Origin of the sequence: Levilactobacillus mulengensis, from assembly GCF_003946045.1 — a bacterium.
Taxonomy (GTDB): domain Bacteria; phylum Bacillota; class Bacilli; order Lactobacillales; family Lactobacillaceae; genus Levilactobacillus; species Levilactobacillus mulengensis.
The window spans coordinates 1-57,671 of record NZ_RHNW01000012.1; the positions used below are offsets into that span (position 1 = coordinate 1).

Here is a 57,671-nt window from a genome sequence, read left to right on the forward strand (position 1 = left end):
TAATCCATGTCTATTTTTGTACAGTAAAGGCCCGGCATGCCGGGCCTTTACTGTACAATTTAACTTTCAACCTTTAGTTTCTGTGAAATTGATTAAGTACGGTGAACTAACTTACCGTGTTATCTGGTGTTTTGGTTAGATGGTTTTGCCGGCAGATGAGCGAGGATGTTGATTAAAAATGATGAACCATATTTTGGGTGACAGATATTCGACGTGTATTTCGTCGCTTGAAGGATGAATTTTAGCGCTGAAAGGGGAAGTGAAACCAGGGAATGGATAAATTGCTGTGTAAGCCGTGAGGGTGGCAAAAATGGACTCAGCCGTGGGAATTCTCTTAACGGCGTAGTCGTTTAGAGAATTGGTGTCTTTGAGACTCGAACTTGGAGGCTCAAAGCAAGTCCGAAGACCGCTCTTTGGCTTCGGGCGTCCGCCCACAGCGTCACGGTCCATTTTTGCCACCCGGTAAGGCGAAACCCAAGACAATTTATCCGTTCACACCCGGGGGAAATCTGCTACACTGGGAGGCAATGACTACTATTCGGGAGGTTTTTAACTTGATTGAAACGTACGCCGAAGCACTACAATTTATTCACGGTCGCGACCGCTTCAAAAAGAAGCCCACGTTGGACCGGATGCGCGAGTTCATGGCGTTACTGGGGAACCCGCAGGACCAGTTGACCATGATTCACGTGGCCGGCACCAATGGTAAGGGGTCTACCGTGGCCTTTTTGCGGGACCTATTCATGGCGGAGGGCAACACGGTCGGGACCTTTACCTCACCATTCATCACGCGCTTCAATGAGCGCATCAGTGTCGACGGCGAGCCCATTAGCGATGCTGACCTGTTGGCCGACGTCCAGCGCATCGAACCGGTGGTGGCGCAATTGGACGCCGAACTGGGGGCCGAGGGACCCACTGAATTTGAAATCGATACGGCCCTGATGTTTAGCTACTTCGCCAGTCATCCGGTGGACATCGTTGTGGTTGAGGTCGGTCTGGGTGGCTTGTATGACTCGACCAACATCATCACGCCAGTTGTTTCGGTGATCACCACGATTGGCATGGATCACATGAAAATTTTGGGCGACACGATTCCCAAGATTGCGGCACAAAAGGCGGGCATCATTAAGCCCGACGTTCCCGTGGTCGTGGGCCGATTGACGCCGGACGCCTTAGCGGTCATGGACGATACGGCCGCGGCCAACCACACGCAAGTTTGTGCGCTGGACCGAGATTACAAGGTGAAGAATCAACCGGAGGACGAGTGGGGTGAACGTTTTGCCTATGCCTGGGGTGACCGACGTTGGCGTCATTTACAAATTGATTTGTTAGGCCCCTATCAAATTGACAACGCGGCAACGGCTTTGACGGCCTTCATCACGTATCATTTGGTCAAGAAACAACGCGTCAATATTGCTGAGATTCGGCAAGGACTGGCCCACACGGCATGGCCCGGCCGGTTTGAACGGCTGAACACCGAACCGTTGATTGCGATTGATGGCGCCCACAACGAGCCGGCCATGGTCGAAATGACCCAGCTGCTGCGGCAACACTTTAAGCAGCATGACGTTTACATTATTCTGGCGGTCTTAGCCGACAAGCAGTACGACCAGATGGTTCAGACGCTACTCAAGGTCCGCAACGTGCACATCGTTGTGACCCAGTTCCAAGGACCCGGGAAACGGACTGCTGCGACACCTCAGGCCTTAGAGGATGCGGTGACCTCCAAGCGCGTCACCATGGCCCCAGATTGGCCGACCGCGTTGAAGACGGTACTGGGCACCATTTCAGCCGATGATTTAGTCTTATTAACGGGATCGTTATACTTTATTTCCGAAGTTCGGCAATATTTTAAGGGAACTGACGAATAATTCGCCTTCTTTTACGGAGTTAACCCGTAGAGGGGTGAAACGCATGCAACGACCAAAATTATCGACGCGTAATGAACGTCAGTTACTGAACCAAGTGTTAAAGAGTCTCGGCTTACCGGCCGCCACGGAATGTGACCGGTTCTTTCGCTATTTTCACAGCATTGCGGATGTCCGCTACGCCAGTCACCGGCAGTGTCGGGCCTATGTGGGAGATCGGCCACAGCGGCGAAGTCTGTTAACGGCCATCGAATTGGGACGGTGGGTCCAGCGGGCACCACGACCCATTTTAGGGGAGGTCCTGGCCAGTAGCCAGTTGGGCCAGAGCCTGATGGATGACCTGCGTTATTTACCACAGGAACAGCTGGAGGTCTTGGCTTTGGATGCCAAACACCAGATTATTGCCCGCCAGACGGTCTTTCAGGGGACACTAGACAGCTGTCCGGCCCATCCCCGGGAAATCTTCCGGGTGGCGATTCTCAATGGCGCCGCGGCCATTGTGGTGGCTCATAACCATCCCAGTGGCCTGCCGGAGCCCTCGCACAACGATTTGGCCTTCATGATGCGCTTGGCTGAATGTGGCCAACTCATGGGGATTCCGCTCCTGGATGGCTTTGTGATTGGCGTGCACAGCTACTTTAGCCTGCGAGAAACGGGGCATTTACCACTCGAGACGGCGGCGGCTCGCAGTTGAGGTGTTGTCAAGAAATGCTGGCAAAGTGGCGCCAACCCTTAAAAACTGTTTAAAATCACTTTTAGCTATTTCTTTCTCGTTAAAAGTTCGGTATTCTTGACATTGACGACGTGTTCTCACGCTGATAGGTATGTTATAATACGTCTATCAATGTATAAAAATAAAAATCAATTAAAGTTTTGTTGACAATGAAGGGATGAAACACAGTGTTCGGATTAGGAACGAAAAATATTGGGATCGATCTTGGTACCGCCAATACAATTGTCTACGTTGACGGTAAGGGTATCGTTCTACGCGAACCTTCCGTTGTCGCCAAGAACACAAAGTCTGGGGAAATTGTGTCCGTTGGTGAAGACGCACGCGCAATGATTGGTCGGACGCCGGCTAGTATTGTTGCCATTCGGCCCATGAAAGACGGTGTGATTGCCGACTACGATACAACTGTTGCCATGATGAAATACTTCATCGAAAAGACGGTTGGTAAGTCTAGTGGTAAGCCATATGTCATGGTTTGTGTGCCAAGTGGTGTGACTGAAGTTGAAAAGCGGGCAGTGATCGACGCCACCCGGGTTGCCGGTGCGCGCGATGCCTACGTAATCGAAGAACCATTTGCTGCAGCCATTGGTGCCGGTTTGCCCGTTATGGACCCAACCGGTAGCATGGTCGTTGACATGGGTGGTGGGACCACTGACGTTGCCACCATTTCCTTAGGTGGGATCGTTTCCAGCCGCTCAATCCGGGTTGCCGGTGACAAGTTGGACGATGCCATTGCGACTTACGTTCGGAGTAACTTCAACCTGCTGATTGGTGAACGGACGGCTGAAAAGCTGAAGATGGACATTGGTTCCGCTTCCGTAGATGAAGCCAGCAAGATTGACGGTGCCACGATTCGGGGCCGTGATTTAGTGACTGGTTTGCCTAAGGCAGTGGAAGTTTCCGCTGTTGATGTGGCTAAAGCCATCCAAGAACCCGTTCAAGACGTCATTACGGCTATCAAGGAAACCTTGGAAGAAACGTCACCAGAAATCGCTGCCGATGTGATTGATCACGGTATCGTGTTGACTGGTGGGGGTGCCTTACTGAAGAACCTTTCTGAAGTCATCGCCGACGCAACCAAGGTGCCGGTTTCCATTGCAAACGACCCCTTAGATTGTGTGGCCGCTGGTACTGGTGAATCATTAAAGAGTATCGATGTCATGAAGAAAAAATAGGGACTAGCGGGAAGGCAGCTTCCCGCTTCTTTATTGTGACGGTACGGGTTAAATAAACCCGACCCACAAGATGGAGGTCAAACATGCAGAAATTTTCTCTCAATCGGCGACTCGTCATTATCATTGTCTGCGTGATTGTTAGCTTTGCTTTGATGACGGTGTCCGTGGCAGTTCGTAACAAGAAAGCAACGCCACCCCTGGTTCAACAGTTTGGTAACGATATTGTCGGCTTAGTCGACCGCGTCGTTGCGATTCCAACGAACGGGTTGAGCGGCTCCGTGAGCTCCATTTCCGAGCTACTGAATACGTATCAAGAAAACCAACAGTTAAAGAAGCAGGTCAGTGAACTCGCCCAAACCAAGGTGCGTGATCAGACTTTGGCTAAAGAAAATAAACAACTGAAAAAAGAAATTAGTTTAAATAATTCATTAACGGATTATACGGCCGTGACGGCTTCTGTCATTACCCGGACGCCGTCATCCTGGCAGAACCAAGTCGTGATCAACAAGGGCGCTTCGGCGGGTGTCGAGAAAAATATGCCCGTGATGTCCGGTTCCGGTTTAATTGGTCGAGTGGCCGAGGTCAACAAGACCAACTCGAAAGTTGAACTGATTACGGACAACAATGACACGGCTAACCGGTTCGCTGTGCAGATTAGCACGAAGTCCGGCAAGACGGTCAACGGTGTCCTGAGCGGCTACAATGCCAATACGGGTCAGGTAACCATGAACAACATCACCACCAAAGCCAAGATCACCAAGGGCGACAAGGTCGTCACGAGTGGTCTGGGTGGCGTGACGCCTAAGGGCCTGTATGTTGGGACGGTTGCGAAGGCCAGTGGGGATGACTACGGTCTGTCTACCAAGCTGTACATTACGCCAGCAACGGACTTAAGCGACCTGAACATCGTGACCGTTGCCGTAACCAAGCAGTAAGGGGGAACCAATCGTGTATCGCTTATCGAAATTACGTTTTGGCTTTCCTGTCTTCCTGTTCTTGGCTTTATTTCTAGACGGGGCAGTGAGCCAAGTCTTTAGTGTTCAAATGTTTCGTTACCCAACGACCATGGTCAGCCACTTAGTTGTACTTTGGTTAGTTTGCGGGGTCATCTTTGAAGCCGATGGGGCTTTTGATATGCCACTCGCACGTTGGGCAGCGGTCGCCGGCGCAGTCTTCGATCTGTACTATACGGGAATTTTTGGGGTTTACGTCTTCATCTTCCCGTTAGTGATCTATGTGACCCGGCAGTTGGTGGCGTGGATCAGTCCTAACTTTTTAAGTGGGTTACTGATTTATTTCATCGATATTGCTGTGGTTGAAGGATTGGGGTACTTGGCGAGTCGCGCCGTTCACCTCAATGATGCCGCTGGGAGCGCGTTTCTAGTGAACACGCTGGGACCAACATTGGCTTTTAATCTAGCCATGTTTGTCATTTTATATTTCCCCATTCGTTGGGTGTATAATTGGTTAAAATAGGTGAAGGGAACGAACGCTATGCAGGCTGCCGTACTACGCGGAACGCAAAACGGCTATGATTTGGTCCTCAAGCAATCAGCGAGTCTGGACCAAATCTTGGTTGACTTAAAAACATTGTTAGAAAATCTCAAGGTGGATCCTCAAGCTTTGGAAAGTTCCAAGGTTTCTTTGGACGTCCTGACTGAGGACCGGATTTTGACGGCGGATGAGAAGAGTCGCATCGAACAGATGGTGGCCCAGTATCCGCGCTTTGAAATCCACAAGATTGCTGCGAACGTCATGACGATTGCCGATGCAATCCAATTGCGTGAGCGGGAGAACGTTCACCTGTTAAGTAAAGTGATTCGTAACGGGCAGGAGGTCGCCATGAAAGGGGACGTCCTGTTCTTGGGGACGATTCACGAGGGTGGTAAGCTCCGGACAACGGGCAACATCTTTTCCATGGGGGATGTCGCTGGAATTCTTCAGGCGGGGTATCCCGATGACGAATCTAAGCTGATTATGGGAAATCTTCAGACCGCGCAACAGGTCCGGATTGCTGAGCAGTTTGATATTGTTGAGTCAGATGAATTGACCGACTCACGGCAAACGATTGCCTACGTCAATGACCTTCACGTCTTGTCGTACGGAAAGCTCGGGCAATTGAAGAAGATTAATCCGAAGTTGTATAACCAGATTGGAGGAATTTAGAAATGGGAAAAGCAATTGTGATCACCTCCGGTAAGGGTGGCGTTGGGAAAACCACGACCAGTGCCAACATCGGGACCGCGTTAGCCTTAATGGGCAAGCGGGTCTGCCTGATGGACTTGGACATTGGGCTGCGGAACCTAGACGTTGTGTTAGGCCTCGATAACCGTATCATCTACGATATCGTGGATGTAGCTGAGGGCCGCGCCAAATTACCACAAGCTTTGGTTAAGGATAAGCGGTTTGATGACAAGCTCTACTTGTTGCCAGCTGCCCAAAACACAGATAAAACGGCCTTACAGCCAGAACAAGTTAAGGAAATCGTTGACGAGTTAAAGCCCGAATACGATTACGTCTTGATCGATTGCCCAGCCGGTATCGAACAAGGCTTTATCAACGCTGTTTCCGGTGCCGATGCCGCTATCGTGGTAACGACGCCAGAAATTTCTGCCGTTCGGGATGCCGATCGGGTCGTTGGTTTGTTGGAACAACACCCCTTGACTGAAGCTCCACGGCTGTTGATCAACCGGATTCGCCGGAACATGATGCAGGACGGTTCCATGATGGATATCGATGAGATCACCCATCACCTCGGCATCGAATTGCTCGGTATTATCTTCGATGATGATGCTGTTATCACGACCTCCAATCAAGGGGAACCCGTGGTTATGCAAACGGACAATCCCGCTGGTCAGGGTTACCGCAACGTTGCTCGGCGTTTAGAGGGCGAAACGGTGCCGTTGATGAAGATTGAAGAACAAGAGGATACGGGCTTCTGGCACAAAGTCAGCAGCTGGTTCCACCGCGGCTAGGCACCTCTGCCGCGCCTTACCGGGTAACGAAAATGGCTCGGAACGCGGTGGGCAGGACGCCCGAAGCCAAAGAGCGGTCTTCAGGCTCGCTTTGAACCGCCTAAACCGCGTTTCAAAGTCGCCAGTTGGCTTTCAGCTTTTAAGCTGAAAGCCAACTCCCACGGCTGAAGCCATTTTCGTTACCCTCACGGCTTACACAGTGGTGTCTAGCCACGTGGAACAACTACGTGATGCATATTGTTATTACAGAGTTGTTGTTAGGGGAGTTATGCAAAATTTATTTGGGTCGATGAAACTGATCAATTGAAAATAATTTTTGTGCCAACTGGTCTTGACAGCGCCGTGAAAAAAACGTAGTATACTGTCAATGAATGAAAAACGTTGAACGGAAGAGTAGAACGGTTAAGGTTCTCCAGAAAGCCCCGATGATGGAAACGGGCGGACTTAACGATTCGAACCACATCTGTGAGTTGGCTTTCTGAAATGAGTAAGAAGGTCCGGGTTAGCCCGTTATCGCTGGAGTTGCTAGCAACTCGCTGAGGTTTTCGTAGTGATACGGAAACAAACAGAGGTGGAACCACGATGTGATCGTCCTCTTAGGTCTTAGGACCTAGGAGGGCGTTTTTTATTTCCCGCCAAATCTCTCAGCGCTTGCCGGCAACTCGTTGAGTCGGCGTGGCGTGAGCCCGTCGAGAACATGAGGTGGCACAGCGTTGAGACGCCCTCTTGAGAAGGTTATTTCTCGAGAGGGCTTTTTGTCGTTTAAAGGAGGAGAATTGTTATGCACTATGTAAGTCAGATTTTACCATCGTTAATTTCCGGGACCGGAATGACGTTATCGATATTCTTTTGGACGATTATTATTGCGATTCCGCTGGGAATTCTGGTCGGCCTAGGCATGACCACGAAGTTTAAACCGTTGACCTGGCTGATCAACATCTACGTCTGGTTGATGCGGGGCACCCCTTTGTTACTGCAATTAATTTTTGTTTTTTATGGGTTACCCATCATCGGCGTGGTGTTCCAACGGTATGACGCCGCCTTGTTCGCTTTTATCCTGAACTACACGGCTTACTTCGCTGAGATCTTCCGGGGCGGCCTGCAAGCCATTCCAGAAGGGCAATACGAAAGTGCCCGGGTGTTGCGGCTGACCAAGTGGCAGACGTTACGAAAGATTGTGATTCCGCAAGTGGTCAAAATCGTCTTACCTTCCATTGGGAACGAAGTCATTAACCTGGTTAAGGATTCGTCCTTGGTTTACGTGATCGGGTTGGGCGACCTGTTACGGGCCGGCAACGTGGCCATGGCGCGTGATGTCACACTGGTTCCCATGTTACTAGTCGGGGTGATTTACCTCCTGCTGACGGCCGTTTGCACGGTGGTCTTGAAGCGGATGGAAAAGCACTACAGTTTCTGGCGTTAAGGAAAGGATGGTCAACATATGTTAGAGCTTAAAGGAATTACGAAAAAATTTGGTGGCAAGACCATCTTGGACAATATTAATTTGACCGTGACGGATGGCAAGATTTTAACCATCGTGGGGCCATCTGGTGCCGGGAAGACAACGTTACTGCGGTGCATCAGTGGGTTAGCCTCGGTCGACAGTGGCCAATTTCTCTTAGACGGCAAGGCGTTTGATCCTGCCTCTAACCGGGACAACGATGCCGTGATTGGCGTCGTCTTCCAGGATTATCAACTCTTTCCCAATTTAACCGTCCGGCAAAACGTGACGCTGGCACCGACGATGGTACTGAAGCAATCCGCTAAGGACGCCAATGAAGAAGCCGAGCGCCTCCTGAAGCAACTGGATTTGGGCGACAAGGCGGACCTTTTCCCTTACGAATTATCCGGGGGCCAGAAGCAACGGGTCGCCATCGTGCGGGCCTTAGCCATGCATCCCAAATTGTTGTGCTACGACGAACCCACGTCCGCACTGGACCCTGACTTACGCCGAGAAGTGCAACAGATTATCGTTAAATTACGGGACGAGGGCATCACGCAAATTGTTGTGACCCATGATATTCCCTTTGCTGAAGCAATTGCGGATCAAATGCTCCGCGTGGAACCGAAGAACTAAGGAGGCCGCGAAATGAAAAGAATATATCGTTTCTGGGTTCTTCTAGCCGTGGTGGCCGGGTTCGGCACGCTGTTAGCCGGATGCAACAATGTTACCCAACGCGCCAATACCGATGACACCTGGTCGACCGTTCAGAAGAAAAAGCGGGTGGTCGTGGGTCTCGATGATAGTTTCGTGCCCATGGGCTTCCGCCAAAAGAGTGGGAAGTTAGTCGGCTACGATATTGATTTAGCCCGAGCCGTGTTTAAACTCTACGGTATCAAGGTTGATTTTCAATCGATCGACTGGAGCATGAATGTGACCGAGCTGCACAACGGGACGATTGATTTGATTTGGAACGGCTTTTCCATCACGCCGCAACGGGCCAAGCAAGTGGCCTTCTCAGATACCTACCTGAACAACGACCAAGTGCTGGTCACGTTGAAGAAGAACCACATTACCTCGTATCGGGATATGACGGGCAAGGTCTTGGGCGCGCAAACCGGGTCTTCCGGGGCCAACGATATTGATGCGCACCCGAAGCTGTTGAAGAACCGCATCAAGAATCACGAAGCCGTCACGTACGACTCGTTTACCAACGCCTTCATCGACCTCAACGTCGGCCGAATTCAGGGGCTACTGATTGACAGTACCTACGCCAATTACTACATCAAACACCAGGCGCACCCCGAGGATTACCGCGTCACGGTCGGCAGTTTCCCTAAGGAAAAATTTGCCGTGGGGACACGTAAAGGGGATGTGACCATGCGCAAGAAGATTAATGCCGGTTTGAAACGGTTAGCTGCGAATGGCACGTTACGTCAGATCAACAAGAAATGGTTCGGCGAAAACGTCGATACGCCACTCTTACCTGATAATAAGTAAAAAGTCGTGGGCTTTCAGTTCACCGGCTGAATGAACTTTTAGGTAGTCGTCCCAGAAAATTTGGGAACGACTATTTTTTTATAAAAATTGTGAGGACGGCCGATAAAGGGAGACACCCGGGGAAAGAGTTTTACAAATTAATTCATATTTGCGTGCGGTTGCTTGTATTTATGCCGGGCTTCCCTTAAAATTAAACACCGATACGCTTGGTTTTAGTTAGGGTTACTAGCAAAATAGCTGAAAGAGTCATTGTGGAAAAGTAACCAGTGCGAGATGATTTCAAGCTTAACTAAAACTTTGAGTTGGTATATTCAAGAAATAATAAATAAGCGGTTGGTGGGTTAAGCCAGTGTCAGCCGTGAGGATGGGTAAAATAGGCTCAGCCGTGGGAGTTTGCTTAGCGGTTTACCGCTTAGCAAACTGGTATCTTTGAGACTCGCACCCCAGAGACGCAAAGTAAGCCCGAAGACCGTACTATGGCTTCGGGCGTCCGCCCACAGCGTCCCGGCCTATTTTACCCATCCGGTAAGGCGCTGGCCTTAACCCACCAACCAGATATTTAGAGGAGGCAATTGCGCGTGCATTTTCGCATACGAGACGGGGTAACGCTCGACCTGTTACCCACAAAACAATTTAAAACAATTGGCATCAAGGTGGACTTTGTTGCGCCACTGACGGCCACGGCGATTACCGCGCGAGCCTTGTTGGCTCAGGTTCTAGAGACCAGTACGGCCGCTTATCCCACGCAGACGGCCTTGGCCCGCAAGCTGTCCCAGATGTATGGGGCCAGCTTCGGCATCAGTGTCGTTAAATTGGGGACGAAGCACGTGATTCGGTTGACCTGTTCCGTGGTCGACGAACAGTACCTGAACCAATTTGCGGACCAAACCCCACTCTTTGAACAGGGGATGGCACTCTTGAAGGCCGTCCTGTTTGAACCGCTGTTGCCCAATGGTCAGTTTGATCCGAACACGTTTACGCAACAACGCCAGAACTTATTAACGGCGATTAAATCCTTAGATGATGATAAACAATACCTGGCCAACCGGCGTTTACAAGAATTGTTGTTCACCGGTCAACCCGCCCAGGCTATGAGTGCCTTGGGTGACACGACCACGCTGGGTGAGCTCAGTTCCGCCGACATCCTGGGCACCTACCATGATATGTTAGCCAACGATGCCATTCACGTGGCCGTCGTCGGTGACGTGACGACAGAACGGGTGCAGGCAGCTTTGGCAACCTGGCCCCTGACTGACCGAACAATCACCGATGACTCACCGTACTACCGGTGGGACAAACGCGATGAGGTCCAGTCCGGGGATGACCTGGCACCGGTCGTTCAAGCCAAATTGAACCTGGCCTACCAGTTGCCGATTTACCGGGACGATGCGGACTTCATGGCCGCCGTTGTCTTTAACGCGGCCTTCGGGGGCACACCGTTGTCACTGTTGTTCACGAACGTTCGCGAAAAGGCCAGCTTGGCCTACTACGCCAGCAGCTCGTACAATCCCTTTACCGGGACCATGGGCGTGCAAAGCGGTATTCAGGCCCAGAACCAGGACCGCGTGATTGCCATCATTGGCGAACAACTGGCCGCCGTTCAGCGCGGTGAGCTCAGTGAATCTCTGTTGGCCGAAGTGAAGGCCAGCCTGCTCAATGCCCGCTTGGCTGGACTGGACAGTCCCCAACGGAAATTAGTCGGGTTGTTGAACAGTGAATTGACCCATTTGACGGAACCCTTAAAAACCTGGCAAGAAAAATTAGCGGCGGTGACGGTGGCCGACGTACAGCGTGTGGCGCAACAAGTCACGCTGCAAGCCACTTACTGCCTGCATGGAGGTGATCAGGATGCTGAATAAACAAGCGTACGACCGGTTGGGCGAAAACGTCTATCAAACCACGTTGACCAACGGCTTAAAGGTCATTCTGGTCCCTAAAGTCGGCTTCCACAAGACCTTTGCCGTGATGACCACGGACTACGGGTCCACGGACAATGAATTTGTGCCCCGCGGACAAAAAGAACCCGTTCGTTTTCCGGATGGGATTGCCCATTTCCTGGAACACAAACTGTTTGAGAAAAAGGACCACGACGCCTTTGACCTATTTGGTCAGTACGGGGCAAGTGCCAACGCCTTTACTAGCTTCACGCAGACCAGTTATTTATTTGCGACGACCAGCCATCTGCACGAAAACCTGGATATCCTCCTCGACTTCGTGCAGGACCCTTACTTTACGGCCCAGACGGTCAACAAGGAAAAGGGGATTATCGGCCAGGAAATTCAGATGTACGATGATGACCCGGGTTGGCAGAGCTACTTTGGCATGATTGGCCAGCTGTACCCTCGCGAACCCTTGCACATCGACATTGCTGGGACCGTTGCATCCATCGATAAGATTACTGCGGACGACCTGTATGCCGCCTACAACACGTTCTATCACCCAAGTAATATGAGCTTGGTCGTGGTGGGCCAGCTGGATCCGGAAGAAACGTTAAGTTGGATTACGGCTAATCAAGCGGGCAAAACGTTTGCGCCGGTTGAACCGATTCAACGGATTCCGTCTGCGCAAACGCCAGCCACGGAAATCGTGCCAACCACGACGCGGCACTTAACGGTCAACCGGCCCAAGGTCAGCATTGGCCTGCGCGGGTACGATCAGGTGCCAGCGGGCAAGGCGGGATTGGCCTACAGCGATGCCATTTCGTTAGCGATGGACTTGCTGTTTAACGACAGTAGCGATAATTACCTGCGGCTGTACGATGCCAACGTGATCGATGATAGTTTTGGCTATGACTTCCAAGTCCAACGCGGGGCCCACTTTGGTCAACTGGCGGGTGATACTGATCAGCCAGAATCTTTCGTCAGTGAACTAACTGCGATTTTAAATGATGGACCCGCACAACTACTGGCTGCCCGGGAGCAATTTGACCTGGTTAAACGTGAGGCGATTGGTCGGACGATTGGGGCTATCAACTCGGTTGAAGCCATTGCCAATCAGTACGACGGGCCGCTATTTGGCGGGACCACGCTCTTCGATGAGCTGGCCGTGTTGGAGGCCATGACGTTCGCCGATGTGCAGGCAGCCTGGGCCCAATTTTCAGACGCCAGCCGGCAAACCGTCTACACGATTTTGCCCTAACGGAGGTTAAGAATCCGTTAAATCCTGAATTCTGGGAGTTGTGGCTGAAAATGCGGTGGCGCCTATGCTATACTGCTTATAGAGAAATTTTGAACAGGTGGAGAATTAAAACATGAGTGATAACAGCAAAATTACATTGGGAAAAACGCTGCGTGACGCGCGGATTGCGAAGGGGTACACCCTGGATGACCTGCAACAGACGACGAAAATTCAAAAGCGTTATCTGATTGCCATCGAAGATCAAAACTTTGATGAGTTGCCTGGGGACTTTTACGTGCGGGCATTTATCAAGCAGTACGCCGATATGGTCGACTTGGATGGCGCGGAATTGTTAAAGCAGTTCGACAGCGCCTTGCCAAGTACGCAGACGCAAGAATACGTGGATAAGGTCAACGAAAACAATCCGGAGACCCGTTCGCAACAACGGCAAGTCGATGAACGTTATGTCAAATTACGCCGGACGATTCCCGTGATTGGGATTGTCATCGTCGTCCTCGTGATCCTCGTGGGAATTTGGGTCGCCGCTTCACACAACGGCAACAATACCACCAAGGACAACGTGGACAGCAGTTCTGTCAGTGTTTCTGGTAGCAGTTCAAACAAGACCAAGAGCAGTAGCAGTAAGAAGTCCTCGTCATCCAAGAAGTCTTCCTCAAAGAAGACCAAGACGCCAAGCTTTAAGAAGGTCAGCTCAACGACCTCAGGCTCAACTTGGGAAATGACGAACGCTTCCTCGAAGCCAAAGATGAGCTTGTCCGCAACTGGCAGTGCTTGGATGTCCGTGACCGTTAGTGGGTCGACCGTTTGGCAAGGAACCTTGTCAGCCTCGACGTCACACTCACTGACTATTCCAAGTTCCGCAACTAGCGTGACCCTGAAATTCGGAAACGCTCCAGCAACGTCTGTGAAGGTTGACGGGAAGAAGTTTGACTTCACCTCCGATACCAGTACCAGCAGTGCTTCTAGTTCAAGCAGCACTTCGGGAACGACGACCACGTCTAGCTCAAGCACGACGACGTCTTCTCAAGTACAAACTGTCACGTTGGAATTTAAGTAAGACTCAAGGCGGGTCGGTCCGTGGCGACCGGCGCGCCTTTTTTAGTTGGAAAATTTAAGGAGGAACCTTTCGTGAATCTACCAAATCGCTTAACCATTGTCCGGATCATCTTAATCCCGGTCTTCTTATTGTTATTAGTGTTGCCATTAGACTGGGGCCAGGTGACCTGGTTGGGAACGGCCATTCCGGTCACCCAAGTCTTGGGGGCTATCGTCTTTGCTGTGGCGTCTATCACCGACTTTTTGGATGGTCAAATTGCGCGGCGCAACCATTTAGTCACGAACTTTGGTAAGTTTGCCGACCCACTGGCTGACAAAATGATCGTCATGACGGCCTTCATTCTGCTGGTGTCGATGAACGCCGTCCCTGCCTGGGGTGTCGCCATCATCGTCTGTCGGGAACTGGCTGTGACCGGGTTACGGTTGATTGTCGTGGAGACCGGGGGCAAGGTCCTCGCTGCGGCTTGGCCTGGTAAAATCAAAACGACGACGCAAATGGTCGGGATTATCCTGTTGCTGTTGAACAACATTGGGTTTGGGAGTATCAATGTGCCAATGGCGCTGATTTTCTTCTATATCTGCTTGTTCTTCACGATTTACTCTGGGATCGACTACTTTGTCCAGAACCGCCAAGTCTTCGCCGAATCCTCCGCAGAATAACTGGGTTAAACTAGTCTTTGATGGCGCCTCCGGGCTGGTGAAAACTGGGCCTGGTCGTTTCCGTTCCCGGCGGCGGATTCAAAGTGCCCTGCTGTGGGGCCGGTTCCAGCCGCAGGGGCGGGCTTCCACCTCAACTTTGAGCCTGGGGGGCGGTCTCAAAGGTTGTCCCATGGTCTAAGCTGAGTGAGAAACCTCAGCTTAGACCATCGACACAGCTGGTCACTTTGATCCGCCTCTGGTCACTAACATCCACCGGTGTGCCCATTTTCACCAGCCCTGCGGCTAAGACAGGTTTAGCCAGTAATCGTGAGTCTGATTTTTAGGCGGCACTAGCACAATTTTGACGATTGGGTGTAGGCGTTAGTTACTGATCAAAAATTTAAAAATAATTCGGATGGCGATTCCCAGTTGTTAATGACTGGTGGTCGCCATTTTTGTTTGGATTTCTCACGATTTCTGAGGCAATATTAACCAGTTATGGCGTGATTGTGGTAGGATTTTAGTACAGGTGCCGTTTCTTTGATGTGGTTGAAGAAACGGCTGAACGTTGTATTGTGGGCGTTTTGCTTGATATTTAAAAATAAATTTGAAAAAAATAAAATAAATCGCGTTTCATTACGAAGTTAACTTTAAGTCATCCAGGAGGGGTCAGCATGCAAGCAGAAATCATTGCCGTCGGAACCGAAATTCTATTGGGACAAATCGTCGATACGAATTCGGCCTTTATTGCCCGTGAGTTGGCTGAGGCCGGTATCGAAGTTTATTACCATTCATTGGTTGGCGATAACGCTGACCGGCTGACAGCAGTGGTGAATCAGGCCCGTTCGCGGAGTGACTTGGTGATCATCAGTGGGGGACTTGGACCGACCAAGGATGATTTGACGAAACAGACCGTTGCCCACTTGTTAGGTGTGAAACTAATTGAAGATTCTGAAGCGATGGTTAAGATTCGTAAGCACTTCGCCACGGCAGAGCGGCCTATGACCCCTAACAATCGCTTACAGGCACTTTACCCTGAAGGGAGCCAACCACTCAAGAACCGGACTGGAATGGCTGTCGGGGCCTTTTATCAGGATCCTAACGCGGCTGACATCATGCTATTGCCCGGACCACCCAGTGAAGCGGAGCCCATGTTTGCTGAACAGGCGGTTCCCCTGCTGAAGGCCACCTATCATCGGGACGAATACTTGGTATCACGGGTCTTGCGGTTCTTTGGCATCGGCGAAGGGCAGTTGGTGACCCTGCTGAGTGACCTGATTGATGGACAAACGAATCCGACGATTGCACCTTATGCCAAAGTAAATGAGGTCACGTTGCGGTTGACGGCCCAGGCGAAGGATGAGGCTGCTGGTAATCAGCTGTTGGATGACATGACGGCGACTATTAAGGACCGCGTGGGCGATTATCTCTATGGCTATGGGGATGACAATAGCCTGGCAGCGGTCGTGGTCAACGAAATGATTGACCGCCACCTGACGATTACGGGCGCTGAAAGCTTAACGGCGGGGAAGTTCCAGAGTACATTGGGGGATGTCCCCGGGGTTTCGGCCATCTTTCCGGGTGGCTTCGTGACCTATGCCAATTCAGCTAAGCATGACCTGTTGGGGATTCCGCAAGCCATCATTGCTGAGGATGGGGTCGTTAGTGCAGCCACGGCTCAGCAGATGGCGGAGCGTTCCCGGGCGTTATTGGATACAGACTTCTCTCTGAGCTTTACCGGCGTAGCGGGGCCGGATGCCCTGGAAGGTCACCCGGCTGGGACCGTTTGGCTGGGGTTAGCTCAGCGGGGACACGAGCCCCGGGCCCGTCTGGTTCATTTGACGGGCACCCGGGCCGCCATTCGTGAGCGGTCGGTGATGACTGGTTTGGATTGGCTCCGCCGTGTCTTACATGGGTCAAAATAAAAGGGGAACTTTTGTTCTATTTTTACTTGCATTTTGCGAACAAAACCCGTATAGTGATACATGAATATTGATGCAACAAAGGAGGATTTGGATGGCTGACGAACGACAAGCGGCGTTGGATAAAGCGCTGAAGAAAATTGAAAAAGATTTCGGTAAAGGTTCGATCATGCGGCTAGGTGACAACAGTAACCTGGACATTGAAACCGTTCCATCTGGCTCGTTGGCCCTTGATGTGGCCTTGGGTGTTGGTGGTTACCCACGTGGACGAATCGTTGAAATTTACGGTCCAGAATCATCAGGTAAAACGACCGTGGCCTTACACGCCGTGGCGGAAGTTCAAAAGCGGGGCGGGACTGCAGCTTATATTGATGCAGAAAACGCTCTGGATCCGGCTTACGCAACTGCTTTAGGGGTTAACATCGACCAATTACTTTTGTCACAACCTGATACTGGTGAACAAGGCCTGCAAATTGCAGATGCCTTGATTTCCAGTGGGGCCGTGGACATCGTGGTTGTCGATTCCGTTGCCGCTTTGGTTCCCCGTGCGGAAATCGAAGGGGAAATGGGTGACGCCCATGTGGGTCTGCAAGCCCGTCTGATGTCTCAAGCGCTGCGGAAATTATCCGGGACGATTAACAAGACGAAGACGATTGCACTCTTCATTAACCAAATTCGTGAAAAAGTTGGGGTTATGTTTGGTAACCCTGAAGTTACACCTGGTGGCCGTGCGCTGAAGTTCTACGCCACGGTCCGGTTGGAAGTTCGCCGGGCTGAACAGATCAAGGACGGCACCGATGTTATCGGTAACCGGACCCGGATCAAGGTCGTTAAGAACAAGGTTGCGCCGCCATTCAAGCGGGCTGAAGTCGACATCATGTACGGCAAGGGGATTTCTCAAACCGGTGAATTGCTCGACATGGCTGTTGAAAAGGACATTGTTGATAAGAGTGGGTCCTGGTACTCCTACGGTGAAGACCGAATTGGTCAGGGTCGTGAGAATGCTAAGGCGTACTTGGCTGACCATCCAGACATGATGGCTGAAGTTAACCAACGTGTTCGGGCAGCTTATGGTGTTGGCGAAGGTGACGATGCCGATGACGGTAAGAAGGCTACTGGTAAAGACAGCAAGCCAACCGACAAGAAGGATGCCAAAGCCGATGCTTCTAAGGACAAAGGCAAGCCAGAACAAAGTGAATTAATTCCAGACAAGAACAAGCCTGGTAAATAAAACGAAACGCTAGTCATCCTGTGAGGTGACTGGCGTTTTTTTATTTGGCAGGGTGACCGAAAACGAGCTGGCAACTGGCTGATGCTCACCCGTGAATTCATCTGAGGATGCCGCCTACAATTTTTCTGGGAACGGTCGTTGGCAGGTCGAAACGAATAAATCCGCTCGGACCCACCAGTTTCCGGTGAGTTTAGTTGACAGCGTTCATGGCAACCATTAAAATTGAAGTTGCGTCAGTTATTAAATCAACATCTTAAAAAGTCTGATTTTAAATTAGTCATTTTGATGATGCGGAGGTGGAATCATGAGTGTTCCAATTATAATCCTCGCAATCATCGCTATCGTTGTTGGTGTTGTGGGCGGGTATTATTTTCGTAAATCTGTCCACGAGCGAAAGCTAGATGCGGCTAAGTACACTGCTGAAGGTGTACTGGCTGAAGCTAAGAAGCAAGCTGAGACTGCCACGAAGGAATCTTTATTAGAGGCCAAGGAAGACAGTCATAAGTACCGCGCAGAGGTCGAAACCGAGCTGAAAGAACGTCGTGCCGAAGTTCAGAAGCAAGAAGATCGCTTGATTCAACGGGAAGAAACGTTAGACCGGAAAGACAACTCTCTGGAAAAACGCGAAAACTCCTTGAATCGTCGGGACAAGAAGCTAAGTGCTGAAGAGCAGAATTTAGCTAAGAAGCAACAGCAAGCAGACTCACTGATTGAAAAACGCCAAGCTGCGGTTGAAGACGTAGCTGCTTTATCCCAGGATGATGCACGGGACCTGATTATTTCCGAGGCCAAAAAGGCTTTGGCAGGCGAACGGGCAAAGATGATTAAAGAAAGCGAAGAAACGGCGCGCAAGACAGCTCAGGCCAATGCTAAAGACCTGATTGTCGACGCCATCCAACGGAGTGCTGCCGATATGGTAACCGAAACCACCATTACGGTGGTGACGTTACCTAACGACGACATGAAGGGCCGGATTATCGGTCGTGAAGGACGGAATATTCGGACGTTAGAAACTTTGACCGGGATTGACCTGATCATTGATGATACGCCAGAAGCCGTCGTTTTGAGTGGCTTTGACCCCTTGCGGCGAGAAGTTGCGAAGATTGCTCTCGAGAAGTTAATCCAAGACGGGCGGATTCACCCGGCACGGATCGAAGAAATGGTAGCCAAGGCGAAAAAAGAACTGGACGAACATGTCCGGGAGCTTGGCGAACAAGCAACCTTTGACTTGGGGATTCATTCCATGCATCCCGAAATGGTCAAACTGGTTGGTCGCTTGAATTTCCGAATTTCTCATGGGCAAAACGCGTTGGCCCATTCAATCGAAGTTGCCAAGATCACTGGGGTGTTGGCTGCTGAATTAGGTGAGGATGTTACGTTAGCAAAACGTGCAGGATTATTACATGATATTGGCCGCGCTGCAGAGCATGAAGATGATAGCTCGTACATCACGACGGGCACGGAACTCGCAAAGAAGTACCGTGAAAGTTCCGTTGTGGTTAACGCTATCGCAGCTCAAGCAGATCAAACGGCACCGCAATCCGTTATTGCGGAACTGGTTGGGACCGCTGATGTTATTTCAGCCACCCGGCCAGGCGCACGCTCAGATTCTCTGGAAAGTTACATCCACCGGTTGGACAAGCTGGAAACTGTCGCCAATTCATTTGACGGCGTCGATCACAGCTTTGCCATTCAGGCGGGACGAGAGGTTCGAGTCATTGTGCGGCCCGAGAAGATTTCCGACACGGATGCCGTTGTCTTGGCACGCGACATCAAGAAACAAATTGAAGGCGACCTGGATTATCCAGGCCACGTCAAAGTTTCCGTCATCCGGGAAGTCCGGTCAGTTGAATATGCGAAATAAGTCAGAGAAGCTAGGCCATTTGGTCCTAGCTTTTTTACGTCTCTGTAGAAAGCAGTTGGATTGACTAGCTACCTTGCGGATGTGTTGTGATAAGAACCAAAAAATTGAAAACAGAAGGGCTAAGCGGCCGTTAACCGCAGGACTGGTGAAAATGGGTTCAGCCGTGGGAATTTTCTTAACGACTGGCCGTTTAGATAATTGGTATCTTTGAGATGCTTTTTAAACTTTGTTAGACTGGCAGTAAATTCAGAGCTAGTGTGAGCCGTGAGGGTGGCCAAAATGAGCTCAGCTGGGGGATTTCAGCAGCGGGTTTGGCTGGTGAAATAGCGACTTTGAGACACGTTTTGGGTGGCTCAAAGCGAGGGCGAAGACCGCTCTTTGGCTTCGACCGGTCCTGCCCCCAGTGTTCCAGCTCATTTTGGCCACCCGGTAAGGTGTCTGTCTAGCTCAGATTTAACTCACGCAGGATTAGAAAAACCATGGTAAAATAGAGGTTATTTACGAGAACTGGTCACAAGAGCCAGGCGGGCCAAAACGGTCTAGATAGGGGAACGAAGATGCGTATTTTATTTGTTGGTGACGTTGTTGGAAACATTGGTGTGGATATGATTCATGAGTACCTCCCCCAATTAAAGCGGGACTTAAAGCCCCAGGTCACCATCGTCAACGGGGAAAATTCAACTCCCGTTGGTCGCGGTATCAGTCAAAGTATTTACAAGCAACTCTTAAAAGATGGCGCCGACGTGGTCACGATGGGAAACCATACCTGGGACAACGCTGAACTGTATGATTTCATCGGTGGCGCCAACCGGCTAGTTCGGCCCGCTAACTTCCCTGGTGACACACCGGGACAAGGCTGGACGAAGGTCAAAGTGAACCAACAAGTGTTGGCCGTCGTCAACATGCAAGGCCGGGTCTTCATGAACCCCATGGACGATCCCTTTGCGAAAATGAAAGAGTTACTGCCAGAACTGGACACGGATTTTGTCTTCGTTGATTTCCATGCGGAAACGACCAGTGAGAAACGGGCCTTTGCGATGCGTTATGCCGGTAAGGTTTCCGCAGTCGTTGGGACCCACACACACGTGCAGACCAGTGACGCGCAGGTTCTGCGTGGCGGCACGGCCTTCATGACCGAAGCCGGCATGACCGGTCCCGCCGACAGTGTCTTGGGGATGCAGGCCGATAGCGTCATTGAACGCTTTGAAAACCAACGGCCAACCCGCTACACGGTCCAAGAAGTCGGTCCCGGGATTCTCTCCGGTGCCGTCATTGACTTAAACGATAAAACGGGGCATGCGGCTAGCATCAAGCCCATCTTGATCAGCCCACAACACCCGTACCAAAGCTAAACGATAACGGAAGGATGAACCATTTTTCATGACGAAAACGAACACGACGCCCATGATGGTGCAGTACCAAAAGATTAAAGACCAGTATCCCGATGCGTTCTTGTTCTACCGGCTCGGGGACTTTTATGAAATGTTCAATGAAGACGCCGTCAAGGGTTCGCAATTGCTGGAGCTAACGTTGACGACCCGGAGTCACAGTGCCAAGAACCCGATCCCCATGTGTGGGGTGCCGCACAAGGCTGTGCAAAATTACATCGATATTTTGGTGGATCAGGGCTACAAGGTTGCCGTTTGTGAACAAATGGAGGACCCGAAGTTGGCCAAGGGAATGGTCAAGCGAGAGGTCATTCAACTGGTCACCCCAGGGACTCAGACCGATACCGGCGCTGCCGGGGCCAAGCGCAACAACTACTTGACCGCCCTAACCATGAGCACCAAGTCACAATACGGCTTGGCCTACACCGACCTGTCGACCGGGGAACTGAAGGCCGCGGAAATCAGCGGTGACGACCCCGTCATGAATGAATTAATGAGCCTGCAGACCAAGGAAGTCGTCGTGGATACCACGATTGACGATGAGCTGAAGGCCCGGATGAAACAGCTCGGGATGATGATTTCTAATCAAGACGAGATTCAATCAAGTTCCGAGCTCAGTTACGTGGAGCAGGACCTGCAGACCGATTTGCTCAAACAAGTTGTCGGTGTCCTGGTGACCTACGTGACGGTGACGCAGAAGCGCAGCCTGGCGCATTTACAACGCGCCGTGGCTTACCGGCCAACCGCCTTTTTGAAGATGGACCACTCCTCACAAAGCAATCTCGAAATTACCCAGAATTTACGAACTAAAAGGAAATCTGGGACCTTACTGTGGCTCTTGGACCAAACCAAGACGGCGATGGGGGGCCGGTTGTTGAAGCAATGGCTGGACCGGCCGCTGATTGACCGGCAACAGATTGAAGAACGGCAGGACAAGGTCGGCGCGTTACTCGACCATTATTTCGAACGCAATAATTTACAGGAAGAATTGGTTAAGGTCTATGACCTGGAGCGCTTAGCCGGGCGCGTGGCCTTTGGGAGCGTGAACGGGCGGGACTTGATCCAGCTGCAAACGTCCTTGGAACAGGTGCCCCAAATTCAGCACACGATTGAAGAGTTGGACGAACCGGTCTTTGATGATACGCTGGCCGGGTTGGACCCCGTAGAAGATGTTGCGGCGGCCATTCGTGAAGCCATCGTCCCCGAACCCCCAATCTCCGTTTCCGACGGTGGGGTGATTCGCGATGGCTTTAACGCCCAATTGGACGAGTACCGCGATGCCATGCGTAACGGGAAAACCTGGCTGGCCGAAATGGAAGCTCACGAACGTGAAGTGACCGGGATCAATAACCTAAAGATTGGCTACAACCACGTCTTTGGTTACTACATCGAGGTCACCAAGGTCAACCTGGACAAGCTCCCCGCTGACCGGTACGAACGGAAGCAGACACTGGCCAATGCCGAACGGTTCTCCACGCCCGAGCTGAAAGACAAGGAACGCTTGATCTTAGAGGCTGAGGAAAAGTCCGTGGCGCTGGAATATAAATTATTCGTTGATCTGCGCGAACAGGTCAAGCTAGCCATCACCCGGCTACAGAAATTAGCCGCCGCCATTGCCAGTCTAGACGTGCTCCAAAGCTTTGCCGTGGTCAGTGAGGACTATCACTTCATCAAGCCAACGCTGATTGAAGGGCATAATTTAGCCATTAAACAGGGCCGACATCCCGTGGTCGAAAAGGTTTTGGGTCGTCAATCATACGTCCCTAATGATGTCATGATGGATGAACAGACCAACATCTTACTGATTACTGGGCCAAACATGTCCGGGAAGAGTACGTACATGCGACAACTGGCCCTAACCGTGATCATGGCACAGATGGGCTGTTTCGTGCCGGCGGAGTCCGCTCAGATGCCCATCTTTGACCAAATCTTCACCCGAATCGGTGCCGCAGATGACCTGATTTCTGGGCAAAGTACCTTCATGGTGGAAATGCAGGAGGCCAACCACGCGTTGAGTCAGGCCACCGCCAACAGCCTGATCTTATTCGATGAAATTGGGCGAGGGACGGCCACGTATGATGGGATGGCGCTGGCTCAGGCTATTATCGAATACGTTCACAACCGGGTCCATGCCAAGACATTGTTTTCAACCCACTACCACGAGTTGACGGCGTTAGACCAGTCCTTAAAGCAGTTACGCAACGTCCATGTGGGCGCTGTCGAACGCGATGGCGACCTGGTCTTCTTGCACCAAATGCAACCGGGCCCCGCAGACAAGTCTTACGGGATCCACGTGGCCAAATTAGCGGGGATGCCAGCCAAGCTGTTAGACCGTGCTGAGGTCATCTTAGAGGACCTGGAGCAGTCGGACGAGGACCAACCCCTATCCACACCAGAAACGGCGCAGACACCAGCCCAGGCGGCTCCAACGACAGCAGAATCGGTGGCACCCGTCCAGGAACAACCAGCGGAGTCAGTCAAGCCAGAACCAGTTGCCAGTGAACCAACAGCAGAGCCAAGTGAACGAACAGAGCCAGCTACTGATCAACAGCTCTCGTTGTTCACGGAAGAGCCAGAGCTGAATCCGGCGCAGGCCAAGGTACTCGCCCAGATTTCCGACCTGAACCTGATGGGGATGACCCCAATGGCCATCATGAACCAGGTTTACCAATGGCAACAGAAATTGGCGAAGAAGTAAACGGGTTGAATGACGTTAAGTTAGTTGCTTGAAAAGGACTATGAGTCGTTTGGGTGGTAGTCTTAGCAGAGACAACTTAAAATTGTTTGCGAGTAGGACTGCGCTAACTGAAAAACAAATTATCGTGAGAATAAAGTAAGACAATGAAAAATGGTGGCCAATGTGAGTGACCAGAGGCGGGCCAACTTGACCTGCTGTGTCGGTGGTCTTGGCTGAGGTTTTTCACTCAGCCTAGAGCACGGGACGACCTTGGAAACTCGTGGGCTTTAGCGAGGTTTCAAGGCGAGGCCCCAGACCGCTTCTCAGGCTGGAGCCGTTCCTCACAGCAGGGCGAGTTGAGCCCGCCGCCGGGAACGGCATAGACCACCATTTTTTATTTGTGTAAATGAGAGGAAGGGTCGTTGATGGCCAAAATTCATGAATTAGCGTCGGTCTTAGCCGACCAGATTGCCGCGGGTGAAGTGGTTGAACGGCCCGCATCCGTGGTCAAGGAACTGGTGGAAAACGCGGTCGACGCCCACAGTAAACAGATTGATATCACGGTCGAAGAGGCCGGGCTACAACGGATTACCGTGGTCGATGACGGGGATGGCATTGCGGATGAAGATACCGAGATGGCCTTCAAGCGCCACGCTACCAGTAAGATTACCGACCGGCGGGACCTCTTTCGTATCAAATCCCTGGGGTTCCGGGGCGAAGCGCTGCCCAGTATCGCTTCCGTGGCCGACGTCACCTTGACGACCTCGACCGGTGGCGTCGGCACGTTGATTCACAACGTGGGTGGCATCATCAAGGAGCACACCGCCGCGGCCGCGCGCAAAGGGACTACGATTACCGTCAAGGACCTCTTTGGTAACGTGCCGGCGCGGCTGAAGTATTTGAAATCGCCAGCCACCGAGCTAGCCCGCATCACGGATATTGTCAATCGGCTGGCCCTAAGCTATCCCGACGTGGCGTTTTCCCTGGTCCACAACGGCCGTGAACTCACTCGGACAGCCGGGCGGGGCGACCTGCAACAGGTGATTGCCGGCATTTATGGCGTCCAGAGCGCCCGGAAAATGGTGGCCATCAACGGTAAGAACCCGGACTTTCAGGTGAGTGGTTACGTGAGCCTGCCCGAGTTGACCCGGGCCAGTCGGCAGTACATTTCGCTGTTGTTAAACGGCCGGTACATTCACAATTTTCAGCTGAGTAAAGCCTTGATTGCCGGGTACGGGTCCAAACTGATGGTCGGCCGTTACCCGCTGGCCGTGTTGGATATTAAAATGGACCCCTTACTGGTGGACGTGAACGTGCATCCAACCAAGCAGGAGGTCCGCATCAGTGAGGAGCCAGAGCTGACGCAGTTGATTCAGGACACTGTCTTTAAGCGACTCTCCCGGGAGAATTTGATTCCGGATGTCTTCGATGAGATGCCGACGAAAAAGCGGGAAGCCGCAACCACGGATCAGCTGACCATGGCGTTAAACGACGTCTCGGCCAAGTATGACATGTCGGCGCGCCATACCCAGCCAGCGCCACAACCGGCGGAGAGTGCGGCACCAACTCCCACACCGGCCCAACCAGTTTCAACACCGGCCGCTGGCCCGCAACCGTTGTCCACACCAGAAGAGGTTCCGGTTGAGCCCGTGGTCGTGCATGACAAGCAGGATTTCCAGCTGCCAGCCGTCCAAGAATTTGATGAGAAATACCAAACGGAACGGGTCGCCGCTCCTCTGGGTGGAAAAACGCCGCCCGTTGCGGAACCGGTCGCCGAAGTCTCTTTGACCGCGCCCGAACCCCCAGCCCAACGCTTCCCGCAGTTACGCTACTTGGGGCAGGTCCACGGCACGTACCTGTTGGCCGAGGCCGATGATGGCTTATATTTAGTCGACCAACACGCTGCGCAGGAACGGGTGAACTACGAGTTCTACCGCCAAGCAATCGGTGAGGTCAGTGATGACGAGCAGAAATTACTGGTGCCCATCGTCTTGGATTACCCGACGACGGACGTTTTGGAGCTGACCAACCACTTGGAAACGTTAGCCAGTGTTGGCATTAACCTCGAGTCGTTTGGCCCCAATAGTTTCATCGTGCACGAGCACCCGACCTGGTTCAAGGCGGGGCAGGAGACCGATACCATTAAAGAAATGATTGACTGGGTCTTAAAGGACGGCAAGATTTCCGTGGCCGCCTTCCGGGAAAAGACGGCCATCATGATGAGCTGTAAGCGCGCTATCAAGGCCAATCACCACCTGGACGACCAGCAAGCCCGAGCGTTGTTGAAGAAATTGGCTACGGCGGAGAACCCGTTCAACTGTCCTCACGGCCGGCCAGTGCTGGTTCACTTCACGGATCAGGACTTGGAAAAGTTGTTTAAGCGGATTCAGGATCCACACCACTCCGGCGACGACTGGGGCGAATAACTGAGACTGGTTTCTCGCCTACGGCAGCTCAACTTGAGCACCCTGTGGGGCACGCCTGAAGCCAAAGGGCGGTCTTCAGACTCATCCCAGAGCTTTGCAAGAGCGCAAATCTCTGAGATGGCCCATGGTGTAAGCCGGCAAAAGCGCCGACTAACCGCTCAGTTATTGCTCGACTAGGCCTTGTTTTGGCAATAATAAACTCAGAATAGAATCTGTAGTCTATGTTGCGTCAAGTGTGGTACAATTTAAAAAGCAAACATATGTTTTCTTAAAAATAGATATATGAATGAATAAGACACTTGAAGCTGGCTAAAAAGCAGTCAGTTTTGAGCTAGTAAAAATGTTTTGGCCAATGTAAGTGACCAGAGGCGGGCCAAACTGACCAGCTGTGTCGGTGGTCTTGGCTGAGTGATTTTCTCAGCCTAGAGCACGGGACGACCTTGGAAACTCGCGATTCTTAGCGAGGTTTCAAGGCGAGGCCCCAGACCGTTTCTCAGGCTGGAGCCGTTCCCCACAGCAGGGCAGTTTGAGCCCGCCGTCGGGAACGGAAGCATCGGCCCGACTTCGTTTTTACTAGCTGAATATTAACCCTGGACTCAAGTGCAAAGGAGACTAACTGGCATGTATGAATACCTTCACGGCACGATTGCGGCGGTCTATCCGGACCACGTGGTCGTTGACGTTAACGGGGTGGGTTACCTGGTCAATACCGCGAACCCTTACCGCTACGCCGTTGGCACCACGCCAGTCACGATTTACGTCTACCAGGCGGTGAGTGACACGGCGCAGACCCTTTACGGCTTCGCAGATTTTGCTGAAAAACAATTATTCCTAAAATTAATCAACGTCAACGGTATCGGCCCCAAGAGTGCGCTGGCCATTCTGGCCAATCCGGACCATCAAGGGCTGATGCTGGCGATTAAGACCAACGATATCAGCTTCCTGACGAAGTTTCCCGGAATTGGGAAGAAGACGGCGGGGCAGATTGTCTTGGACCTGCAGAACAAGTTGGATGACCTGGCACCCGTCGACGATGGCGCCTTGTTCACACCAGAAGCCGTCACGACTGGCGAGGGGAATCCGAAGTTAGACGACGCGATTGCTGCTTTGACGGCACTGGGTTACAAGGCCGCTGCTGTTAAGAAAATCACGCCGCAGTTGCGGAAATTTGCCGGGAACTCGACCAATGATTATCTGAGCGAAGGTTTACGCTTATTGACGACTTAGTTTTTGAAAGGAGGCTGACCCATGACTGATGATGAACGTGTCGTTTCACCGGAACCAGCGGATGATAACGAAGACTCGATTGAAAAATCATTGCGACCACAAACCCTGGCCCAGTATATCGGTCAGGATCCCATCAAACACGAATTGTCCGTCTACATTCAGGCGGCCAAGCAACGGGAGGAATCCTTGGACCACGTGCTGCTGTATGGGCCACCTGGTTTAGGGAAGACGACCTTGGCGATGGTGATTGCTAACGAAATGGGCGTGCACATCCGCACGACTAGTGGTCCAGCGATTGAAAAGCCAGGCGACCTGGTAGCCTTGCTCAACGAACTGCAACCGGGGGACATTCTCTTCATTGATGAAATTCACCGGCTGCCGAAAATCGTTGAGGAAATGCTCTACTCCGCGATGGAAGATTTCTACATTGATATCGTGGTCGGACAGGGGCCAACCGCCCATCCAGTGCACTTCCCATTGCCGCCATTCACGTTGATTGGGGCCACGACCCGAGCCGGTTTGTTATCCGCACCATTGCGGGACCGGTTTGGCATCGTGGAGCACATGGCCTACTACCATACGCAAGACCTCCAAGAAATTGTGACTCGGTCGGCGGACATTTTTAATACGCGCATCGCAACTGAGGGCGCCCACGAGATTGCGTTACGCTCGCGGGGCACGCCCCGAATTGCGAACCGCTTGTTGAAACGGATTCGAGACTTTGCGGAAGTGTCGCCTGATCATACCGAGATTGACCTGGCCATCGTGAACCATGCGCTGAAATTACTGCGGGTGGATTCGGCCGGGCTAGACGCCACCGACATTAAGTTATTAGAGACCATGATCGATTACTACAACGGTGGACCGGTCGGGTTAAATACCCTGGCGGCCAACGTTGGTGAGGAAACGGAAACTGTCGCGGCCATGTACGAGCCCTATCTCCTACAGCGCGGGTATTTGAAACGCACAGCTCGCGGTCGGGTCGTTACGCCAGCGGGATATGAACACCTCGGTCGCCAATTTCCACAACAGGAAAATGGTTAAGTGACTGACTGATAGCTTCTGTCCGCGGTGACAAGCCGTTTCTGAAAGGACGCGGCAATGCCGAACGGCTAAAGAATTTCTAGAAATAATTGGACGGATTCCCCGTATTCTGGTAAAGTTGTCCAATAGATAGAATATAAAGGGGTGAACAAATGTGTTTGATAATTTAAATATTGCTGCTGGCGCTGCCGGTGGTTACTCAACGTTGATTATCTTAGTTGTCTTCTTGGGGTTGATGTACTTCTTAATGTTACGTCCACAACAAAAGCAACAAAAGAAGCATCGTGATATGATGAGCCAACTTAAAAAGGGCGATCACGTCATCACGATTGGCCGGTTACACGGTGTGATTGACGAAATCAACCAAGCTGACCAAACGGTTACCTTGGATTGCGACGGGATCTACTTGGTTTTTGACCTGCGTGCCATTGCCCAAGTAACGTCTCAAGCACCACAAGCCGTTACGGCCCCAGCCGCTAACGACGCAACCAGTGAAGCAGCCAGCGCGGATCAACCCGCTGAAGATGCTACTGAAGAACCAGCAAGTGACGCCGCTGCAAGTGACGAAACTGCTGAAAAAACTGACGATGACTCAGCAAAATAAGACATCAAAAAGTTCGGTCTCCTAGAGGCCGTTTTTTTTCGGCCAAATTTTAGGTAACGGTTGCGTAAAAGCCGAATGTTAGGGTGAAAAGATAACGGCTTTTGATTGAAGACAAACGTTTGTTTGGGTATAATTTATATACTAATAAACGGTAAGCATGTGGCTAGTAAACGTTGTTAGAATTGATAGATTGACGGCCAAAGTTACGTGTTGGAATGTTATCTTTGATTAGTGTGTTGTCAATGGGACGAATGATATGAGTTAAGCACGCGTGAGCCGCAGGGATGGTGAAAATGTGCTCAGCCGTGGGAGTTACCTTAGCGGGTGGGTTGGCCGCTTAGGTAACTGATATCTTTGAGACGGGGGCTTCGGCTCAAAGTAAGCCTGGAGACCGTACTTTGGCTCCGGGCGGTCGCCCACCGCGTCACGGCACAGTTTTCACCATCCCGGAGGCGCTGACAACGACTGCTTAACTGGAAGAATCGAATCGTGGAAAGGAGGGGACGGCTGTGGTCCCAGAAAAATACACGCAAAGAAAAATCATTCACGTCGACATGGATGCGTTTTATGCGTCGATTGAAGAACGGGACCACCCCGAGTTCAAGGGCCACGCGCTGATTATCGCCCGGGATCCGCGGACAACCGGCGGTCGCGGTGTCGTGACCACGGCCAATTACGTGGCACGGCAACTAGGCGTGCATTCCGCTATGAATGCCAACGAGGCATTTAAGCTGGCCCCGCACGCCACCTTTAAGACCCCAGACTTTCCCCATTACCGCGAGATTTCCGACCAGATTCACGAAATTTTTCATGAGTACACGGATAAGATTGAGACCGTGGCCTTTGATGAAGCCTACTTGGATATCACGGAGAATAAAAAACACATCCGCTCGGCGGTTCAGGTGGCTCACGATATTCAGGTGGAAATTTTTGATAAGACCCATTTGACCTGCTCGACCGGCATTTCCTATAGTAAGTTCTTGGCCAAGGAGGCCTCGGACTTCCGTAAGCCGGTCGGGGTGAGCGTGATTCTGCCGGAAGATGCGCACGACTTTTTGATGGCGCTGCCGATTGAACGTTACCGGGGCGTGGGCAAGAAGACCGTCCCCAAGATGCATGAGCTGGGGATTCAAACCGGGGCGGACCTGTACCAAAAATCCCAATTGGAATTGATCCACGACTTCGGCAAGTTCGGCTACGTTTTGTATCAGCGGGTACGTGGCATTGATGAGCGACCGGTCGAGTATTTGCGTGAACGCAAGTCAATCGGCAAGGAGCGCACGTACGGGCCACCATTGTCGTCGGTCGGCGAGGTAGAAACCCAATTGCAACGACTGGCAGAAATGGTCGCGGCAACGGTCAAGCAAAAGCAACGGCATGGCAAGACGCTGGTTCTCAAGCTACGAGACAGCGAGTTCAACACTATCACGAAGCGCGTGACCCAAACGGACTTCATCGCCAATGACGCCAACGTCTATTACGACTTAGCCCTGGACCTCTACCACAGTGTGGCGGGGGACGACGAACAGGTACGCCTGCTGGGCATCACGTTAACCGGACTAGCCGCGCAAACTTTTGAAAACGTCAAGTTGCCACTGTTCGGTGGCGATGATTAGAGAATGTTGGGTGAGGTCGGGTTGCTGTCAGTTAGAAAGTAAGTCTAGCTTACAGGAACAATGATCGATGACAATTAGCAACAAGGTTAATAAAATGCGGCGGCACGGGTTCAACCAATATCAGCCGCAGGGGTGGGAAAAATGGACTCAGCCGTGGGATTTCTTAAGGGGGACCCTTAAGAAATGGCGACTTTGAAACTCATTTCTCAGAGGTTCAAAGCGAGTTCAGAGACCGCTCTTTGGCTCTGGACGTCCTGCCCACCGCGTTCCGGTCCAGTTTTTCCCGCCCCGGAGGCGATGGTTTAACACTGTCTGGACCGAGTTTTATTGAAATTGGGCGCTAAAACTTGTATACTGAAACGCGGTATCGACGCGTCTTGGTCGAAAAAATCGGATAGAAAACGGGTGAACCTATGGCTATTGAAGCTGCCATTTTAGAAGAAATCAAAAAGTATCAGACAATTATTATTCACCGTCACCAGCGGCCTGATCCCGATTGTATCGGGGCTCAACTGGCTTTACGGGACATTTTACAAGCGAGCTTCCCAGAAAAGAAGGTTCTGGCTGTGGGTAAGCATTACCCCGGCTTCGACTGGATGGGTCAAGCCGACCAAGACGTGGAAGATGGCGTTTATCAGGGTGCGTTAGTGATTGTTGTGGACACCGCTAACCAGCCCCGAGTCGACGATGAACGGTGGTCCACTGGGGCCGCGGTCATCAAGATCGATCACCATCCCAATGACGATGCCTTTGGCGACATTCAATGGGTGTTGGATCAAGCGTCCAGCACGTCCGAAATCATTTATGATTGGTACGCCAAGAATGCCGCGGCACTCACCATGCCTGACGATGCGGCACGACTACTTTATGCCGGCATCATTGGTGACACCGGGCGGTTCATGTACCCGGCCACGTCAGCCAACACGTTTGCCGTTGCCAGTAAGTTACTGACTTACAACTTCTCAATGACGGACGTCAACCAGGCTGAGGATGAAATTTCCCCAGAAATGGCGCGGTTGTCCGCTTACGTTTACCAGAACTTAGAAATTTTGCCTAGTGGGGCGGCTTATTTGAAGCTGACCGACGAAATCGTGGAATCCTTTGGCCTCGCAGCCAGCGACTCCACGTCCGCCGTCGTGCCATTGCCCGGTAAGATCACCTCCGTTGTGGCTTGGGCCATCTTCGTTGAAGCCAAGGACAAGACCTTCCGTATTCGATTGCGTTCGAAGGGACCTTCCATCAACGAATTGGCTAAGAACCACGGTGGGGGCGGTCACGCCCTGGCCAGTGGTGCCACAGCCCACGATCAGGCAGAAATTGACCAAGTTATTCACGAGCTCGATGAGTTAGTGGCTAACACTAAAGGAGAAAATGAATGACCGCAGATTTTAAACAATTCAAGTTGCAGCCGTACTTAATGACGGCCTTGCAAAAGATTGGTTTCACGACCCCGACCAAGGTCCAGGAAAAATTAATTCCCGTGATTGCTTCGGGCAAAGATGTCGTGGGCCAATCCCAAACTGGGAGCGGGAAGACGCATACGTTCTTGCTGCCCATCTTTAACCAGTTAACGTCAGAAAACCAGGTTCAGGCCGTCATCACCACGCCGAGCCGGGAACTGGCTTACCAAATTCACACGGCCGCTGAGCAATTGGCTGCTGAATCCCCATTTGAAATTCGGATTGGGAACTACGTCGGGGGAACCGACAAGAAGCGCCAAGTTGAAAAACTGCGGCACTTCCAACCCCAATTGGTTATCGGGACGCCCGGTCGGGTCATGGACTTGATTCAATCTGACGCCTTGGACGTGCATACTGCGCGCCAATTTGTCGTGGATGAAGCCGACATGACCTTGGACCTCGGGTTCTTGGACCAAGTCGACCGGATTGCCGGGCGGATGCCGAAGGACTTGCAAATGATGGTCTTTTCGGCCACTATTCCGCAACGATTGAATCCCTTCTTAAAGAAGTACATGAACCATCCAGTCGTTGAAGAGATTCCCACCGATACGATCATTTCTGATACGATTGACAACTGGTTGATTTCAACCAAAGGTCAGAACCGGAACCAATTGATCTACCAATTGATTACCATGGGTGAACCTTACCTGGTCCTGATTTTTGCCAACACCAAGACGCGGGTTGAACAAATCCACGACTTCTTGCAGGCCCAGGGCATGAAGGTCGCCATGATTCATGGGGGCATCAAGCCACGTGAACGGAAGCGGGTCATGCGTGAAGTCAAGAACCTGCAATTCCAATTCGTTGTGGCGACCGACTTGGCTGCCCGGGGAATTGACATCGAAGGGGTTTCCCACGTCATCAACGATGACATTCCAGAAGACTTAGACTTCTTCGTCCACCGGGTCGGCCGGACGGGTCGTCAGGGGATGCACGGAACGGCCATCACGCTGTACTCACCAGATGAAGAAGCCAAGGTCGCTGAGATTGAAGCCATGGGCATCAAGTTCCAGCCTAAGCGAATCAGCAACGGCGAAATCATCGATTCCTACGACCGGAACCGCCGGACGCAACGGAACAAGAGTACCGAAAAGCTTGATCCAGGTTTGATTGGTTTCGTTATGAAAAAGAAGAAGAAAATCAAGCCAGGTTACAAGCACCAAATCAAGCAAGAAATTCACCGTAGAAAAGACCAAGAACGCCGAATCGCCCAACGCCAAAGCGCTAGAAATGAACGAAAGCGGCGGAAACGCGAGTCGGATCGGTATCAATAGAGTGCGGAACAGGGCGGTTAGGTCCTGAGCATTAGAGGAATAAGGTGTCCTGTTCGGCAAAGCCGAGCAGGGCACCTTATTTTTCTAAGCGCAGGGACCTGCCCTGTGTAGCACGTTTCAGAAGCCGCAAGTTTCCGGATAAAATGGCGAGAGAAAGTCTAACGCAGTGAGCCAATACAATCGGTAAAACGCTTATGCCGGACAGGAGCGTCTTATTTTTCTAAGCGGAGGAGTCTGGCTCGTGTAGCACGTTTCAGAGGCCGCAAGCTTCCGGATAAAATGGCGAGAGCAAGATTAACGCAGTGAGTCAATGCAGCCAGCAAAGATACTGCTAGTCAAGGGAAGTCAGGTTCGGCACAACCCGTCATCAGGCTTAAACATACTGCGGGCAAGTTCAGACGGGAACGTGCCAAACCAGTCTGAGCCGAGAGGACGGCCAAAATGAACTCAGCCGTGGGATTTAGGGCACGGTACGGGCCCTAAATGGCGACTTTGAAACGCGGCCTTTGGCGGTTCAAAGCGAGTTCAGAGACCGCTTTGTGGCTCTGGACGTCCTGCCCACCGCGTTCCGGTTCATTTTGGCCGTCCGGCAGGCGGTGAGGGGGTCGGACAATCAACCAAAGTTTTCCCGAACGTTTAGTTGACAAGAAAGTGCGCCACACCTATAATTTCAAGTGGACATTTAAATATACTATCGAGGACATACCCTGATCCCATGACTTTCAGAAACGTTTTGGTTGCTGTGAAAAACGACTCATGGATTCAGTGGCGCTCCCTCAGAAACATCGCGACTCAGCGTTATGAGTTTAAGAGGTTAACGATTAAAACATCGTTGCAAGTAGAGTGGTACCGCGCTTCGGCGTCTCTACGGGCAACGGTGTTTTTGACATTTTTGGAGGTATTTGAGAGATGAAAGAGCTAACTAGTAGTCAGATTCGGCAAATGTACCTCGACTTTTTCAAGTCGAAGGGGCACACCATTGAGCCTAGTGCATCACTGGTTCCCAAGGACGATCCATCGTTACTGTGGATCAACTCTGGGGTTGCCACGATGAAGAAATATTTCTCCGGCCAAGTTGTGCCAGAGAATCCGCGTTTGACCAGTTCACAAAAGAGTATTCGGACGAACGATATTGAAAACGTGGGGAAGACCGCGCGGCACCATACGTTATTTGAAATGCTCGGGAACTTTTCCGTGGGTGATTACTTTAAGAAAGAAGCCATCACTTGGGCGTGGGAACTCTTAACGTCTCCAGACTGGTTCGGTTGGGATCCAGATAAACTGTACATGACGGTTTACCCGAAAGATACCGACGCTAAGGCTGATTGGGAGGCTGCTGGCGTGGCCCCTGACCACATCATCGGCGTCGAAGACAACTTCTGGGATATTGGTGAGGGTCCTTCTGGTCCTGACTCCGAAATTTTCTACGACCGTGGTGAAGCCTTTAACAATTTAGCCGACGACGATCCTGAAAACTATCCTGGTGGCGAAAACGAACGTTACCTGGAAGTCTGGAACATCGTGTTCTCCCAGTTTAACCACGAACCCGATGGCAGCTACAAGCCATTGCCACGGAAGAACATTGATACGGGGATGGGTCTCGAACGGGTCGTTTCGATTTTCCAAAATGCCCGGACGAACTTTGAAACCGACTTGTTTATGCCAATCATTGAAAAGACCGCTGAACTCAGCGATGGCAAGAAGTACGGTGCCAACAAGGAAGACGACGTGTCCTTCAAGGTGATTGCGGACCACGCGCGGGCTATCACATTTGCCATCGGTGACGGGGCGTTGCCTGGTAACGAAGGCCGTGGCTATGTTATCCGTCGTTTGATTCGGCGGGCCGTTGTCAATGGCCAGAAGTTAGGCATCAAGGGCGCCTTCTTAGACCAATTGGTTCCCGTCGTTGGGACCATCATGCAGTCTTACTACCCAGACGTTTTGGCTCAGGCCGATTACATCGCCAAGGTCGTGCGTTCTGAAGAAGACCGCTTCGGCGAAACGCTGGACGGTGGGTTAACGCTGCTGAACAGTTTGATTGCCGACCTGAAGAAGCAGGGCGGCAGCCAAATCGCCGGTCCCGATGCCTTCAAGTTATACGATACGTACGGCTTCCCGGTTGAACTGACCGAAGAATATGCTGATGACCAAGCCATCACGGTCGACGTTGACGGCTTCAAGGCTGAAATGCAAAAGCAAAAGGATCGCGCTCGTAACGCCCGTGGCAAGCAAACGGCCATGGGTCTGCAACACGACCTCTTGATTAACGTCACGACGCCTAGTCAATACGTGGGGTACACCCAACTCGAAACGACGAGCAAGTTAACCGAACTCGTGGTTGACGACCAACTGGCTGACAAAGCCACGACTGGCACCGTTGAAGCTATGTTTGACACCACGCCATTCTACGCTGAAATGGGTGGCCAGGTTGCTGACAAAGGGGATATCTTGGACGAAGCCGGTCACGTGGTTGCCCACGTTGCTGACGTGCAACATGCCCCTAACGGCCAGAACCTGCACACGTTGACGGTCGTTGCCCCATTGAAGAAGGGGGCCACTTACCAACTCAAGGTCGACACCATCTTCCATAGCAAGGTCGAAAAGAACCATACCGCAACCCACTTGTTAGACAAGGCGTTGCGTGAGGTCTTTGGCGAACACACCCAACAAGCCGGTTCACTGGTTGAAGGCGACTACTTGCGGTTTGACTTCACCCACTTCGGTCAGGTCGATCCTGCCGATTTGGCCAAGGCCGAAGCCATCGTGAACGAAAAGATCTTCGCCGAATTACCCGTGACGACGGTTGAAACCGATATCGAATCCGCTAAGAAGATGGGCGCCATTGCCCTGTTCAGCGAAAAGTACGGTAAGGTCGTTCGGGTTGTCAGTGCCGGCGATTTCGTCACCGAATTCTGTGGGGGGAACCACGTCAAGAACACCAATGAAATTGGGCTGTTCAAGATTACCTCAGAATCTGGTGTCGGTGCCGGTGTTCGGCGGATCGAAGCCGTGACCTCTGCGGCTGCTTACAAGTACCTGCACGAACACGATGACATCTTGCATGCCGTTGCGAGCGATTTGAAGGTGACTCAGGTCACTGAAGTCGCCCAGAAGGTTAATGCCCTGCAAGCCCAAGTCAAGAGCTTAGAACAAAAGCAAGCGGCCTTAGAAGGCAAGTTAGCTAGTCAACAGGCCGGCGCTGTCTTTGACAACGTGGTCACGGCTGGTAACTACAAGTTGATCAGTGGGACCGTTCAAGTCTCCAAGATGGACCAGTTGCGGGCTTTAGCCGACACTTGGCGTGACCAAGCCCTTTCTGATGTGTTAGTATTGGGTGCGGAAGTTAATGGTAAGGCTAACCTGATTGTGGCCGTTAGTGCGGACAAGCAAAAGCAGGTCAAGGCGGGCGATTTGATCAAAGCCATCTCACCAAAGATCAACGGTGGTGGCGGCGGTCGGCCTAACCTGGCGCAAGCCGGTGGGAAGAACCCAGCGGGCTTGCCAGATGCCATGACGGCTGCGGCCGATTGGTTGGCTGATCAAGACTAACGCTGAGGCGTTTTGCTTGAAAACCGTGGTCATTCTGTTAAACTATTAATCATGTTTAAGGTTGATGTTGACGGCAGTGCGGGTGAATTTGCCAGCGGTGGCGCGGCATTAATTATTGAAATTTAGCTAAAAGCTTAGTCAGGAGGAGGGAGCGGCTCGATTCGAGTGGCTCCCTTCCCAGCAACAGTATTACGAATAGATTACATTGCTGAAGTGCGTTGTAGTTTGCGCGGTAATCGAGTAAAATTGAGGCTAAGCGAGGAAGTGCGGGGGTGTTTTATAGTGAGTTCATTAGACAAAACGATGTATTTTGACTTTGGGGCTAACCAACCAAAGGACGTTCATGATACGCTGGTAACGGTCTATCAAGCACTAGAGGAAAAGGGTTATAATCCAATTAATCAGATTGTCGGCTACCTACTATCGGGCGATCCTGCATATATTCCACGTATCAATGATGCACGGAACTTGATTCGGAAGCACGAGCGCGACGAGATTATTGAAGAGTTAGTGCGTTTCTACCTGAATCAGAATGGACCGGTGAAGCCTTCATGAAGTTAATGGGTTTAGACGTGGGTTCCCGTACCGTGGGTATTGCGATTAGCGATGCTCTCGGGTGGACCGCCCAAGGGATTGAGATCATTCCAATCAAAGAAGAGGAAGAAGTCTTCGGGTTGGATCGGGTCGCAGAACTGGTGGCGTCACACGAAGTCCAAGGCTTTGTGGTCGGGCTCCCCAAGAACATGAACAATTCGTTAGGTCCCCGGGCCGCGGCATCTAAGCGGTACGGTGAGATGTTAACTGAACGGTTCCATTTGCCCGTCGATTTTGAAGACGAGCGGTTGACAACCGTTGAGGCGGAGCGTATGTTAGTGGAACAAGCGGATACTTCGCGCCGCAAACGTAAAAAAGTAATCGATAAATTAGCTGCCGGACTGATTCTCCAAAACTATTTGGACCGTCACGGCAAGTTAACTCAAGAAAAGTGAGGTTTCCCATGAACGAAGACCAAGAACAAATTACATTAGTTGACGAAAATGGTAACGAAGAACTGTACGATGTCCTGTTTACCTTTGAATCTGACGATTTTGGTAAGTCATACATCTTGATTTACCCTTCAGGCAAGAGCGACGACGAGGAAGTTGACATCCAAGCCTACGCATTACCTGCAGACGATGATCCAGCTAACCCATCCGGTGGCGACTTGCAATTGATTGAGTCCGACGAAGAATGGGATATGGTTGAATCCGTACTGAACACTTTCCTGGCTGATGGGACCATTGATCCTAACGCTGGTAAAAAAGATTAGTCAGTTTCAACGAAAGGGCGGAATTTTTCCGTCCTTTTTTGTATGACGAGAAAGTTTGGTGGGATTAATGGGTAAACGGGTGAAAGCCAGTGTGCGTGTAGCCGGGAACGGTTAGTGCTGGTGTTTTGTGCAACGCCCACTTGGAGAAACGCACCCATTTAAAGCGTGTGAGTACCCGTTAGCCTCAAGTTTTGCGAGACAGTACGGGTGCAGCTGGAGGCAGTTAAATTCGCAGACCTGTGTCGGTGGCGTTGGGCCGGTGGGGTGCCGGTCTTACACCACGGCCCGGGGTGAAACTCGGGTCGGGAGGTTCACCCTGGAGGCTGGAGACCTCTCTTTGGCTCCAGCCGTGCCCCACAGGCGGAGGATTTAACTGCCGGAGGCGGAACCCCACAATCTTAGCGGTAATTTAAAGGCCAAAACGTGCGCCTGACCACTGTTTAATGGTAAAATAAGACGTTGCGCAAAACAGGGGGAATTTTAAAATGACTGAAGAAACACACCGCTTTAAAGCCGTGATTGCCGGCAAGAGTTATACGATTGTCGGTCAGGCCACGGACGAACATATGCGGGCGGTGACTGAGGTGCTGAATGAACAGTTCACCCAGCTCAAGGAGCTGTCACCCAATATTAGTAAAGAAGACGCGGCAATCTTGATGGCGTTCAACGCTGTTTCGGACCAATTAAAGATGGCAGCGGCCAACGACCAAGCGGATTCCGCTAAGGACTCATCAGAAACGGAGGAATAGTTTGGTTTTAAGCTTAATTATTCTCGCAGTTCTCATCTTGGGTTTTCGTCGGGGCTACCGGCGGGGACTAGTGTTACAGATTATTAGCACGATTGGCTACTTGATTGTTTGGATTATCGCCCGGCTGGGTGCCAAACCACTGGCTAGCGGCGTGGGGCAGTTTGTGGGGAACCTTTCCCTGAACAGTTCCGTCAGTGCCGTGACCGCTGGTGAGAGTAGCAGTTTCTTTTTAAATGGTCTCGCATTTTCGGCCATTTTGACCGTGGGCTTTTTCATCGTCCGCAAATTAGCTTATGGCATCAACAAGGTGACCTGGTTACCGGTGATTCATCAAGTTAATTCCTTAGCGGGTGGCCTGATTAATCTGGTCATTCGTTATGTGGTCATTTTTTTAACCTTAAATTTACTAATCCTGTTACCAATTCAGGGTTTTCAAAACAGTTATCAAGCCTCCCCAGTCGCCCAGTGGATCGTCAAACAGACACCCGTGCTCTCAAAGCAGGTGTTCACCTGGTGGCTGACGGAGCATGAATCGAATTAGATTGATTCGGGAGAGAGGAGTTCGCCGATGAATCAAAAAACCTTAAAAATTATGGAGTACGACCGAATCAAGCAAGCCTTACGCACTTACTTGGTCTCGGCAGCTGGCCAGCATGAGTTGAGTCAGCTGGCCCCAACCGCGGATGCCAAACAACTGCAGACCTGGTTGGACGAAACCAGAGACGGTGCCGACATTTACCGCTTGGAGAGTGGCATTCCACTGCCCAAGCTGGATGACATCCGGCCGCATTTACACCGCTTAGCCATGGAGGCTGCCCTGAACGGGTTGGAATTGGCCCAGATCAGTCGGGTCTTATGGACGACCGGAACCGTGGTCAAATTTTTCCATGACTTAGCTGAAAAGGAAGTCACTTTACGCCGGCTGGACCGGGTTGTGAAGGAATTAGTCACGTTACCCGATGTAACGCGGCGGTTGCGGACCTCACTAGAGGGCGACGGCCACATCACGGATGAAGCCTCACCCGCCTTGAAGCAGATCCGTCAGCACATCACCCAGACCGAGGCGGAGATTCGCCGAACCATGGACCAATACACCCGGGGCAAGGATGCGAAATATCTGAGTGAAACCATCGTGACCATTCGGGATGACCGTTACGTGATTCCCGTTCAGGCCGCTTACAAGCAACACTTTGGCGGAATCGTGCATGATCAAAGTGCCAGTGGTCAAACGCTGTTCATTGAACCCCAAGCGGTTGTGGGCTTGAACAACCGGTTACGGCAAAATCAAATCGATGAACGCCATGAAGAGCAACGGATCTTAGCCGAATTGACGGCGTTACTTGACCCGTACCAGGATGAAATTTTACGAAATTCAGAAATTCTGGGACATTTTGATTTCATCAACGCGAAGGCCAAGTACGCCCATCATTTGAAGGCCACCGAGCCCAAGCTATCCTTGGACAATCAGGTCAGCTTGCGACAAGCCCGTCATCCACTGATCGATCAGCGGAAGGTCGTGGCCAACGACATCACCATCGGCAAGGACTACAAGGCCATCATCGTGACCGGGCCCAACACCGGTGGGAAGACCATCACGCTGAAGACGTTAGCACTGGTCCAATTAATGGGGCAGTCGGGGTTATTTATTCCCGCCAATGAAAACAGTGTGATTGGCATCTTCAACGATATTTTCGCCGACATCGGGGATGAACAATCCATCGAGCAGAGCCTGAGTACGTTCTCCGGGCACATGGAAAATATCGTGGCCATTTTGAAACAGGCCGATGACCACAGTTTAATCGTGGTCGATGAACTGGGTGCCGGAACCGATCCCCAAGAGGGGGCCGCATTGGCCATTGCCATTTTGGATGAAATCGGCACGTTGGGTAGCTATGTCATGGCGTCGACCCACTATCCTGAGCTGAAGGCTTATGGGTACAACCGGCCGGACACGATTAACGCCAGCATGGAGTTTAACGGCGAAACGCTTCAGCCAACGTACAAACTGTTGATTGGGATTCCTGGACGGAGTAATGCCTTAGACATTGCGGCCCGGCTGGGGATGCCGTCACAGGTAATTGACGCGGCTCGGGGGTTGACCGACCAAGACAGTCAAGACTTGAACGCCATGATTTCCGACCTGACCGAACAGAAGCGGCGGGTCGACGATGATGCCGAGAATCTGCGGACCCAATTGGCCGAGGCTGATGAGTTACACGATCAATTACAAAAGCAATTTGACAGCTATCAACATCAAAAAGATCAGTTGATGACGGACGCCAAGCGCGACGCCAACCGGCTGGTCGATGAGTCCCGGAAACGGGCCAACCAAATCATTTCTGATTTGCGGAAGAAACAATTGGCTGCCGGTCAGAGCGTGGTTAAGGAAGACGAGCTGATTGCGGCTCAGGGAGCCTTGAACGCCCTGCAACAGGATACCAAGCTCAAGAAGAACCGGGTCCTGCGGCGGGAAAAGGCCAAGTTCGATTTCCACAAGGGCGACAGCGTGCTGGTCAAGTCCTATGGCCAAATCGGGGTCCTGATGCAGCAGCTGGATGACAGCCACTGGGAAGTCCAACTGGGAATCCTGAAAATGAAGATTGCCAACAACGACCTGGAAAAGGCTAAGGACCCAGCCAAATCGGCTAAGCAACCGCGAGCCAGCGTCAAACGCAGTGGCTCCAACGGCATGTCGCCAACCTTGGATCTGCGGGGCCATCGCTACGAAGAGGCCATGGCCGAAGTCGACCGGTACATTGATTCCGCCTTGCTAGCGGGTTACCCATCCGTGACAATCATTCACGGGAAGGGTACCGGGGCATTGCGGAAAGGGGTCACCGAGTACTTGAAGCGCAACAACCGCATCAAGAGCTTCGGTTTCTCCCCAGCCAACGCCGGTGGTGACGGGTCGACGGTTGTGCGGTTTAAATAGCGCTTTGGCAGCGCCTTACCGGGCGGGGAAAATAAGTCGGAACGCGAGGGAAGGACGGTCAAAGCCTGAGAAGCGGTCTTTGACCTCGCTTTGAGCCTCTAAAATCGAGTCTCAAAGACGCCAATTTCCTTAACAGTAAAAGTCACTGTTAAGGAAATTTCCACGGCTGAACTTATTTTCCCCGCCCTCACGGCTTACATGGTGTGAGGGCCCAACGGCGGAACCGTCACCGGGGCGTAGGGTGTGTAATAAATTAGCTTATGATTGATGGTCCCTCAGTGAATTACTTACTGGGGGACTTTTTGGTTAGGAGGACTATTGTCTAGCTGCGTTAATAACCGTGTGAGCAGGACCTGACCACAAATCTAAGAACAAGTGAGTGCGAACTAATTGATTTATGAGTTGCTTGATGTGGGGCAACGTCGTGTCAGTCGCGGGGTTAGTCAAAATGAGCCAATCCGGCCAGTGTAAGTGACCAGAGGCGGGTCAAAATGCCCAGCTGTGTCGGTGGTCTTGGCTGAGGTTTTTGCTCAGCCTAGTCCACGGGGCAACCTTTGCGACCGCATTTCAGGCGCAAAGTTGAGGTGGAAGCCCGGTCCTCAGGCTGGAATCGGCCCCATAGCAGGGCGTTTTGAACCCGCCGGCGGGAACGGACAATCGGCACAGCGTCACGGCTCATTTTCACCGACCCGGAGGTGCGGACAACGACGTCCCCCACACCAAATACAAATGCTAATAAATTGTAAGCAACTTAGTTGTGATTTCAAAAAATTCTGGTAGACTGAAAGATATGAAGTCGTGATTAAATTTGATAAGGAGGCAATTCTGAATGGCAGCAGTAGCAGAAACAACTGATAAGACCTTTGAACAGGACACCGCTAAGGGCGTAACCCTGACAGACTTTTGGGCAACTTGGTGTGGTCCTTGTCGGATGCAATCACCAGTCGTTGAACAATTATCCGAGGAAATGGACAACGTCACGTTCAACAAGATGGACGTTGACGCCAATCCTAACACGCCACAATCCTTTGGTATCATGAGTATCCCAACCTTACTCGTGAAGAAGGACGGCCAAGTGGTCGACTCTATCGTGGGTTACCACTCCAAGGACCAATTGAAGAAGATTTTGGACCAATACGTGGAAGCCTAGCGCGTTGGCAAACGGTCGTCACTGCGGTGGCGGCCGTTTTTTTTGGACGAAAAAAGCACTGACCCTCGTGGTAGCGCGGTCAGTGCTTACGTGAAACTTGGTTAGTTTTCTTCAGGTGAATCGGTAGGTTCGTCGTGAACCACCGCCAGTGGGGTGGGCGCATCATAGTCTGGAATGACATCTTCTGGATCGGTGTACACGTCGAAGGTGACGGTCGTGGCCTGCAACTTGTGGGGAGTTTCAATCAGCTCTGCTTCAGCGGAAACGCCCAGTTGTTGGGCCATCATTTCTGCCAGGAAGCCCGCTTCCAACGTGAAGTCGTCATCGCCCTGTAACTGTTTGCGCAGCTTAACGGGCGTGCCGCTGAGTTGCCAACGGGTCATTTGCGCCGTTTGTTTGATCAGGGCCAAGTGGCCAAAACCAGCTTGTTCAAAGAAGGTGGCGGCGTCCTTGGGATTACCGATTGGGAACCGGCGAGCCAATGATTTGCCAGCCCAGTAGCTGATATCGCCCTGGTCATCGCCCAACAATTCTGGGAGTAAGGCTTCTCTGAGTAACATTTGTGGCAGATTTGCGGCACCGTCGGCATCAGCCATGACGGTTTGATATAAGTTTTTCACGATGGTGGACTCCTTCATCCAATTAGTTTCTAAACTCATTATACCGTATTTGTTTCAGGAATATGACTATCCGGTAAATTTTACGGATATTTATGGGAATCGACGTTTTGCCTGGCAGGAAACTTGAAACCGGTTGATAAAAAGGCGATAATGGAGATTCAAGAACATCGAGAAGGAGCGTTGATTCATGCAAACAGATCCGATTGGTCTCATGGATTCAGGAGTCGGCGGTTTAACAGTTTTAAAGGAAGTTCAGCGGTTATTGCCAGCTGAAAATACGGTCTTTTTGGGCGACCAGGCGCGCTTGCCATACGGTCCCCGGTCGGTCGAAGAAGTCACGACCTTTACCCGGCAGATTGCGACTTACTTACGCCAACATGCCAACATGAAAGTATTTGTTATCGCTTGCAATACGGCGACAGCTGCGGCCTTAACGCAGATGCAGTCGGAGCTACCCGTGCCCGTGGTTGGGGTGATTGCCCCCGGGGCCACGACGGCGGCTAAGGTCACCAAGAACCATAAGATTGGGGTGATTGCAACGGAAGGCACCGTTAAGAGCGGCCAATATCAACAGGATATTTTGGCCGTCGATGCGCAGAATCAGGTCGTGAGTGTGGCTTGTCCCCAACTGGTGACGTTGGCCGAACACAACGATTTGACCTCGGCCCACGCCCAAGAAGTGGTTGCCCAAAACTTGGCACCATTTCAGGGAACTGACATTGATACGTTAGTCATGGGCTGTACCCATTTTCCACTGCTACGAGACGCCATTCAGCGGGCAATCGGCCCCGACGTCACGTTGGTTGATCCCGGCGTATCCGCGGCTGAACAGACCGCAGCGATTTTGAAGGACAAGCATGAACTGAACACCACGGGGCAACCCGTGACGGCGACGTATTACACGACCGGTGACGTTGACCAGTTTAATCAATTGGCCAGTGAGTGGTTAGATCTCGCACCGAAGCACGTCACCCACTTAGACATCAGCACGTTAGCGACCCCCGCGGAGGTAGAATAAGTATGGACAACACATTGGTAATCGCCACGAACAATGCGGGGAAGGCCCGTGAATTTCGTGCCATTTTTGAGCCGAAGGGGCTGACGGTGAAGACACTAGCAGACTTTCCTGACCTCACGCAGGTCGCGGAGACGGGGACGACCTTCACGGAAAATGCCACGCTGAAGGCGACCGCGGTGGCCAAACAGACCCAGTTGCCGGTTTTAGCGGACGATTCCGGTCTGATGGTCGACGCCCTCAATGGTGAGCCGGGCATCTATTCTGCACGGTATGCCGGCGACCACGATGATGCCAAGAACAATGCCAAATTACTGGCAAATCTGCAAGGCGTTCCCGCCGCACAGCGGGGCGCTGGGTTTCACACGTCGTTAGTGTTGATCAAGCCAAATGGTAAGAAACTCGTGGCCACGGGTGAGGTCCGCGGTGAAATTTTAACGGCCCCTCGCGGCGAAGATGGCTTTGGGTACGATCCGTTATTTTATGTGCCCGCCGAACACGCGACCTTTGCCGAAATGAGTTTGGCCCAGAAGAATCAACACAGCCACCGCGCTAAGGCGACGGCGGCAATGTTACCGCAATTCGATGAATGGTGGGAGGAAAAATAATGACACGTTGGCTGGTAGTCAGTGATAATCATGGAGACCGGGACATCCTGGTCAGTCTCAAGCAGGCCCTGCAACCGGATACCATTTTCCACTGTGGCGATTCTGAAATGAACGCCGATGATCCCTGGTTCAAGGGGGCGTACGTGGTGATGGGCAACATGGACTTTGATAGTCAGTTACCGTTGGTGCAGACGCCCACGGTTGACGGCTGCAAGGTTCTGTTGACGCACGGCCACTACGATGAGGTGCATTGGGACCTCACCAAGCTGAAATTGCACGCGGATCAGGAACAGGCAGATCTGGTCTTTTACGGTCACACCCATGAGCTGGCGGCCGAAGCGGTCGGGGGCCACGTTTTCGTGAATCCCGGTAGTATCAGTCAGCCGCGCGGTGAGTTCCGCCAGCTAGGAGGCACCTGTGCCATGATTACCGTGGAACCGACGCAATGGGTCGTGCAGTATTACACCCGTGACGCCCAGCCCGTGCCTGATTTAAAATTTACCTTTGACCGTTCGTAACTAGAAAGGATGACATGACCCATGATTGACCCTGCTGTTGAGCAGCTATTGCGCAATGACCCCAAGAGCTATGTGATTCCGGCCGCGGTCGTTGCCAACGTGACAGCGACCAATACGCTGGAGCATGCTTTGATGGTGCTCTCTAAGGTCGGGTACAGCCGGATTCCGGTCCTCGACCCCGATGATCACCTGCAGGGGATGATTTCGCTAGCCGCAATTACCGATAAATTGTTGCATGTGCCAGGCGCTGCGGTGGAACAGCTGAGCAACTACACCGTGGCCGACGCCATGTTACCGGTAGAGCACTGGGTAGACGACCCAGCTAAATTAGAAACAATCTTAAGCTATATGGTGGATGAACCCTTTATCCCGTTATTAAATCAGGATAATGTCTTTCAGGGCATCATTACCCGCCGCGAAATTTTAAAACGCGTAAACTACTTAGCCCACAATTTGGATGACCATTACGAGGTCACCCCACGGGAAAAAGTGATTGAAAATGGCGACCATTAGGCATTGGTGGCCCACAATCGATAAGTGAAGGGGGAATTTCTAATGAAACTGGTTTTAGGCATCCTGATTGGGATCCTCTGGCTATTTACGATTGGGTTAGCCTTCATGGCAGCCACCGGCGCCGGAAGTTACTGGTCATTTTTGATCCTATTTGTCCTGGTCCTATTCAGCACCATTGATTGGTGGCGGCTGGACCGCTAGGCAACTGAAAATTACAATTAGGAGAACAGGTGATGGCGGCGGCCGTTGCCTGTTTTTTTTCGTACAAAAAAGCTTGACCCAAGAAGACTCGCGTCAAGCTTCGTGTTATTTATTCTGGAGGGAATTGTGCGTGGGCAGGAGAATGCCGGCTTCACGAATCGCCTTGAGATAGGCGGTTAGAAAGGCGGCTTGTAAGCCAAATTGGCTGCCACTCTTGGCGACCAGGTTGACCTGATAGACCAGCTCGCCGGTCGGTAACGTGACCACGCCGGTGATGACGGGCTCGCCAACCACGCTGGGATGTTCCGGCAACAGGCGGTCGTTTGTGGCGTGAATAATAGCGGGTAACTTTTCGACCGGTGTCGTTGGGGCGATGGGAATGTTGATGGTCGCGTGCATGTCGTTACGTGAGCGGTTGGCCACGATGGTGATGTTGCGGTTGGGGATGAAGTTGACGGTCCCATCCGCCTCGGTAACCTGCGTGGTGCGCAAGCCCATGGCGGAAACGGTCCCGGTGATCAGTCCAATTTTAACCGTGTCACCCACGTCAAATTGTTGTTCCATCAGGATGGAAATCCCGGTGACCAAATCGCTGACAAAGCCCTGGGCACCCAGGCCTAAAGCCAAACTGAAGATTCCGGCACCGGCAACCAACGTCCCGACCGGCACGCCTAAAGTGGAGAGCATGGCGTAGGCCCAGAAGAAGATGATGGTGTAGTGAAACAGGTTCATCGTCAGCATGCTGATGGTCTGCAGGCGATTGGTTGGGCCTCCCTTAGGCACCAGGTAACGTTTGAAACTCCGGTTCAGAATCCACCGGCCCACCAGGTTGATCACGAAAAACAACAGGGTGAGAAAGAGCAGGCTCAGAAAGCGACTGGTGATCAGGTGCAGCACCTTTTCCCAATCGAAAGTATTTAAATAATGTTGCAGCCACTTGGAAGAGGTGGCTGTGGTGGTTACTAGGTCCGTCACGAGACGAGCCCTCCTTTACTTTTTTGATTTTACGGGTTAAACGTATCTTTGCTAACGCCTCCGGGCTGGTGAAAACTGGGCCTCGTCGTGTCCGTTCCCGGCGGCGCGCTCAAGGAGCCCTGCTGTGGGGCCGGTTCCAGCCTGAGAAGCGGGCTTCCACCTCAACTTTGAGCCTGAGGGGCGGTCTCAAAGGTTGTCCCATGGGCTAGGCTGGGAAAATACCCCAGCCAAGACCATCGACACAGCCGGGCACCTTGGCGCGCCTCTGGTTACTTCCGCGACTGACCCAGTTTTCCCAGCCCTGCGGCTGACGCGGGGTTGGCCCGTCAACGGATTTCTTAGCGTGCTGGTGGGCAACTGTAAATGAATACATGTGGGACATTTCTCGGCGGGAAAATCTGATTGAGTATCAGTTTACATAACGTAAAAAAACTGACGTAAAAATCATAGCTGAATCTTGGGCTGCGACAGTGTTAGCCGCAGGGAGGTTGAAAATGAGCTCAGCCGTGGGAGTTGCCTTAGTGGTTTACCACTTAGGCAACTGCTATCTTTGAGACTCGGTTTTGAGGCTCAAAGTAAGCCTGGAGACCGTTCTTTGGCTCCAGGCGGGCGCCCACCGCGTCCCGGCTCAGTTTTCAACCTCCCGGAGGCGCAAGCAAAGACAAAGGTTCAAGAACCAGCGCTATCCCATATTTTACTAGTCTTGACGAATAAAACCAATCGAATTCGGGGTTTTAATTGCGTGTAAGCGCTGAGAATGCTATTCTATTGGTAAGTAACGAGCACAAGGAGGGGTTGTCATGACCGGTGGACAAGTAGCGGGCCTAATCGCGGCGATTGCGTTTTTGATTTTGGTTCTCTTCATTGGCATGTTCTTAGTAAAGATGAATAAAACATTGAGTGAGGTGAATCGCTCGATGAAGACGATGACTTCGGATGTGGACGTAATCAGCCACCAAGCCGAGGACATCATGGCAAATGCCAACGAACTGTTGGAAGACGTGAACAAGAAAGTTGCGACCATTGATCCCGTTTTCCAAGCTGCCGCTGATTTGGGTGAAAGTGTTTCCGATTTAAACACCGCCACTCGTAATTTAACCGACCGGGTAAGTGAGACCGCCAAGACGACGGCAAAGACATCACTGGCCGCCCGCGCTGGCAAGACCGTGTTTGATTTGTACAAGAACCGCAGAAACAAAGAATAGTTGTTTACGGAAAGGGAGTCATGAAGATGGCAAAACACAAGTTATTAGCAGGATTAGTACTGGGTGGCGCAGCCTATGCGGCTTACCACGCCCTCGACTTGGAACAACGCGAAGCCTTAAAGGATGCCGCTCGTGACCGGTACAATGCCTTCAAGGACCGCGCTGTCGACTACGCGTTTTACGCAGCCGATGCCGCCGACGACTTCAAGGAAGCCTTAGACGACCGGTTGGCCGGTAAGAACGATGCGCCAGCTTGGCGGAACACGGATGCCGATGAAACGGCCGAAGATGAAGACGACGATATCGTCTTAAGCAGCGACCAGGTTCCTGATTTACCTAGCGAAGACGCCGATGCCGCTGATGAAGCCGACAACGACGAAACACCCGCTAGCGATGAACCAACGGCGGACAAGCCCGTTTAATTTAATGAGACTAGTTAGGAGTTGCGACTGCGGTCGTGGCTCTTTTTTATTTGGTCGATGAAAAAAATCCCCGCCATTTTCAACATGTGAAAGGCGGGAACTTATTTGGTAATCATTAATTACCCAACGTAAGTTAATTCCTTAGAGGTGTGGGTGAATGGTAAGCTGCCATCGGCGGTGACGTGAACACAGTCTTCGATCCGGACGCCGGCGACACCTGGGATGTAGATACCAGGTTCGATGGAGAAGCACATGCCGGGTTCGAGGACCAGGTCGTTGCCTTCCATGATGGATGGGAATTCATGATCGCTCATGCCCATCCCGTGGCCCAACCGGTGAATGAAGTATTCGCCGTAGCCGGCCTTGGTGATGATGTCGCGGGCAATCTTGTCGAGTTCAGCGGCGGTCATGCCAGGTTTAACGGCGGCTTGGGCGGTCAATTGGGCTTCCAAACAAACGTCGTAGATTTCCAGCTCTTTGGCCGTTGGGGTGCCTAAAGCAACCGTCCGGGACGCATCGGAAATGTAGCCATCGTAGACCGTTCCCAGGTCAAACAGCACCAGTTCGTTGTTCTGGAACTTGGTGTCGTTGGTGGCACCGTGGGGTTCTGCGGCATGGGCGCCGGCTTGCACCAGGCTACCGAAGGACATTTCCATAATACCTTCTTGCATCAAGGCGTATTGGAGTTCGGCAACGGCGGATTGTTCCGTCTTGCCAGCCTTAACTGCAGCAAAGCCGTGTTCAAAGGCGAAGTCGTCCCACTTGCCGGCGATTTCCAACTTCTTGATTTCTTCGGCCGACTTGATCAAACGCATGCGTTCGATGAAGCTGGTGATATCCAGGTCGAACTTAGGATTGTCGAATTGGGCAGCCAAGGCTTCCATCCGGGCAACAGGAAGTTGACCCTTTTCCAACGCGATGTGGTCGGGGTTGACGTGGCGTTGCTTGACTTGCGCGGCAATCATCGCCCAGGGGTTCTCGTGGTCTAAGTAACCAACGACGGGGAACTGCCAACCGGTTGCCTTAATCACTTCAACCTCTAAGGCTGGTGCGAAGATGAATGGGTCTTGGCCTGGAAAAATGACCAGGGCTAATACCCGTTCAATCGGGTCACTCCCAAAGCCAGTGAGATACTGGATAGTTTTGGGATTGCTGAGGTAGGTCATACTAGCGTGTTGTTCTGCGGTCCATTGCTGAATTTGTTCGAGTTTAGTCATTCAATCACCCCTTTAAAAGATGTGTTAATTATAGCATAAGCCAGAGACTAGTTGCACTTGTGAAAATGGGCGCTGTGTCTCGCAAAAAGCCGCACAGAAATAGGGCCGGTATTGCGGGGAAAATGCTGGTATATCAGGGAAAACCGATGCTAATATAATTGAAATTATATAGCGGAAAATGAAAATTAACTATTTCTCATAATTCGAGCGAATAAGGTCGGATTAATTTTTTATCACCCGCTAATTGATTTTGTTTTCTGTAAACGGCTTAACAACGCGGTTAAAGTGACCTATAGTAAACAATATCAGGGCCAAAGATTCTACCGTATGGGGAGATGTGCCTTGAAAATTCGATGAAATTAAGGTATTCTTTGATATGAAAGCGTTTTCAATGTTGCGTCCCTGAGTGACTTTCTGTATACTGGTCAAGTTGCTTGAAAACGAATGAAAACAAACCAAAACAAGGAAGAAAGGGCTATCGCTATGGAAAAACAAACAGTTACAATTTACGATGTGGCACGAGAAGCGGCGGTCTCCATGGCCACCGTCTCGCGGGTCGTCAATGGAAATCCCAACGTCAAGCCAGCTACACGAAAGAAAGTGCTTGAGGTCATTGACCGTCTTGACTACCGGCCAAACGCCGTTGCACGAGGCTTAGCAAGTAAGAAGACCACGACGGTTGGGGTCATCATCCCAGACGTCACCAACATTTACTTCTCATCACTGGCACGAGGTATCGATGACATTGCCATGATGTACAAGTACAACATTATCTTGACCAACTCCGATGAAAACGGCGGCAAGGAAGTTCAAGTGCTGAACACCTTGATGGCCAAGCAAGTTGATGGCATCATTTTCATGGGTAACCAGGTGACCGATGAGCTTCGTGAAGAATTCAAGCGTTCTAAGGCACCAGTTGTCTTAGCTGGTTCCGTGGATTCTGAAAAGGCGCAACCCAGTGTCAACATCGACTATGTAGCCGCTGTGGCGGAAGCCGTTAAGAATTTGATCGATCACGGCAATGAAAAGATTGCCTTCGTTTCCGGCTCCATGGACCAAGCCATCAACCACGACTACCGGTTGAAAGGTTACAAGAAGGCCCTGAAGGACGCAGGGATTGCTTACGATGACAAATTGGTCTTTGAAACGGACTACACGTACAAGGCGGGCCAATCACTCGAACCAGCCTTGAGCGCAGTGGGTGCCACGGCTGCCTTTGTCGGCGACGACGAACTGGCCGCTGGTGTGATGAACGGCTTAACCGATGCCGGCATCGACGTTCCTGGTGAGTTTGAAGTCATCACCAGCAACGATACGAAGCTGACCGAATTGGTTCGGCCTAAGATGAGTTCAATCACACAACCATTGTATGATATTGGTGCCGTTGCCATGCGTCTGCTGACGAAACTGATGAACAACGAAACTGTTGAAGAGAACACCGTTATCTTGCCTTACGGGTTAATGAAGCGGAGTTCGACTAAATAAGCGTCATGAAAAGGTTCCGGAACCCGTTTCCAGAACCTTTTCATATACATAATTTTTGCTTTCGTGAAAACTGTGCCGGTACGCGGTTGCGTGTGCTGTTCGTTCCCGGCGGCGGGCTCAAGACGGCCTGCTATGGGGTCGGTTCCAGCCTGAGGAGCGGGCTTCCACCTCAACTTTGTGCCCGGGAGGCGGTCACAAAGGTTGCCCGGTGGACTAGGCTGGGAAAGAACCCCAGCCTAGTCCACCGACACAGCTGGCCGTCTTGGCCCACCTCTGGTCACTGACACTGACCGTGTTGGCGCAGTTTCACTAGCTTTGTGGCAGGGAATGGATTTACTACGATATTATTGGTGGCTGAGGCCAGTTACTGGTGGGGCTAAAGTTGCCGAGACAGCTTGTAATATGGATAAAGGCAAAGCTTTGCATGTCGCTGAGTGTCTATCGATGGGGCGATGTTAGCCGCAGGAAGCCAGGAACGTAGCCAGCTGTGTCGATGGTGTTAGCTGGTGATTCTCCAACCTACATTTTGGGGATTGCTGTATTCTTACTGGTTTTCCTGGTTAGCTTGAAATTTGCTAGACAGGAGTCGAGTGACTTCGTTAATACTGAAATGGTTAATTGGGATGCCGGTGACATGATCAATGTTAGTGACCAGAGGTGGGTCAAGGTGAACAGCTGTGTCGGTGGTCTTAGCTGAGTGAATTTTCTCAGCTTAGTCCACGGGGCGCCCTTTGAGACTGGTGGGTTTCCAGGCTTAAAGGCGAGCTGGAAGACCGCTTCTCAGGCTGGAAGCGTTCCCCACAGCAGGGCACCTTGAACCCACTGCCGGGAACGACACTTTTGAGCGATGGGACAGTAGGGGAACAATTGTGTAAGATTTCGCCCAATTAAGCTGCTCTTAACCAATCTGAAATTTAGATGTGCTACAATGATAAGCAAATCATATTGGGTAACGGGAGGTGGTTCTTATGAGTGAAAATAGTCGCATGGCGCGCTACCACTCAGATGAAGAACCGGAACCACAACAAGCACCACAAACAACTGAAACGTATCAACGACGCCCAGCCTTGGCCCGGTGGGTGGCTTTTCTAATCCTATTATTGACGGTCAGTGTGGGCCTGAAACTCACCGTGTTTAACGCCAACTATACGGCGGGCGTGGTGTCACGCTCGTCGGTTGGTGAAAAGGTCATCAACCACGTCAACGATGATCTGCAAAACCTGGGTGTCTCCGGGGCGCCGGTCACGTCTAGCTTGATGCAACCGTATTTAGCCATGGGTGTTGCCAAGCTCTACGGCGAAACAATCGATGCACCGGTCGACACCACGGACCTGTCCGCTGCCATCAGCACGCAGGCCCAAACCATGGGCGTGACCGCTACTGCGGGAATGACCACGGCCATCGCTAAACAGGCGAAAAAACGGGCCCAGGCGGCGTTTAGCACGTCTGCCATGTCCCAGGCTGCCATCCAGGTACAACGGGCCAAGAAGATTAATTTTGCGGTCCTCCTGGGGAGCATCCTGTTACTGATTGTCACGTTCTTCTATGCCTTCAGTGTGCACCACGTGTTTGCGAGCCTGGGCTCCGGTATGACGGTCGGTGGTCTACTGACTGGTCTAGTCGGTATCGGCGGTTATTTCTTCTTGCCGTACGTGGTAACTAGTACCAGTAAGACGGCTGCGAACCTGCTAACTACGATTGGCCGCAGTGGTCTCGGCGTCATTATTTTTGCTGGTGTGGCGGAAATTGTGATTGGTCTGGTCGTTATGCTGGGTCACCGGACATTTCGAAAAGAATAGAAATTAGTTGAGGAGCTGGGTGAAAACCGCGGCTCCTTTTAATTTGTGCGCAAAAGACGTTTAGCAATGGTCCGTAGTCTGGGCTCATCGCTGAATGTCTTTTCATTTACAAATTTTTTAGTGAAAACGGTGTACCCCATGTCGAATTGGTTAAGCGGCAATTCTTTTTATTAGATTGACTTTTATTTAAATTATTTGTTGACGGGCGCAATTCTTGGGGATAAAATATGAATAACTTTAATGTGTAAATGGAAAGAACCACCGAATAAATGGCTATCTAACAGCGTTTGAAAAACGATTTGGCGCCACAAACTAAAATTAGTAGTATTGATTAGTTTGGGCGTTAAAATATCAGGGCAACATGCGGACCGAGAAATTGGGTAGATGTTCAGTGGGAGTGGCCATCCCCGCCTTAAGAGGAGTAAGGAATCGTGCAAGAGAAAAAACATTACAAAATGTACAAGGATGGGAAACATTGGGTGGTTGCCGCTGTGACCGTTGCCGCCATGGGACTAGGAACCATGATCGGCCAAGGGACAGTTGCCCATGCCGAGACCGCCTCAACCGGGACGGACAGTAGTCAATCAGCGACCGGGACGCAAACAACGACCGGCTCGACCGCAACTTTGAAAACCAGTGGGGCGGCTGAAGAGACTTCAACAGAAAAAGAGTCACCACGGGAAGATGAGACGACTGGTGAGAAAGGCACTGAGACGAGTGGCCTGAATCAAGGGACTAAAGAAGTTACGAATGATACTGAAGCTGCGTCAGGCTCAGATGCCGGTTCAGGTGTGGACTCAGATACGGGTAAAGACGTAAATTCAAATACAGATACAAACTCAGATACAGATAAGCAAACGACCGATGCCGATTCGCAGGCAGCGGCTAAGGAAACGTCTGACGCCGAGGTAGTTGTGGACAAATCAGCTCAGAATAATGATAGCAAAACGTCTGACGGAACCACTGGGACTAACACAATTAAGCCAGACGACCGATGACCAGACATCTGATTCAGACAAAAATGGGACTAACGTCAATCAAATCAAGCAAGACGTTTTGGACGTTAACAGTTTAGAGGACGCCAAGGTGTCTGATTTAGCAGGCTCATTGTTGCAAATGCCAGCTGGTAAGTTGGGTATGCTGAAAATCATGGACCTGTCAGCCGAGGTGCCAACGACTGATGCCAGTTTTGTGTATACCTACCATGATGATGGCACCGCGACCCTGGATGGGGTTGCCAGTGTGGTTAATTCGACCACTCTGACGATTCCGGGAACCACGGTTAATGAGGAGAATAAGCAGACGTATGCTGTTACTGCCATTGCCAGTGGCGCCTTTGCCAGTAGCACAGGACGGACGGCTAATGTGTCAACCGTTGTGATTGGTGATGGTATCAAGAGTATTGGGACTAATGCATTTGCTTACCTGAAAAATCTGCAGGTGGTTGATCTTAGTGAAAATCACACTTTGGAAACGATTGGTGATCGGGCGTTTGTTAGTACTGGTGTGACGTCCTTAACGTTACCGGAGACAGTGACTAGTATTGGCGACAGTGCATTTACGTATGATAACTTAACGACGCTTGATTTAAGCCAAGCAACGAATCTAAAAACGATTGGCGACGAAGCCTTCTTGGGCAGCAAAATTGATTCCTTAGTCTTGCCTGACAGTGTAACGACTATTGGGGATGAGGCCTTTAAGTTCAACAGCAATCTGACAAATGTAAAGCTCTCGAAAAGTTTGACCAAGATTGGGGACTCTGCCTTTGCCGGCGCTAAGATTACTAGTCTCAACCTTAATGGTGCGACGATTGGGGCCGGGGCTTTTGAGGATAACCAAGATTTAACCACGGTAACCTTGGGTTCTGACGTGACCGAAATTGGGGAGTCAGCATTCAATGGTGATAAGAATTTAACGACGCTAAATATTCCGAGTGATAGTCAGTTAACCACTATTGATGCCAGTGCCTTTTATGGGACCGGGTTAACGGCCGTGCACTTTCCAGCTACTCTGACTTCAATTGGGACTGCGGCCTTTGAATCGAACACTGATTTGGCTGATGTCACGTTTGCTGGTCAGGCGGCGAACGACGACCTCACTATTGGGGAAGACGCGTTTGCTTATGATGGGCATATTGTGAACCTGAGTCTGCCAGCTAACCTGGTGACGATTAGCAAGGAAGCTTTTGCCGCAGATAATTTAAAGGATGCTACCGGTAATACAATTGGTGGGCTGAAAACAGTGACCTTTGCCGATGGCAGTCGACTGACAACTGTGGGTGACAGTGCGTTTGTTTATGACACGGTTTTGGAAGATATTACTTTGCCAGATAGTGTGACGACAATTGGCACGCAAGCCTTTTTAGCTAATTCAGCGCTGAAGAGCTTCACCTTACCAGCGAGTCTCCAAAGTATTGGTAATAACGCTTTTACCTATGATGATGGGCTCAAGACGGTAGACACTAGTAAGGCGAATCAATTGGAAAAAATTGGCGATGGGGCCTTTGAATATTCTGGGATCACAGACTCTGGTCAAACTGATGCTGATGGCAATCCCATTTTTGTGATGCCAACCAACACCCAGACGATTGGAAACTATGCGTTTGCTGGAAGTCATATCAAGACAGTCAGCTTTAATGATGGCCTTCAGACAATTGGCAACAATGCATTTAGCTACAATGAGCTGGATGGCAGCCTCAATTTGCCAAACTCAGTGACAACTGTGGGGGCGAAAGCCTTCTATGGGAATCAAATTAAGGGGGTCACAGTCCCATCAGCAGCGAATGTTGGTGAAGCGGCCTTTGACTATAACCGGATTACCCAGCTGTCAACGAGTGCGGATAACGGGGCAGTTGCCTTGAACCAATTTGCGGCTTACTTTGGTAATTCTAAGAATGTGACAATTGATACGCTATTTGATACGCAGGTTGGCGATTTAACTAATAAAAACTTGGTTATTGATGCGACTTCTCTGACCAATGGTGTGACATACAATCAGGCTGATGGCACTTTCAGTATTCCGGAAGGGACAGCTGGATTTAAATTCAATTGGTCTCTGCCAGGTGCGGATGGTACTAACCTCTATGGTGGGGCCTATCAAGTCGTCTTGAATGATCCAGTGATTAAGGTCGTCGATGGGCAAGCCTGGTACAAGGATAATTGGACCCCTGCGGATAACTTTATTAGTGCCAAAACACTAAATGGCGACGTCATAGATTTTAGTGCGTTAACTGTGACGGCTGCGAAAGTAACAGGAGGTTCTGTGACGGAGCCCGTGACAGAATCTGTTCCGGTTAATCAGGTAACACAGACGGCTGGGACCTACCTCATCACATACAGTTATAATGGGGAAGATGCGCAAACAATTACCTTGACCGTTTCTAAGCGACAAGGAACCTACACGTTGACGGGTAATCAAACGGTTCAGTATACAGGAACCACCCCAAAACTAGTTGCGGCAGATGGTAACTATCAAGTTACGATGTCTGACGGGTTTGTGTACACGGTCAAGGATGATGACCTGGAAATTGTGCCAACTGAGACAGACACTCGTACAGCAACCAGCAACTTACCAAATGTGGGGACCTACCGGGTGCAACTGAAAGAATCAGCGATTGATCGGGCGATGAGTGAGGCGCCCTCTGCGGACCTTTTTGAATGGACGGATAAGAATTCAACGGCAACGTTGACCATTACGCCAGCCAAGATTACGGTGTCTGTTAAGGGTGACCAGACCGATGGCGTTACGCAGTTAACCAAGGTTGCCGGAACCGACGATCCCACACCAACGTTTGTGGTGACAGCCGACGATGACGAAACGCAAACGCCGCTGACTAACTTCCCCTTGACCATTGGCTATACTCGAGAACAGGGTGAGACTGTTGGAGTATATAAATACATGCCATCTGTTCAAGGCACTGACGCGGTATCTGCGTCTAACTTTGACGTCACCTACCTGCCGGCAACGTTAAAAATTGCAGCGGCACCAGTCACGGTGTCTGGTAAGAAATACACCATGACGGTGGGGGATGCAACGCCAACGGCCGCAGACTTCGGTGCCACGGGGACGGATGAAAATGCCCAAGCCGTGACGGCTGATAAAATTGTTTTGGATTTAAGTAACGCTAACTTGACCAAGGCTGGCGATTAC

At 51.4% G+C, this 57,671-nt stretch carries 48 protein-coding genes and 1 other annotated feature (1 of these 49 running past the window's edge); of the genes, 45 read left to right on the forward strand and 3 right to left on the reverse strand.

What is annotated here, in order from left to right:
• Nucleotides 1-554: 554 nt before the first annotated feature.
• The 34 genes from EKM84_RS10530 (at nucleotide 555) to trxA (ending at nucleotide 42,944) form a co-directional block, all read left to right on the forward strand.
• Nucleotides 555-1,871, forward strand: coding sequence for a bifunctional folylpolyglutamate synthase/dihydrofolate synthase (locus EKM84_RS10530; protein ID WP_125765726.1), 1,317 nt, complete (start codon nucleotides 555-557; stop codon nucleotides 1,869-1,871).
• A gap of 43 nt (nucleotides 1,872-1,914) precedes the next feature.
• Nucleotides 1,915-2,562 carry a JAB domain-containing protein gene (locus EKM84_RS10535; protein WP_125765727.1) on the forward strand — a complete coding sequence of 216 codons (648 nt, stop codon included), beginning with the start codon at nucleotides 1,915-1,917 and terminating at the stop codon, nucleotides 2,560-2,562.
• A 206-nt stretch (nucleotides 2,563-2,768) separates the two neighbouring features.
• On the forward strand, nucleotides 2,769-3,773 hold the full coding sequence (locus EKM84_RS10540) for a rod shape-determining protein (protein WP_125765728.1): 1,005 nt from the start codon (nucleotides 2,769-2,771) through the stop codon (nucleotides 3,771-3,773).
• Nucleotides 3,774-3,856: 83 nt separating this feature from the next.
• On the forward strand, nucleotides 3,857-4,708 hold the full coding sequence (mreC, locus tag EKM84_RS10545) for a rod shape-determining protein MreC (RefSeq protein WP_125765729.1): 852 nt from the start codon (nucleotides 3,857-3,859) through the stop codon (nucleotides 4,706-4,708).
• Nucleotides 4,709-4,721: 13 nt separating this feature from the next.
• Entirely contained in the window at nucleotides 4,722-5,249 is a 528-nt protein-coding gene (gene mreD / locus EKM84_RS10550; RefSeq protein ID WP_125765730.1) for a rod shape-determining protein MreD, read from the forward strand.
• An 18-nt stretch (nucleotides 5,250-5,267) separates the two neighbouring features.
• Nucleotides 5,268-5,939, forward strand: a complete 672-nt coding sequence (locus tag EKM84_RS10555) for a septum site-determining protein MinC (RefSeq protein WP_125765781.1) — start codon at nucleotides 5,268-5,270, stop codon at nucleotides 5,937-5,939.
• Nucleotides 5,940-5,941: 2 nt separating this feature from the next.
• On the forward strand, nucleotides 5,942-6,748 hold the full coding sequence (gene minD, locus EKM84_RS10560) for a septum site-determining protein MinD (RefSeq protein WP_125765731.1): 807 nt from the start codon (nucleotides 5,942-5,944) through the stop codon (nucleotides 6,746-6,748).
• Between the two features lie 372 nt (nucleotides 6,749-7,120).
• Nucleotides 7,121-7,347: a binding site (T-box leader), on the forward strand.
• Nucleotides 7,348-7,529: 182 nt separating this feature from the next.
• Complete coding sequence (locus EKM84_RS10565; protein WP_125765732.1) at nucleotides 7,530-8,171, forward strand: amino acid ABC transporter permease; 642 nt, start codon at nucleotides 7,530-7,532, stop codon at nucleotides 8,169-8,171.
• 18 nt (nucleotides 8,172-8,189) lie between these two features.
• Nucleotides 8,190-8,825 carry an amino acid ABC transporter ATP-binding protein gene (locus EKM84_RS10570; protein ID WP_125765733.1) on the forward strand — a complete coding sequence of 212 codons (636 nt, stop codon included), beginning with the start codon at nucleotides 8,190-8,192 and terminating at the stop codon, nucleotides 8,823-8,825.
• A gap of 12 nt (nucleotides 8,826-8,837) precedes the next feature.
• Nucleotides 8,838-9,689 (forward strand): amino acid ABC transporter substrate-binding protein, encoded by an 852-nt coding sequence (locus tag EKM84_RS10575; protein ID WP_125765734.1) that lies wholly within the window; start codon nucleotides 8,838-8,840, stop codon nucleotides 9,687-9,689.
• 578 nt (nucleotides 9,690-10,267) lie between these two features.
• Nucleotides 10,268-11,548, forward strand: coding sequence for an EF-P 5-aminopentanol modification-associated protein YfmF (yfmF, locus tag EKM84_RS10580; protein WP_125765735.1), 1,281 nt, complete (start codon nucleotides 10,268-10,270; stop codon nucleotides 11,546-11,548).
• Nucleotides 11,541-12,827, forward strand: a complete 1,287-nt coding sequence (gene yfmH / locus EKM84_RS10585; RefSeq protein ID WP_404819574.1) for an EF-P 5-aminopentanol modification-associated protein YfmH — start codon at nucleotides 11,541-11,543, stop codon at nucleotides 12,825-12,827. Before yfmF ends, yfmH begins: the two co-directional genes overlap by 8 nt.
• 112 nt (nucleotides 12,828-12,939) lie before the next feature.
• A complete protein-coding gene (locus EKM84_RS10590) occupies nucleotides 12,940-13,884 on the forward strand; it encodes a helix-turn-helix domain-containing protein (RefSeq protein WP_125765737.1) in 945 nt (314 codons plus the stop codon).
• A 71-nt stretch (nucleotides 13,885-13,955) separates the two neighbouring features.
• On the forward strand, nucleotides 13,956-14,543 hold the full coding sequence (gene pgsA / locus EKM84_RS10595; RefSeq protein WP_125765738.1) for a CDP-diacylglycerol--glycerol-3-phosphate 3-phosphatidyltransferase: 588 nt from the start codon (nucleotides 13,956-13,958) through the stop codon (nucleotides 14,541-14,543).
• 653 nt (nucleotides 14,544-15,196) lie between these two features.
• Nucleotides 15,197-16,447 carry a competence/damage-inducible protein A gene (locus EKM84_RS10600; RefSeq protein ID WP_125765739.1) on the forward strand — a complete coding sequence of 417 codons (1,251 nt, stop codon included), beginning with the start codon at nucleotides 15,197-15,199 and terminating at the stop codon, nucleotides 16,445-16,447.
• A 91-nt stretch (nucleotides 16,448-16,538) separates the two neighbouring features.
• The gene (gene recA, locus EKM84_RS10605) at nucleotides 16,539-17,675 is read left to right on the forward strand and encodes a recombinase RecA (RefSeq protein WP_125765740.1); all 1,137 of its coding nucleotides are present in this window, start codon (nucleotides 16,539-16,541) and stop codon (nucleotides 17,673-17,675) included.
• 304 nt (nucleotides 17,676-17,979) lie between these two features.
• Nucleotides 17,980-19,539: a ribonuclease Y gene (gene rny / locus EKM84_RS10610; RefSeq protein ID WP_125765741.1), complete on the forward strand. Its 1,560-nt coding sequence runs from the start codon at nucleotides 17,980-17,982 to the stop codon at nucleotides 19,537-19,539.
• A 557-nt stretch (nucleotides 19,540-20,096) separates the two neighbouring features.
• Complete coding sequence (locus EKM84_RS10615) at nucleotides 20,097-20,891, forward strand: TIGR00282 family metallophosphoesterase (RefSeq protein WP_125765742.1); 795 nt, start codon at nucleotides 20,097-20,099, stop codon at nucleotides 20,889-20,891.
• Nucleotides 20,892-20,919: 28 nt separating this feature from the next.
• Nucleotides 20,920-23,625: a DNA mismatch repair protein MutS gene (gene mutS, locus EKM84_RS10620; RefSeq protein ID WP_125765743.1), complete on the forward strand. Its 2,706-nt coding sequence runs from the start codon at nucleotides 20,920-20,922 to the stop codon at nucleotides 23,623-23,625.
• Nucleotides 23,626-24,029: 404 nt separating this feature from the next.
• Nucleotides 24,030-26,030: a DNA mismatch repair endonuclease MutL gene (mutL, locus tag EKM84_RS10625; protein WP_125765744.1), complete on the forward strand. Its 2,001-nt coding sequence runs from the start codon at nucleotides 24,030-24,032 to the stop codon at nucleotides 26,028-26,030.
• A gap of 621 nt (nucleotides 26,031-26,651) precedes the next feature.
• The gene (gene ruvA, locus EKM84_RS10630; protein WP_125765745.1) at nucleotides 26,652-27,257 is read left to right on the forward strand and encodes a Holliday junction branch migration protein RuvA; all 606 of its coding nucleotides are present in this window, start codon (nucleotides 26,652-26,654) and stop codon (nucleotides 27,255-27,257) included.
• Nucleotides 27,258-27,278: 21 nt separating this feature from the next.
• On the forward strand, nucleotides 27,279-28,301 hold the full coding sequence (ruvB, locus tag EKM84_RS10635) for a Holliday junction branch migration DNA helicase RuvB (protein WP_125765746.1): 1,023 nt from the start codon (nucleotides 27,279-27,281) through the stop codon (nucleotides 28,299-28,301).
• Between the two features lie 154 nt (nucleotides 28,302-28,455).
• Entirely contained in the window at nucleotides 28,456-28,905 is a 450-nt protein-coding gene (yajC, locus tag EKM84_RS10640) for a preprotein translocase subunit YajC (RefSeq protein ID WP_125765747.1), read from the forward strand.
• A 554-nt stretch (nucleotides 28,906-29,459) separates the two neighbouring features.
• Nucleotides 29,460-30,521 carry a DNA polymerase IV gene (dinB, locus tag EKM84_RS10645; RefSeq protein WP_125765782.1) on the forward strand — a complete coding sequence of 354 codons (1,062 nt, stop codon included), beginning with the start codon at nucleotides 29,460-29,462 and terminating at the stop codon, nucleotides 30,519-30,521.
• Nucleotides 30,522-30,934: 413 nt separating this feature from the next.
• A complete protein-coding gene (locus tag EKM84_RS10650; RefSeq protein ID WP_125765748.1) occupies nucleotides 30,935-31,900 on the forward strand; it encodes a DHH family phosphoesterase in 966 nt (321 codons plus the stop codon).
• On the forward strand, nucleotides 31,897-33,255 hold the full coding sequence (locus EKM84_RS10655; protein WP_125765749.1) for a DEAD/DEAH box helicase: 1,359 nt from the start codon (nucleotides 31,897-31,899) through the stop codon (nucleotides 33,253-33,255). The genes EKM84_RS10650 and EKM84_RS10655 overlap by 4 nt, the downstream gene beginning before the upstream one ends.
• A gap of 909 nt (nucleotides 33,256-34,164) precedes the next feature.
• Nucleotides 34,165-36,804, forward strand: a complete 2,640-nt coding sequence (gene alaS / locus EKM84_RS10660) for an alanine--tRNA ligase (RefSeq protein ID WP_125765750.1) — start codon at nucleotides 34,165-34,167, stop codon at nucleotides 36,802-36,804.
• Between the two features lie 282 nt (nucleotides 36,805-37,086).
• Nucleotides 37,087-37,359 (forward strand): IreB family regulatory phosphoprotein, encoded by a 273-nt coding sequence (locus tag EKM84_RS10665; RefSeq protein ID WP_024746979.1) that lies wholly within the window; start codon nucleotides 37,087-37,089, stop codon nucleotides 37,357-37,359.
• The gene (gene ruvX, locus EKM84_RS10670; protein WP_125765751.1) at nucleotides 37,356-37,793 is read left to right on the forward strand and encodes a Holliday junction resolvase RuvX; all 438 of its coding nucleotides are present in this window, start codon (nucleotides 37,356-37,358) and stop codon (nucleotides 37,791-37,793) included. Before EKM84_RS10665 ends, ruvX begins: the two co-directional genes overlap by 4 nt.
• Nucleotides 37,794-37,801: 8 nt before the next feature.
• Nucleotides 37,802-38,113, forward strand: coding sequence for a DUF1292 domain-containing protein (locus tag EKM84_RS10675; RefSeq protein ID WP_125584156.1), 312 nt, complete (start codon nucleotides 37,802-37,804; stop codon nucleotides 38,111-38,113).
• A 485-nt stretch (nucleotides 38,114-38,598) separates the two neighbouring features.
• Nucleotides 38,599-38,862 carry a cell division protein ZapA gene (locus EKM84_RS10680; RefSeq protein WP_125765752.1) on the forward strand — a complete coding sequence of 88 codons (264 nt, stop codon included), beginning with the start codon at nucleotides 38,599-38,601 and terminating at the stop codon, nucleotides 38,860-38,862.
• 1 nt (nucleotide 38,863) lies between these two features.
• On the forward strand, nucleotides 38,864-39,403 hold the full coding sequence (locus tag EKM84_RS10685; protein WP_125765753.1) for a CvpA family protein: 540 nt from the start codon (nucleotides 38,864-38,866) through the stop codon (nucleotides 39,401-39,403).
• Between the two features lie 27 nt (nucleotides 39,404-39,430).
• Nucleotides 39,431-41,794, forward strand: a complete 2,364-nt coding sequence (locus EKM84_RS10690) for an endonuclease MutS2 (protein WP_125765754.1) — start codon at nucleotides 39,431-39,433, stop codon at nucleotides 41,792-41,794.
• A gap of 829 nt (nucleotides 41,795-42,623) precedes the next feature.
• Entirely contained in the window at nucleotides 42,624-42,944 is a 321-nt protein-coding gene (trxA, locus tag EKM84_RS10695) for a thioredoxin (protein ID WP_125765755.1), read from the forward strand.
• 101 nt (nucleotides 42,945-43,045) lie between these two features.
• On the opposite strand, the gene EKM84_RS10700 is transcribed toward trxA, so the two are convergent.
• Nucleotides 43,046-43,564: a YslB family protein gene (locus tag EKM84_RS10700; RefSeq protein WP_225418187.1), complete on the reverse strand. Its 519-nt coding sequence runs from the start codon at nucleotides 43,562-43,564 to the stop codon at nucleotides 43,046-43,048.
• Nucleotides 43,565-43,751: 187 nt separating this feature from the next.
• Between EKM84_RS10700 and murI the strand changes: the two genes are divergently transcribed.
• The 5 genes from murI to EKM84_RS14215 are packed head-to-tail and all read left to right on the forward strand — an operon-like array spanning nucleotide 43,752 to nucleotide 46,419.
• Nucleotides 43,752-44,582: a glutamate racemase gene (gene murI, locus EKM84_RS10705; protein WP_125765757.1), complete on the forward strand. Its 831-nt coding sequence runs from the start codon at nucleotides 43,752-43,754 to the stop codon at nucleotides 44,580-44,582.
• Complete coding sequence (locus EKM84_RS10710) at nucleotides 44,579-45,187, forward strand: XTP/dITP diphosphatase (RefSeq protein ID WP_191988084.1); 609 nt, start codon at nucleotides 44,579-44,581, stop codon at nucleotides 45,185-45,187. The genes murI and EKM84_RS10710 overlap by 4 nt, the downstream gene beginning before the upstream one ends.
• A complete protein-coding gene (locus tag EKM84_RS10715) occupies nucleotides 45,187-45,705 on the forward strand; it encodes a YfcE family phosphodiesterase (RefSeq protein WP_125765759.1) in 519 nt (172 codons plus the stop codon). Before EKM84_RS10710 ends, EKM84_RS10715 begins: the two co-directional genes overlap by 1 nt.
• Before the next feature lie 21 nt (nucleotides 45,706-45,726).
• On the forward strand, nucleotides 45,727-46,218 hold the full coding sequence (gene cbpB / locus EKM84_RS10720) for a cyclic-di-AMP-binding protein CbpB (RefSeq protein ID WP_125765760.1): 492 nt from the start codon (nucleotides 45,727-45,729) through the stop codon (nucleotides 46,216-46,218).
• A gap of 42 nt (nucleotides 46,219-46,260) precedes the next feature.
• Nucleotides 46,261-46,419 carry a hypothetical protein gene (locus tag EKM84_RS14215; RefSeq protein WP_164511382.1) on the forward strand — a complete coding sequence of 53 codons (159 nt, stop codon included), beginning with the start codon at nucleotides 46,261-46,263 and terminating at the stop codon, nucleotides 46,417-46,419.
• Nucleotides 46,420-46,524: 105 nt separating this feature from the next.
• On the opposite strand, the gene EKM84_RS10725 is transcribed toward EKM84_RS14215, so the two are convergent.
• Entirely contained in the window at nucleotides 46,525-47,394 is an 870-nt protein-coding gene (locus EKM84_RS10725; protein ID WP_125765761.1) for a mechanosensitive ion channel family protein, read from the reverse strand.
• A gap of 800 nt (nucleotides 47,395-48,194) precedes the next feature.
• Here EKM84_RS10725 and EKM84_RS10730 point away from each other — a divergent pair.
• Together EKM84_RS10730 and EKM84_RS10735 are read left to right on the forward strand one after the other, a co-directional pair.
• Nucleotides 48,195-48,599: a DUF948 domain-containing protein gene (locus EKM84_RS10730; RefSeq protein ID WP_125765762.1), complete on the forward strand. Its 405-nt coding sequence runs from the start codon at nucleotides 48,195-48,197 to the stop codon at nucleotides 48,597-48,599.
• 26 nt (nucleotides 48,600-48,625) lie between these two features.
• Nucleotides 48,626-49,021 carry a hypothetical protein gene (locus EKM84_RS10735; RefSeq protein ID WP_125765763.1) on the forward strand — a complete coding sequence of 132 codons (396 nt, stop codon included), beginning with the start codon at nucleotides 48,626-48,628 and terminating at the stop codon, nucleotides 49,019-49,021.
• Nucleotides 49,022-49,140: 119 nt separating this feature from the next.
• On the opposite strand, the gene EKM84_RS10740 is transcribed toward EKM84_RS10735, so the two are convergent.
• The gene (locus EKM84_RS10740) at nucleotides 49,141-50,238 is read right to left on the reverse strand and encodes a M24 family metallopeptidase (RefSeq protein ID WP_125765764.1); all 1,098 of its coding nucleotides are present in this window, start codon (nucleotides 50,236-50,238) and stop codon (nucleotides 49,141-49,143) included.
• A gap of 483 nt (nucleotides 50,239-50,721) precedes the next feature.
• Between EKM84_RS10740 and ccpA the strand changes: the two genes are divergently transcribed.
• From ccpA to EKM84_RS10760, 4 genes are all read left to right on the forward strand, one after another.
• A complete protein-coding gene (gene ccpA, locus EKM84_RS10745; RefSeq protein WP_125765765.1) occupies nucleotides 50,722-51,723 on the forward strand; it encodes a catabolite control protein A in 1,002 nt (333 codons plus the stop codon).
• Nucleotides 51,724-52,691: 968 nt separating this feature from the next.
• Nucleotides 52,692-53,522, forward strand: coding sequence for a hypothetical protein (locus tag EKM84_RS10750; protein ID WP_125765766.1), 831 nt, complete (start codon nucleotides 52,692-52,694; stop codon nucleotides 53,520-53,522).
• A 431-nt stretch (nucleotides 53,523-53,953) separates the two neighbouring features.
• Complete coding sequence (locus tag EKM84_RS10755; RefSeq protein ID WP_125765767.1) at nucleotides 53,954-54,520, forward strand: KxYKxGKxW signal peptide domain-containing protein; 567 nt, start codon at nucleotides 53,954-53,956, stop codon at nucleotides 54,518-54,520.
• A protein-coding gene (locus EKM84_RS10760) for a leucine-rich repeat protein (RefSeq protein ID WP_125765768.1) crosses the window boundary here: on the forward strand, nucleotides 54,459-57,671 show its 5' portion. 642 nt of this gene lie beyond the right edge of the window; only the first 3,213 of its 3,855 coding nucleotides appear in the window; it begins with the start codon at nucleotides 54,459-54,461; its stop codon lies off the right edge, out of view. The genes EKM84_RS10755 and EKM84_RS10760 overlap by 62 nt, the downstream gene beginning before the upstream one ends.

Bases quoted from the DNA above. Each gene is read 5' to 3' on its own strand.
- EKM84_RS10715 (WP_125765759.1), top strand. From the start codon at position 45,187: ATGACACGTTGGCTGGTAGTCAGTGATAATCATGGAGACCGGGACATC.
- mutL (WP_125765744.1), top strand. From the start codon at position 24,030: ATGGCCAAAATTCATGAATTAGCGTCGGTCTTAGCCGACCAGATTGCC.
- EKM84_RS10600 (WP_125765739.1), top strand. From the start codon at position 15,197: ATGCAAGCAGAAATCATTGCCGTCGGAACCGAAATTCTATTGGGACAA.
- minD (WP_125765731.1), top strand. From the start codon at position 5,942: ATGGGAAAAGCAATTGTGATCACCTCCGGTAAGGGTGGCGTTGGGAAA.
- murI (WP_125765757.1), top strand. From the start codon at position 43,752: ATGCAAACAGATCCGATTGGTCTCATGGATTCAGGAGTCGGCGGTTTA.
- EKM84_RS10735 (WP_125765763.1), top strand. From the start codon at position 48,626: ATGGCAAAACACAAGTTATTAGCAGGATTAGTACTGGGTGGCGCAGCC.
- mreC (WP_125765729.1), top strand. From the start codon at position 3,857: ATGCAGAAATTTTCTCTCAATCGGCGACTCGTCATTATCATTGTCTGC.
- EKM84_RS10575 (WP_125765734.1), top strand. From the start codon at position 8,838: ATGAAAAGAATATATCGTTTCTGGGTTCTTCTAGCCGTGGTGGCCGGG.
- dinB (WP_125765782.1), top strand. From the start codon at position 29,460: ATGGATGCGTTTTATGCGTCGATTGAAGAACGGGACCACCCCGAGTTC.
- ruvA (WP_125765745.1), top strand. From the start codon at position 26,652: ATGTATGAATACCTTCACGGCACGATTGCGGCGGTCTATCCGGACCAC.
- EKM84_RS10615 (WP_125765742.1), top strand. From the start codon at position 20,097: ATGCGTATTTTATTTGTTGGTGACGTTGTTGGAAACATTGGTGTGGAT.
- EKM84_RS10680 (WP_125765752.1), top strand. From the start codon at position 38,599: ATGACTGAAGAAACACACCGCTTTAAAGCCGTGATTGCCGGCAAGAGT.
- EKM84_RS10535 (WP_125765727.1), top strand. From the start codon at position 1,915: ATGCAACGACCAAAATTATCGACGCGTAATGAACGTCAGTTACTGAAC.
- ccpA (WP_125765765.1), top strand. From the start codon at position 50,722: ATGGAAAAACAAACAGTTACAATTTACGATGTGGCACGAGAAGCGGCG.
- EKM84_RS10675 (WP_125584156.1), top strand. From the start codon at position 37,802: ATGAACGAAGACCAAGAACAAATTACATTAGTTGACGAAAATGGTAAC.
- EKM84_RS10730 (WP_125765762.1), top strand. From the start codon at position 48,195: ATGACCGGTGGACAAGTAGCGGGCCTAATCGCGGCGATTGCGTTTTTG.
- recA (WP_125765740.1), top strand. From the start codon at position 16,539: ATGGCTGACGAACGACAAGCGGCGTTGGATAAAGCGCTGAAGAAAATT.
- EKM84_RS10555 (WP_125765781.1), top strand. From the start codon at position 5,268: ATGCAGGCTGCCGTACTACGCGGAACGCAAAACGGCTATGATTTGGTC.
- EKM84_RS10690 (WP_125765754.1), top strand. From the start codon at position 39,431: ATGAATCAAAAAACCTTAAAAATTATGGAGTACGACCGAATCAAGCAA.
- EKM84_RS10565 (WP_125765732.1), top strand. From the start codon at position 7,530: ATGCACTATGTAAGTCAGATTTTACCATCGTTAATTTCCGGGACCGGA.
- ruvB (WP_125765746.1), top strand. From the start codon at position 27,279: ATGACTGATGATGAACGTGTCGTTTCACCGGAACCAGCGGATGATAAC.
- EKM84_RS10750 (WP_125765766.1), top strand. From the start codon at position 52,692: ATGAGTGAAAATAGTCGCATGGCGCGCTACCACTCAGATGAAGAACCG.
- ruvX (WP_125765751.1), top strand. From the start codon at position 37,356: ATGAAGTTAATGGGTTTAGACGTGGGTTCCCGTACCGTGGGTATTGCG.
- EKM84_RS10650 (WP_125765748.1), top strand. From the start codon at position 30,935: ATGGCTATTGAAGCTGCCATTTTAGAAGAAATCAAAAAGTATCAGACA.
- alaS (WP_125765750.1), top strand. From the start codon at position 34,165: ATGAAAGAGCTAACTAGTAGTCAGATTCGGCAAATGTACCTCGACTTT.
- mutS (WP_125765743.1), top strand. From the start codon at position 20,920: ATGACGAAAACGAACACGACGCCCATGATGGTGCAGTACCAAAAGATT.
- EKM84_RS14215 (WP_164511382.1), top strand. From the start codon at position 46,261: ATGAAACTGGTTTTAGGCATCCTGATTGGGATCCTCTGGCTATTTACG.
- trxA (WP_125765755.1), top strand. From the start codon at position 42,624: ATGGCAGCAGTAGCAGAAACAACTGATAAGACCTTTGAACAGGACACC.
- cbpB (WP_125765760.1), top strand. From the start codon at position 45,727: ATGATTGACCCTGCTGTTGAGCAGCTATTGCGCAATGACCCCAAGAGC.
- rny (WP_125765741.1), top strand. From the start codon at position 17,980: ATGAGTGTTCCAATTATAATCCTCGCAATCATCGCTATCGTTGTTGGT.
- EKM84_RS10590 (WP_125765737.1), top strand. From the start codon at position 12,940: ATGAGTGATAACAGCAAAATTACATTGGGAAAAACGCTGCGTGACGCG.
- EKM84_RS10740 (WP_125765764.1), bottom strand. From the start codon at position 50,238: ATGACTAAACTCGAACAAATTCAGCAATGGACCGCAGAACAACACGCT.
- EKM84_RS10655 (WP_125765749.1), top strand. From the start codon at position 31,897: ATGACCGCAGATTTTAAACAATTCAAGTTGCAGCCGTACTTAATGACG.
- EKM84_RS10570 (WP_125765733.1), top strand. From the start codon at position 8,190: ATGTTAGAGCTTAAAGGAATTACGAAAAAATTTGGTGGCAAGACCATC.